Genomic DNA, 57,671 nt, shown 5'->3' with positions numbered 1-57,671 from the left:
CGGCAATGTCGGTGCGGTGATGAAACAGGACAAACGCAAGTACGCTGCGTTTGAGTGGATTGAGGAATCGGGAAAACAGTTTGCCGTGCAGACACTCACCGTGATCGAAACGTTACAGCACAAAAATGATTTGCCGGTAGCGATGGTGGAGCAGGAAATCGAACTGGGTATCCGCCGCCCAGATGAGAAACGTCTGGCATGGGCTCGCAATATCCTTCAGAATCCCAATCAGAAAACCATTCATCGCTGGTCAAAAATTTATGCGACCGAAGCAGTCGAACTCAGCAAATACCCGGCGACAGAGAAGATCAAAATTCAGGCCATCCGTATTGGCGATCTGGGCATCGTGGGTCTGCCTTGCGAAGTGTTTACGGAAACCGGTCTGGCAATCAAAGCAGACAGCCCGTTTGCGGCAACCTTCTCGATGGAGCTGGCCAACGGATCCAGCGGTTATCTGCCGACTCCGCAGCAACATGCACTCGGTGGCTATGAAACCTGGCCAGCCCGCAGCAGTTATCTGGAGCTTGATGCCGAAACACAAATTCGACAGACGGCACTCGATCTGCTGCGAAAGTTACACGATTGAGACAGCCCGTTTATTTATCGAGCCAGCTGCTGAGTGTGACCTTCAATGTCATCAGCTTCCCATTGCGTTTGAGATCGACATCGACCGTATCGCCGGCTGATTTTTTGCCAATCAGATCGACGAGTCCCTGAAAATGTTCTACAACCTGACCATCAAATTTGACGATAAGATCGCGCGACTGAATGCCTGCTTTTTGTGCGGCCAGTCCTTCAGCGACATCCCCCACAAGACAGCCCCCCGTAAGATTGCCATCGCCGGAAATGCCGAGCATCGCATCACTGTCTCTGGTCTGGAAACGGGTGGAGGGAATGGCTTTACGAAGATCGTCTAACGCCAGCTCGCTCAGCGGATGCCCTTTGATCAGATAGAAAGTGTCAAACTTTCGAATGCGTTTAATAAATCGCAGGCCCAGTTCAGCACCACTCCAGCGTGCGCCGAGCGCAACATAGCGAACTCGCCCCGGGGCAATGTTATCATTTTGTGGATACTTGGTGACTTCTTCTGCCGTCCACAGTTTGACGGTCCCTCCATTTTTTCTGATTTCCCGAATCGCCCGTTTTTCTCGAATGTCGGCATGTCGATCAATGGCTTCTTCGGCTCGGAGCGCAACAGAGGGATTCGGAGAAATCGTGAGCGACTCAAGGGCCTCCTCCGCTTTTGCGACCGACTCTTCTTTGCCTTTGACATAAACCTGCTCGATGACCAGGATCGCGCGGACGGAGGCTTCGAGACTGTCTCCGCGTGTGACTTTCAGCAGCGGTTCAATCACCTGTTCCCCATATTCAGGCAAGGCCTTGGTAGCTTTTTCACGCTTTTGATAGTCTTCACTTTCGAGGTCGAGAATATAGTCGACCACTTGCTGTGGAAGTTTTGCGGGCTCTGCGGCAACAGCACTGGCGCACTGCAAGGCTGATGCGGCCAGCAGCGCGCATCCGACAATCGAAATCAAACGTGAAAGCATAGGCTTGTCCCTCTCAATAAAAGTCCGTCGGCATAAGGCGACTTCTCTCTATTTTCAGACAAATGTGCCTCCAAATCAATACAAGACTGATTGCGGAACGCCGGAAACCGGGCTATTTCTCCTGTTTTAAGGCAGAATTCAATAAGCCGGGCCGATCGGTGGTGATACCGGTCACTCCCATTTCCGTCAGTTTTCTCGCGTCGGCCACCTTATTCACAGTCCAGACATAAACGGGCAAACCGGCGGCATTGGCCTGTTTGACAAACGCTTTGGTGACGAATTGATTATAGCCGAGATCCAAACCATCCAGGTTAGCCGCTTTGGCTTTTTGAATATAGTAGGCCGCGTTGTGTGCCCATTTACCTGTGACCTTATCCTGTTTGACTTTAAAGACCCAGATCACTTCCAGCTCGGGCATTAACTGTTTGGCCTGCTGCATGGTTTCATAATCAAAACCGATGATGGCCGTCTGGGCGGCCGTTTTTCCGGAAGCCGCCAGATCCTGTTTCAGTTGGGGTAGAACTTCCGGACCGCATTTGATTTCAATAAACAGACGTTTGCCAGCAGGAATCGTTTTGAGAATCTCAGACAATGTCGGAATGCGTTCCTGTTTATATCTGGCGTTCTTCCACGCACCAACGTCCAACGTCTGCAACTCGGCAAACGTCTGATCTTTCACGGCCTGATCGCGGCCGCCAATCCGTTTGGTGGTTTTGTCATGATAAGCGACAATCTTGCCATCTTTGCTGAGATAAATATCGATCTCGACCGCGTCTGCATTTCGTTTCCAGGCCAGATTCACAGACGCTAATGTGTTTTCGGGAGCATCATACGAGGCACCGCGATGACCAATGATTTCGACAGCCGGAAGCGAGGAGGTCGCGGACACGATGGCTAAACCTGCAAAAAAAGAAAGGAACTGAGGGAAACGGAGGCATGACATCGATTCTGGTCCTCGAAATGGAATCTTGGTGACTGTGTCAAAAGTCTGTTTTGTATTGTGTTATATAGAAGCATATTAACGACTTGTAAAGAAACGGTGAATTCTAAGATCGGGCGTCCGAACCAGACCGTTGATATCTTTTGTTCAGACAGCACGCGGTAAAAGCCGTTTGAAATTGTGTTTCTGGCATCCCGGCCATTCCTTGACGATCGGGAGTCTCACTTCTAAACTCGCTGTTGGCAGACAATCATAAAGCCCGCGGTCAAATGTTTCTACTTTGATCTGTTTTTGTGGCGGTTTGCTGCGTCAGATGAAAATCATTTCCAAGGAGCCTCAGTGGTGCAAATTCAAGTGAACGGTGAAACCCAGGAGGTTCCCGAAGAGTTCACGGTGGCTGAACTTCTGGCACAGTTGGGGCTACAGCCAAAATATCTGGCCGTTGAACGAAATTTAATTTTAATTCCACGCGAAGAACATGCCGCCTGCATGCTGCAGGCAGGGGATCGTCTGGAAATAGTAACGCTGGTAGGCGGTGGATAAGTATTATGGCAACAATCGGCAGCACAGAATCGTCTCTGATCCTGGGAACACATCATCTGAACTCACGTCTGATTGTGGGCACCGGTAAGTACGCGACGTACGAACTGATGCAGGAAAGCCTGGAAGTCAGCGGGGCCGATGTGATTACGGTTGCGGTCAGGCGGGAGCGTCTGATCGATTCGGATGGTCGCAACATTTTGGATTTCATCGATCTGGATAAATATACGATTCTCCCCAATACCGCCGGCTGCTTCTCTGCAGAAGACGCCGTCCGAGTGGCGCGAATGGGTCGCGAAATTTTACGTGGTCTGGAAAATCCAGGCGCTGACTGGGTGAAGATTGAAGTGCTGGGCGACACCAAAACGTTGCTGCCCGATCCGGTGGCGACATTAGAGGCAACCAAACAGCTGGTGGACGAAGGCTTTTCCGTACTCTGCTATTCGACCGATGACCCGATCACCGCGAAACGACTGAAAGAAGCCGGTGCGACCTCGGTGATGCCGGCGGGCAGTCCGATTGGCAGCGGTCAGGGCATTCTGAACCCGAACAACATTCGCATCTGCCTGGAATATCTGAAAGAAGACGATGCCGATTACCCCGTAATCGTGGATGCCGGCGTAGGCACCGCCAGCGATGTGACCATCGCGATGGAACTGGGTTGTGACGGCGTGCTGCTGAATACCGGAATTGCCGGGGCCCAAGACCCGGTTCGCATGGCGCGGGCGATGAAAAATGCGATTGAGTCCGGTCGCGATGCCTATCTCGCCGGCCGGATTCCGAAGAAGTTGTACGCAACTGCTTCGAGCCCCGAAACCGGCGTGATCGCACCGAAAGGCTAAGCGCCGCTATTTGTCGGCTGTGGGCTTTTTCTGCTGACGTAGTTTTTGGGGCTGTTTCTTTCGCGGCCAGGGCCAGGGGGGCTGCCGCTCTGCGACAATTGAAACACTGATTTGATTCAGACCAGCAATGCCGCCGACTTGCCCTGATGTACTGTCCACTTTCCAGGAGGCTGAGGCATCCGCAATGCCCCCTTCAGAAAGTGCCTGATTTAGTTTGGCAATGGCAGCCGCTAGTGCCTTCTCAAAAGACCCCTCTTTGGAGGTTCCTGTAAATCGGCGATATACGGGGCGAGGTTTCGGTTTGGATTGTTCAAATTTGATCAACACAATCCCTTCCCCCACGCCACGCACGCGAATGCCTTTGACCCATGCAGGATAAGCCTTCCAGGTATGAGATGCTTTCACTTTCGAGATGACTTGGGGTACAGGACCGGTGGGAGAAACGGCGGTGAGAACATAATCCTGAATCCCATCTTTCGGTATTGTTTTATAGATGACCCTGTCCAGATTGACGTTGGTATACCCGCCGGTGTTCACTTCACCGATGGCATTGACCACCAGATTCGGAGGAAGGCTTTTTTCAATACTGTATGTGGCCTTCAATATTTTGGGAACGGTAATCGGTTTTGGTTTGTCTGCCTTCAGTGATGCTGCAGCATTCAACATGACCATAGATGCAAGCAGGGACAAACTGGCCTTTGTGAAATAGTTCATTGAGAAGCCTTTCCTGAAAAAGAAACTGCACTAGGACGGAAGTCAAAGAGACACTTCAAAACGGCCCTGCATTAATTAAGACCGCATTTCGAACATGCCCTGTTTCAGAAAAAATGCTTTTCTTACTAAAAAACGGGAAACTATCTCTGGAAATTCCCGCTATCTTGCCTCGATGAGCTTCCACTGATCTTCTTGCGAGAAGGGGTCGATCAACTGTGCCAGACCAGCGTCGGCCAGTTCCTGACCGGAAACAAATTTTCCCGGTCGCGTCCATTTGTCGAGCAGAATCTGATCTACGCCGAAAAGTTGGGCCTGCAGGCGATCAAAGTCGGTTTCCATGACCTTAAAGTGCCGCGCCCATTCGACGGCTTCTTCGAAACGGACGTCATCTTCACTTTGCCAGCGCACCGGGTGGAACAGCAGCGTGGTATAGCTGGTGACAAAGCGATGCTTGCAGGCGGCGAACGGAAGAATGGCGGCGGAAGAGCACTCGCCCAGTGCCACGCCGGCGACGTTTAAATTTCGCAATCGAATCAGACTGGCCAGCGTGAGCCCTGCGTAAACAGATCCGCCGGGGGAATCGAAGAAGATTGTCCCACGGCTGCCTCGCGGCAGATCAACGAGCCGCGAAACCAGATCCGTTTCTTTTTCCCCCAGATCACCGGAAAGAGCAATTTCCCAGTCTGGTTCTTTCTCTGGTGCGGAGTGGTTCCGAAAAACAGCAGACTTCTCGGGATAGGATTTCAGGGAAGAAGTGGTTCGCAATCGTCGTCGTTTATTCATTGTTACTGGTTTTGTCTTTGTGCTGATGTCTGGCAAAAATTCGTTCTGTAACCTGTTTAGGCTGTGTCCAGTTTTACTGTAGCGTCTCCAAGGCTATTTGGACCAAGTATATGAGATTGAGGCACGCGATGGTAAAATGTGATGCACTCTAGAATAACAGATCAAAAGCCTAGTTCGCAAACTGTGTTCTGGATCAGTTCCAGAAAAAACGGTTGAAATTGTCTGTGCGACTTGGCGCAGTGGCACTGTTCAGCACACAATAACTGATTGTTATTCACAAACCATTTACGACCGATCGTATTCGAGGAATTTTCGCCGTGAAAATCGTGTTCAGTATAATCTGCCTGTTTGTTGGCTTCTCTACCGTAGCCCACGCCGATACCGTGGAATTGAAGAAACAGGGATCAAAAATCAATGTTTCCATCGACGGAAAGCCTTTCGCCACATACAACACCAGCGACGATTTGCCGAAGCCGTTCTTCTCTCCCGTGCGTGCCGCTGACGGCACGATTATCACTCGATCGCTGGTCGATCCCGAAGACCACCCGCACCACAAAGGGATCTGGGTCGCCGTCGATGAAGTGAATGAAGTCGACTTCTGGGCCGAGAAAGGCAAAATCAAAAACAGCAGTGTGAAAATTGTTCGAGCAAAAGGGAACCCTGCCATACTGAAGGTAACCAACCAGTGGCTGGGTGAAGATGATAAGCCGATCGTAACGGAAAACACTGTCATTTCGATCTATGCCAACCGGTTGATGACTTACAACATCACATTTAAAGCCGGGGCGAAACCGGTTGTATTTGAGGATACCAAAGAAGGTCTGTTTGGAATTCGTCTGCCCAACGGCATGCGGGAAAAAGAAAACGGCAGCGTCGAAAATAACAAAGGCGTAAAAGGAACCAAAGACAATTGGGGCAAACCAACCGAGTGGATTGACTACTACGGTCCTTTAAATGGCAAAGTCTATGGCGTGACTCTGATGGACTCGCCACAGAACTATAAAAAGTCGCGGTATCACGTGCGTAATTACGGTCTGTTTACCATCAGCCCGTTTGGCGATCATGCTTATACAAACAAGAAACAGCCTGCTGACCCGAAACATCTGAAACCAGGCGAAAAGCTGAATCTGAAATATGGGCTCTACATTCACTCTGGCGATACCAGGCAGGGGAAAGTAGCCGATGCCTACAAGCAGTTTTTGAACGTCAGTAAGAAAAAGGTCGCGCAAAAAAAACCGGTCAAGCAGCAGACCAAAGCGAAAAAAGTGGCGGCAGCACCTTATGAAGAAAAGAGCAAGGTTATAGAGCCGATTCCCGCTACAGAAGCCGCTGCCGGTGATGACTGCAACTGTGCTCCTGTCCGCAGACGTCGAGGACTGTTTCGACGCTTCCGCGGCCGCAGATAAGTGAACATGCAGTCACACACCTGAATCTGAGACGCACCCTCGGTCTGAATAATCGGTAATTCCCGAAAAAGATACCTACCGAGCGAGGGCTCCGGACGTTCTATTCATTGCGAGCAGCAGGCTGCTCCAATAAGATCAGCACCATTGTTGTGAAATGAGGCGCTGACAGCGAACTCCGGCTGATCAATACAGGTCTGACCCCTACGGAAAGAAATGATTGATGAGGGACCAATTCTCTCGTTACGGGCTACGGATTTCGAATCTTCCCAGCGATGACTCCGCCGCCCTCACACGATCTGCAGAGACGAATAATCAATTAGAAAAGATGCTTTCTAACCAAGGACTTATTACGGTGTTACGAACACATACCTGTGGCGAATTGAGAACAGACCATGTTGGGCAAACAGTCACTCTGGCTGGCTGGGTGATCCGAGGCCGCGATCACGGAGGTCTGGCTTTCATCGACCTGCGAGACCGCTATGGCGTCACGCAGATCGTGTTCAACCCGGATCGTGATGCCAAGATGCATGAGCTGGCACGGAGCCTGCGAGCGGAAGACGTGATCCAGGTCACCGGCGAAGTTGTGTTGCGTGATGATCGCGAAAATGAAAAACTGGCGACGGGAAAAATTGAAGTCCGGGCACATGAACTGCAAGTCCTCAATAAAAGTAAGACACCCCCTTTCGAGCCGGGCACTTCAGAACTGCCGAATGAAGAACTGCGTTTGACTTACCGGTTTCTCGATTTGCGCAGCGAGCGTCTGCAGGAAGCTTTGAAGGTTCGATCTCGTCTGTCCAAAGTGACTCGCGATTATTTTGATCAGAACCAGTTTCTGGAAGTGGAAACTCCCATTCTCGGTCGCAGTACTCCAGAAGGTGCCCGTGACTATCTGGTTCCCAGCCGGGTCCACGAAGGCAGCTTTTACGCGTTGCCACAATCGCCCCAGATTTATAAACAGATCCTGATGATCTCCGGCTATGACCGCTATTACCAGATAGCCCGTTGTTTTCGTGATGAAGACCTGCGTGCCGATCGCCAGCCGGAATTCACTCAAATCGACCTGGAAATGGCGTTTGTGAATCAGGAAGATATTCTCACACTCGTTGACGGCTTACTCGCCACGATTCTAAAAGATCTGCGTAACGAAGAGATAACCCTGCCTCTGCCACGTTATGACTATGATGTGGTGATGGAAAAATACGGTTCTGACAAACCGGATTTACGCTTTGGCCTGGAACTGATCGACATCGGCGAAATCGCTGCCAACTGTGACTTCGCCGTGTTCAAGAAAACCATGGAGTCGGGTGGTCGCGTACGAGGCCTGAATGCCAAAGGGGCCGCCGATCGCTACAGCCGCAAAGACATTGACGGCCTGACTGAATTCGTCGGCGAGTATGGTGCCAAAGGACTGGCCTTCTTCAAAGTGACCGACGAAGGCCTGCATTCCCCAATTGCCAAGTTCTTCTCTGATGACGACAAACAGAAGATCATGGAAGCGATGGGCGCGGAAGTAGGCGACCTGCTGTTTTTCGTCGCCGATCAGTGTGCTGTGACTTCAGCCGCGCTGTCTGCGTTACGGAATCGCCTGGGCAAAGAACTGGAATTGTACGACCCGAAAGACTTCCAATGTTGCTGGGTGATCAACTTCCCCTTGCTCTCTTATAATGAAGAAGAACAGCGCTGGGATGCCGAACATCATCCCTTCTGCCAGCCGGTGGAAGAAGATATGCAGTATCTCGAAAGTGATCCTGCCAAAGTCCGGGCTCAGTCATACGACCTGGTGATCAATGGTTATGAATTAGCCAGCGGCAGCGTTCGTGTACACGATCAGAGCGTACAACAAAAGATCTTCGATCTACTGGGGATTTCTGCAGAAGAAGCCGAAGAACGCTTTGGCTTCCTGCTGCAGGCACTGCGCTACGGTGCTCCTCCTCACGCGGGTGCCGCTTTAGGTCTGGACCGACTGGTAATGCTGCTGTGTGGAAACGATAATATCCGCGACGTGGTCGCGTTCCCCAAGACGCAGAAAGCCGCCGATCTGCTGAGCGGTGCACCGTCTGAAGTCGATCCGCACCAGTTGCGCGACCTCAGAATCAAAATTGACATTCCCGAATAATCCGAGGGCGTGCATAATAGGGTGACACTCATAAGGAGAATCGAATGAAGTTCGTCACTCTAATTCTGTTTTTGATGACAAGTCTGCTGCAGGCGGGTTGTAGCGAAACAACGCCTCAGACGGGCAAGCCGAATCCGGCGGCACAGAATGCTCCCAGCGAAGAGGAGGCACCTGCGAGGGTTGTCGAAGTTTCGTTTAAGGATGCACAAAGCCCGGATCGACTCACCAAGCCCGCTCATACCTGGCCTCACTGGCTGGGCCCCGATTATAACGGGATCTCTCCCGAAACAGACTGGCGTACCGACTGGACCGACAAACCACCCCAGGTTCTCTGGCGAGGCAATGTGGGGACGGGCTACAGCTCAATCTCCGCAGCCGACGGACGCATCTATACGATGGGTCACAAAGAGGGCAATGAAACGGTTTATTGTCTGGATGCCGAGACGGGAACAGAAATCTGGAAGCAATCCTATCCGGCACAGTTAGTGAACCATCTGAATGCGGGTGGTCCGGGTGCGACCCCCACGATTGACGGCGATTTCCTTTACACGAACAGCCGTGACGGCAGATTGATCTGTCTGGAAATCAAGACCGGTAAAATCGTCTGGCAGAAAGACCTGACGAAAGCCTACCAGATGAAAGTCCCCGAATGGGGCTTTACCTGTTCGCCGCTGATTCGGGGCGACAAATTATTCATCGAAGCGGGTCGTCTGGTCGCCCTCGATAAGAAGACCGGAAACGAGATCTGGAAATCAACGCCTCACATGCCCGGCTATGGCACACCGGCGGCATTCGAGATTGAGGGGACCGTTTATCTGGCGCTGCTGAATAACGAATGTCTGTCAATCGCCCGGGAAGATGACGGCACGGAAGTCACCACGTTCGAGTGGCCTTCTCCCTATGACACCAACTCGACCACGCCGATCATTGACGGCAAGACGATCTTTATTTCATCCGGTTATCGAAAAGGCTGTGCCTTACTCGATTTCGAGAACCAGAAATTGAAAGCACGCTACACCAACCGTGACATGAAAAATCATTTCAACAACAGCGTGTTGTTTGAGAAACATTTTTATGGCATGGACGGCAATTCGAATCTGGGACGCATTGTCCGCCTGACCTGCCTCGATCAGGAAACGGGAAAAATCAAATGGCGTGAAGCCGGCTTTGGCTGTGGCTCACTGTTGATTGCGAATGGTAAGCTGATCATTCTCTCGGATGAAGGCACACTGGTGACGGCAGAGGCGACTCCTGAATCGTACCAGGAACTCTCCCGACTCAAAGTGCTCGATAACCAATGTTGGACCGTTCCCGTATTGTGTAACGGGCTTCTCTATTGTCGGGATTCAGCCGGAAACCTTGCCTGCGTGGATCTTCGGCTGTCACCCAACTGATAGAAACCGCTACGACGCCTGCCACTACGATGCCTGATAGTGACGGGTAATCAGATCATTCTGCAGCCAGAGCAATTTGTTGAATGCTGCTAAGGTTTTGACTTCGGTTTCCCGATCAAGGTTCAACCCGAGGATCGAACTGACGAGCGCGTTCGAGACAAAGCCCATCAGCGCATTCATCTGCACCAGAGGCACATCCAGATCTTTGCTGCCTGCTTTGGGTGTATGAATTTTCCCAACCAGATCCAGGTATTGCACCATTTTTTCGTCGTAGGGTTTTGTAACCAGCGTTTCCAGATACCGCGCGAGATGCTGCTTGCGAAATTGGATCATCTCATGGTCAAGCGTGAGTGTTTCAATGCTTTCAGGAATTTCGCCCTCATAACCGTGTTGACGTGGCACAAAATGGCGTTTTGTGCAATCATAGCGGAAGAGTTGGTCATAAACCGCATCAACTAACCCAGGCACTAATGGTGCGACTGCGCCCGCTGCTGCGTGAACTGCCTTTAAGTCGTCCTCACCAATGCCGATGAATTCGGCCAGATATTGAAACCGATAAGGCAGATCTGATTCCAGTTTTTCTTCATCAATGTGTTTCATTTTTGGTTCCTAATTCAATTGAGCGACTATAATTACCGTATTCGAGCTTCATAAAATATTCAGAATTAATTTGATTAGCAGAATAACAAACGCAATAATAGACATCAATGTCCAATTATCGTTTTCAAGGACTTTCTTATGTTTTCCCAAACTGTTGAATATGCACTCAGAGCAATTGTCCATTTAGCCGACCAGGCTCCGAACCCGTGCACAACAGAACAAATTGCAAAAGCAACCAAAGTACCTCAGGCATATCTGTCAAAAGTGCTCCAGAGTTTGCGTCAGTCAAACGTTGTTCATTCACAGCGCGGCATCGGAGGTGGTATCTCTCTGGTGAAAACTCCCGCGGACCTGAATTTACTGGAAGTCGTCAACGCCGTCGATCCCATTTGCCGCATCAAAACCTGCCCGCTGGGTTTAAAAGGCCATGGTGCCAATCTATGCCCGTTGCACCGTAAGTTGGACGATGCGATGAAGGAAACAGAAACGGCCTTTGCAGACACAACATTGGCCGATGTGCTTTCTGCTTCCACCAGCAGTTACCCGCTCTGCAATGAACCGGTCGACCGCGTGATAACTCTGGACATCACGCCTCCGAGTTCCTCGAATTAATAAGCCCCTGATCTGGTTTCAGCGGCGCTCGGAGCTTTCTCTCCCCATCTTGTTTTCTCATTTTTCAAACAGATCGGGTGCTGGCTGCATTTCCTGATAGTGCGTTTGCTGTACTGGACTTTGATCTGTCGCATCTGTTTCTGGCAGATTGACAAACGGATCGACCCCAGAGACCTGCTGAATGCCGGTCTGCGAATGGCGGGCAATCTGCTCCTGCTGGACTTCGTAGGCTTTCCAGCGTCCCACGAGATGCCCCGGAATGACAGCGCCTGCTTTGATCACCAGGTCTCCGTAAGGCAGCAAAGGGGAAGCGGCGCCTGCGATGTACGTTGCATAAGCGGGATAGAGCACACGATAGGCTTCCTGTTCGTCTTCATAATTTTCTTCGGCACGCAGATAGCCGAGCGCATCATTGGTGGCGATCGCTTCAGGCCAGAGCGAAACTCCCGGCAGTGCACCTGCGACGGCATATGTGCCTTTCCATTTCCGCGAACCAAAATCTTTGGCGTGTCCCCCTTCATGCAAGGCGACGGCAGGAAGATCTGAATACAGGCTGATCGTATTCGTGAACGGATTGTAATTGTCGCCGCCGATAATGCGCCCCGGCAACAACGTGTAATGCAGGGCCGTTAAGGTTCCAGCGGTATATCGCCAGCCCCAGCCGACGGCTTTATTCTTTCGGAGCCGTCTCCACTCGCCCCAGGGATCGTATTCATTAATCCGCACCTTCACCTGATCGAGGCCGTTCTTTTCCAGATACGCGGCAATCGCAGCTTCGGTCTCCGGCGAAATATCATGGTTATCAACGCGGCGATTCCAAAGCAGAATCTTTCCCGGAATTCCGACCACCCAGCCAAGGCCATCCACAAATTTTCTGGGCTTCCCCCGTACGATTTGCGGTTCCCCTTCCTCGAAATCCAAATCGGGATGCGTAATCAGATTCGTCTGATACTGATAAGGAGTCGACGCGCAACCGACAACAAAAGGGCACAACAACAGAGTGAGAAGCGCCAGCAAAATCGGTCGCTGCGTAAGGGTGACGCACGAAAAAGACATGACGAGATAACCATGGAGAGAGTGAGAGATGTCTGAGAGGTAGAATTGCTGTTTACCAAAAATTACCGCGTCAAGGCAAGCTCAAAATTTCCCTGCCACGTTTTCTCCACGCTCATCCGTGCCTCTGCCGACTCGAACAAGCCACCGGAATAAGGGAATTCCCGTCATTAGAATTCCCGGCCCCATGAATAACCAACCAAAGACATAATAGAAATAGGTCGTCTTGAATACGCCGGGTTCGAGTACAGCGGCTGCCGGTTTTTGCGGGTCATAATACACGACCACTTGCTTGTCTACCGGGTATTTCTTGACCGTGTCTTGTGCCAGAGATCGATTCGATGTTGAAACATCGCTGCCAAACCAGACGGTACCGCATTTATAATTTTGCCCTTCCACCTGATAGCGATAAGTAATCTCCGCGGAATAGGTTGAAGAGTTAGAGTTGCTGCTGCGGTGGGAAGCAACTTTCGATTTGAGCACAACCCCTTTTGTGGTCGGCCAGTTTTTACTGGCTTTCCCCTGTTCGATGAGCGGCAGCCCCTTCAGATAGGTTGCCAGAAAGCCGCCAATGACAAAAATCACTCCCAGGACAAATGAAAAAAGGTGTCCCGCTTTATGCATGACTGGTTTACTTTTCACCATTGATCGACTCCTGAAACTCAACTGTGCACACTCTCTCGGCAGCAGATTAACTATCCCCAAACATATCGCCGAATCCTCCCAGAACCGAACCTTCTCCCACCGAGGAGCCTCCCGCGGAAGGCGCATGAGCCAGAACACGATCGGCCAGACGAGAGAAAGGCAAACTTTGCAGCAGTACGGTTCCATGCCCGCGTAACGTTGCCAGGAACAGACCTTCTCCCCCCAGCACCATCGACTTTAAGTTTCCGGCCCGTTCGATGTCGTAATCAATGTTGCCTGTAAAGGCGACAATACAGCCTGTATCGACGCGTAAAGTTTCCCCGTTCAGTTTCTTTTTAGTGACGGTGCCTCCGGCATGGACAAATGCCATTCCATCGCCACGCAGTTTCTGCAGGATGAAGCCTTCCCCACCGAAGAAGCCCGATCCGAGTCGCTTATTAAAGGCCATCGTGACTTCCGTCCCTAACGCCGCACAGAGAAAGGAATCTTTCTGACAGGTCAGTTCGCCGCCAATTTTATCCATGTCGATGGCGATGATTTTTCCGGGATAAGGGGCAGCAAATGCGACTCTCTGTTCACGATGTCCCTCATTTGTAAAGTGTGTCATGAACAATGACTCACCTGAAAGCATCCGTTTCCCTGCCTTAAAAAGCTTCCCCAAAAAGCCATCATTGGGCTTGGAACCATCTCCCATACGGGCCTCGAAGCCGATCCCTTCTTCCATGTAATTCATGCTGCCCGCTTCCGCGACAACAGACTCACCCGGATCAAGCACAATTTCCACTATCTGGAGATCAGAACCAAAGATTTCATAGTCGACTTCGTGACATTGCATGTTTCTCTCCTTGTTTTGAATTCTGCATTTTGTTTCAGCAGCAGGGATATTCCTCAGAACGTCAGAAATCAGCGGTTGGATCAAAGAATCCGGTTCCTGGTCGCAAAATGGCAATCTTTTCTGAATAAGCGAAGTTTGCCGATTTTGATTGAAGAACTAAAATTCAAGTGGTCGATTGAATGATCTAAGGAGTATTCATTCCAGAACGCTGTGACAGCTGATCTAGAGATGAACACATTATCATTTTTTGGGACTTTGTTAATCCGAAATGTCGGGCTTTAGCCAGGAAAATGTAGAAGCGATTTTTGCCCTTGCCGGTGAAAGTATGCCTGCACTTTCTGATTCTTTCAACCAGTGTTTCGATTTCAAATATCGGCTGGAAATGGGAGAGTCAGGCGTCTGGTCTCCCGAAGAGTTGGATGAAGCATTTCAGGGTCCTGGTCTGGTTGCTCTGTTTCGAATTGGTGAGGAAGCGATGGTCGGGCTGATTCCGGCAAATCTTCCATTGCCAGACTGGTATACGTCTCCGGGAGACTCGCAATCCTCACGATTGCAAACCTTGTCTCTGGAGTGGTCAATGAACCTGATCCCGATGGATCTAGGTGATGTTGATGAATTTAAAACTTATTATGTCGACAGTTTATTAACCGAAGTGTCGCAATGTGCTCCCGCTGACTGGGCGGCATTACTGCGAATTAACTTGTTTCAAGCAGAAGATGAAAGCGACGGCCAGAGCCCGAGTGCTGTGATTCCTGTAATATGGCCACTGACGAAAACGCCCGTTACAGAGTCCGCTGAACCGGAACCCGATCCAGCATCTCAGCCGTCACCTTCATCTGACAACTCCTCTCAGTCCATGTCATCTATGGGTGCTAACTCTGATTCTAATCCGTTGAACCGCATCAACAAGCTGCCCGTTCAAGCGATCGTGAAACTGGCTACGAAAAAAATTGAAATGAAGCAACTGCTCTCTATCTGTCCCGGTTCGCTCATTACATTTGATAAGCCCTGTGAAGATCCGCTCGACATGTATATCAACAATCAGGTTTACTGCCAGGGTGAAGCGGTGAAGATTGGGGAAAACTTTGGTTTAAAGATTGACCAGGTTGGTTTCAAACAGGAATACGAAACCAAGATTATCGAATTTTAGTTCGGCTCGTCTTCGTTTCGAATGGCGGGAAACATTATCTCTTTGCACCTGACGCCGGATCACAGCGTGCTCGATTTCTGGAATCAGCATCCAGGCCATTCCTCAGCAAATGTATCCCGGCACAAAAAAGTTGGATGAAAATCGGGCAAATTGAATTTTTATCAGAACGGATTCCGACTGCAGCACGTATTATATATGCAGCTCTCTTTTTAAATTGATAACTGAAATATTGATTCCATTCTGTTTTCATAACACCATTCTGATTCCTCATTCAGACAGAGCGATATCCGATATTTCGGAAAACTCCTAACATCTTATATTCATATGAGTTAGGAAATAATCAAATCCAGACAGTATTCCAATAAGAATTGGGACGGGCGTAGAACACGCAAGATCCGGCATTTATTTTCAACAATTGAAGTGAATTTGGATTACGCTGTTGCTTGCCCAAAGAGACGTTCGATATCATTTCACACGTTGAATCAACGCTATTTTTAAGTGAACTTTAGATCATGGGCTCCGAGTCAAAATCTGAACGCTCAATGACAAGTCAGGAATCATTGCCGGAATTCTTTGCGCGCCCGGTTCCTGAAGCAGATGGGCCTGAGACCATCATCAGCCCGCTGGAGCCGATCCCGACTCCCGATTCCAGCCGTGATACGACCGGTTCACAAACCAATCTGGCCCGCTCTTCGGTCTGGAACCGTCTCTTCCCCCCTACCGTCGATGATCCTGATGCACAACAGGAAGAAGCAGCCAGTCCTTCCGGCATGCAACTGGAGCATTTCATCATTCGCGAACGAATTGGCCGGGGAGGCATGGGAGCCGTATTCCGTGCAATTGATACACGACTGGATCGCGTCGTTGCATTAAAAGTTCTCAGCCCAGGACAGTCGCGTGATGCAGGCTCGGTAAAGCGTTTCCAGAACGAAGCAAAAGCAGCCGCCCGCCTGGATCATGAAAATATCTCGCGTGTGTTTTACATCGGCGAAGATCAGGGCTTGAACTTCATTGCCTTTGAATACGTCAAGGGTACCAACGTCAGAGAGATCATTCATTCGCGCGGCATTCTGCCGGCGGCAGAAGCGGTGAACTATGCGTTGCAGATTGCCTCGGCATTGAAGCACATCAATAAAGCCGGAGTCGTTCATCGTGATATTAAACCATCCAACATCATCATTACTCCCGGTGGTAGAGCCAAGCTGGTTGACCTGGGGCTGGCACGAAAAGAGAGCGATAATGCGTCAGCCGACCTGACCAGTGCCGGCACCACGTTGGGCACGTTCGATTATATTTCTCCCGAGCAGGCCAAAGACCCACGGAACGTCGATGTGCGCAGCGACATCTATTCGTTGGGCTGCACGCTGTATCATATGCTGACAGGTGAACCTCCTTACGGCGAAGGAACCGTTTTACAAAAACTGCTCGATCATAGCGGAAAAAATGTTCCCGATCCTGCCAGCATCAATAAACATCTGCCGCGCGAGCTGTCTCTGATCGTGCAGAAAATGATGGCCAGCGATCCGGCAGACCGTTATCAGACGCCTGAAGAACTGATGTTCCATTTAATGCAGGTCGCCGCAAAACTGGATCTACGCGGCGTGAACCCGGAAGGATTGGTCTGGACTTCACCAACCAGCTCCCGGCTGGGCTTCCTGGAAAGATATGTCGGCTGGGTTGCTACAGCCCTGGTCCTGCTGGTGGTCGTCTACCTGCTCGATCGTTATCCAACCTTCGACCCGGCTACTGTCAGCGTCACTCAAAATGAAACACAACCGGAGGTGACTCCGGCAAAGCCGGCCAGCTCCCATCCAGATGAAATCAGCCCGGATGCCAGTCTGCCTCTGCCCGAACCTGAGAAAATGCCCGCTGGCTCACTCTCAAAAAATACAGCCATCGCAGCTGTGGAACCCTCTGAAACGGGCAACAAAAGCAAGACCGGCGAAACTCCCCATTCACTCGAAAACGAGAAGACATCGGATGCAAAACCGGAAAAAATGACTCTGTCCGAAGGTTCCAAAGATCTGAATGAAATCTTTGAAATACCGCTGTTGTCTTCGAAAAAAACGATCAACGATTTAATTGAAGCCAGTAATCCACCCAAAAATAAAGTGCTAAGGGAAAGCCCCCCCGGAACAGAGTTAGCGTTGTCGAACAGCAGCAACCAGAAAAAATCCATGGTTCCGCTGGCTCCTGTTCCAGAAGACGATCCGGTCTCAGAGCCAGATCCTTTCCCAAAAAAGAATGATCCCGAAATCCGGAAAATCGAAATTCCCGCGATCACGATTATTAATCCGGATGGGACGGCCGGTCAGGATTTCAAAACGCTGGATGCCGCCTGTGCGGCCGCCGATGACGGCAGCATTATTGAACTCGGTTTTACCGGGGTTCGCAAAGAAGCCCCCATTCACATCAATAACAAACGCGTGCGCATTCGTGCTGCTAAAGATCGCAAACCCATCTTACATTTTGAATCTGTTGAAGAACCGGCAGAAGGGTTTCAGACTCACATGATCCAGATCTCCAACGGTTCACTGGAACTGTTTGAGTTGGGCATCATTGTTAATGTCAAAGATTTGAATACAGATTCGTGGGCAATCTTCTCGCTCAAAAACGCACATGATATTCGCTTACACCAGGTAACCGTGACCTGCTCCAACACCAGCAGTCAACAGGTTGCCCTGTTTGAAATGAACGAACCGATTAACCAGGGTCTGAATGACGATTCAATGATGGGCAAACGCCAGGTGAAAGAATCGACGTTCGTGGAAGTCGTCAACTCGGTGCTCCGTTGTGACGGTTATGCTTTCTCGATTCGGGAAACAGCGCCCACTCGTCTGGAAATCACCAATTCCGCACTGATGATTTCACAGGCTTTGATCGACCTGGTCGGCTGTAATAATAAACCGACAGAAGGCGATTTTCTGGAACTGGTATTAAATCATACAACACTGCTTCTCGGAAAAGGGCTGGCTGTAATGGACAGTGGCGCAATTCCCCGTGAATTGATTCCACTGAATGTGACGGCACGCAACAATATTTTCTTTGACCGAACCGATGCCCCATTCGTGCAGATGAAAGGCAATACCAACGAAAATGACTTCCGACAGAAGCTGTTGACCTGGAAAGGTTCCAATAATTATTTCGATCGCTTCGAAACATTCTGGACCATCCAATCCCAACAGGGAACCACCGGCATCCTTTCGCTGGATGCATTCGACTGGAAAGATATCTGGGGACTCTCTTCTGAAGTCAACAGCTATCAGATGGAAATTCCCTGGCTGACTGAGCGCCAGAAACTGATGAAGACCCCCTGCTCTCAACTGCAGCCTGCTCAACTTCAGTTTACTCAACCCACTGATGGCAGCCCGACCATTACCGCCGTTGATCGCACAAACGCCGGAGCTGACCTGCTGGTGCTGCCGGAATTGCCGCGCGTTCGCAAAACTCCTGAAACGAACTGATTCCATCCTCGGTTTTGGTTTTTCACAGGCGAAAAAGAAGGTCTGTGAGAAATGGGCCGCGACGTGTATGATTACCGATAATCGTTTCCCTGTTTTCCTGCTCTGATCTCTTAGTCAAACACTGCTCGCTCCATTTGTCTCATGCATTTTTGCTCCGCACAATCTGAAACCGCATCCCCGTCAGGCCCGCGTGAACGAGGTCTCTGTTGTGGCCTCGCCTGTTTTCTGGTCGTGCTGTTCACAGCATGGAATGCCTGCTCTGCGGATGACCAGACGCGATCCTACTTTGAAGGCTTGCGTCAGAGGCATCTGTTTGGCATCGCCGAAGGATACTGTTTAGAACGCCTGTCCGAGGAACGTCTTTCCGATACCGAGCGCGCCCGCTATACACTGGAGCTGGCACGCACACTGGCAGCACATGCGATGGTGGCCAACGGCGACGAACAGGCCGAACTCTGGAATCGCGCAGAGAAAACACTCGCACAAATTAACAAAGATCATCCAGGGTGGGCTGATGCAGCCGTGTTTCAAGCCGAACGCGCACGGATCACCTCGCAGAAAGCTGAGATTCTGTTTTGGCAGTCCAAAGCAATTCCGCATAATGAGTCGCTGAAGCAGACAGCCCTCGCAAAACTGTCCCAGGCAGACAGGGAATTATTGGTAGCGGAAACGCAGTTGAATCAGCTCCTCAAAAAATCGGGCACCTTTAAAAACTTTACCGTTCTCAAAACAGCTACTATCCGCGATACGCTGCTGGACTTTCAATTGTTGATTGCCCAGACCAAAATCAAAAGCGCCGATCTCTACGACAAACAGAGTCCGCAACGAAAAACCAGCCTGACCGAAGCGGAGAAGTGGCTGGAACCACTCTCCCGACGCGCCACCACTCTGCAAATCACCTGGCTCAGCAAGCTGGCGTTGATTCAATGCGATCGTATCGCAGAAAATTACGCAGCCGCCGCGCGGGGGATCCAGGCGCTTGTGAAAGAAAAACCGCCGGCTTATCTGAATGAGCCGATCTTTGTAGAATCGATTCGTATTCTACTGTCAGAAAACAAATCACAACTGGCGGCGTCACAAATCATCAAATACCGTCAGGAGCACGGCCGTTATTCCAGTGAACTCGGTTATCTGGAAATCGATTCGCTCATTCAACTCAGAGAAGTCGCCTTGAATAATCAGCAGACCGCGATCGCCGAGGAGCTCTGGCAGGAAGTCCAAACACGAGCAAAGTATTTGGAGAAAACACAACCCGGCTACTGGTCACAACGGGCACGTATGCTGGTCGATCAACAACATCAGGTCGACCAGTATGGAAGTGGCATTTCCCAAAGTCTAAAGCAGGCACAACTCCTGTATTCTCAAGGCAAACTGAATCAGGCCATTGCGGCTTACGACAAAACAGCAAAGCAGGCCGCCGAACAGGGGAAAACTGACCTGGCCTTCGAACTCGGTTTTACCAGCGCTTCCTTGCAGCTCAAAGCAAAACAATACAAACAGGCGGCTGCCCAGTTTCAATCGCTGGCGCAAAAGTATGATGCCAACGGCCAGGCAGCCGACGCGAATCTGCTGGCGGCCTGGTGTCTGGGTCAACTCTATTCACAAAGCCGAACGAAGTCTCGACGGCTTGCCTATACGACAGCGCTCGAAGAAGTCCGTACACGGTTCCCCAACAGCAAAAGCTATTACGAAGCCGGCTGGATGCTGGCGCGGCTGGAAGAAGCACGGCTGCAGTACTCGAAAGCGCTCGTGTTGTATTCGGAAATCCCGGACAATCAACCCAAGGCAGCCGACGCCCATCTAGGCATTGCCCGCTGCTACGAACAAATTCTGCTGCGTTTGACGTCGCTGAATAAGCCAACCGGCGCCTGGCGGGCGGAAGCGATTGACGTTCTGGAAAAGTTCCTCGCCGGATTTCCTGATCGAACCGATGCAGCAAAACTTCCTTCCCAGTCGGAAATCGCCTTGCGACTGACGCGAATCTATTTGAATGACAGCCCGCCTCAATATCGGAAAGCGAATCGACTGCTGGAACTGATTCATCACACGGCGTCCCGCATGATAGCACAATTAAAAAGAAACAACGAACTTTCCGAGGCCAGCGTTTCACAAACGACTCAGCAAATTCGGTTCTGGAATCAGATTTCCAATCAGGCGTTACGGCTGCAGATCATCACACTCGCCGGACAAGGCAATCCGTCTGCCGCCCAGTCACTGGTAGAAAGCCTGGAGACCGCGGGCACCGATGAACTGCTCTCCGTGTTGAATGGCGTTTCACAGATTGATCTGGAACTCACGCCGCAAGCCCGCCGAGAGTTGGGAATGCTGCAGCTCAAGTCAGCCGAAAAGCTGGCCAGCCGCCGCGAACAGTTGAACCCACAACAACTAAAGCAGTTGGACCTCTGTCTGGCAGAAGCCTATCTGGCCATCGATCAGCCAATCAGAGCACTGGAGTTTTATCAGGAACTGTTAAAGCAGTCTCCCCAAGACTCGTCCCTCATCAGGCAGGTGGCATTACTGCTGGAACGCTGCGGCACTAAATCCTGCATGCGACAGGCAACACCCAAATGGCGCCAACTGGAAGCAGTAGAAAAGCCGGGCACCGTTCCCTGGCTGGACGCAAGGCTGCACGTCATTCATACCATGTATGATTCGGGCGACGAAGCCGAGGCGAAAAAACTGTTCGGCGTAACCAAACTGCTTTATCCCGAACTAGGCAACGATGATCTCAAGGACCAGTATCAAAAACTGCAAGCGCGGATGAAACAGTAACTTGATTCTGGCACAGGCAGTTCAATTATCGCGAATTCAAGTTCGCTTTCAGCTCAACCCCGTTTCTGTCGGGCGCGGGGCACGACGCTTGCTAACCCGCCATCAATGCCCAGCACCTGGCCTGTGATCCAGTTATTCTCCGCCTGCAAAAGCCATTCAATCATCGAGGCGACATCCGCTGGATCGCCGATTCGATTCAACGCGTGCATGTCGGTCGAAGCCGCTTCGGCCGCCGGGGTTTCCCAGAGACTTTGTGTCATGTTTGATTTGATCAACCCGGGCGCCACCGCGTTGACGCGGATTCCCCGATTGGCATAAGTCGCGGCAGCCGAGAGCGTCAGACCGATCACACCTGCCTTGGCGGCGGCAATCGCTTCATGATTGGCAAGCCCAATCCGTGCGGCCGCGGAAGAAATCAGCACGATCGTTCCCCCCTGCCGCCCCATCACTTTCGCGGCACTGCGTACCGCCGCAAATGCGGAGGTTAAATTCAGAGTGAGTACGTCGGACCATTCCTGATCGGAAGTCAGATGTGCCGGCTTAAGAAGCACCGAACCGATGCAGTTCACCACACCATCAACGTGTCCCAGTTTCCCGCAAGCTCCCTGGATACACAGCTCAATCGATTCCGGATCGGTTCCGTCAATCGTCTGGAAAGACGCAGCTAATTCCTCAGCGAGACACTGCAACCGCTGTTGGTTTCGACCGCCGAGAAAGACTTCGTGACCCGCTTGCACCAGTCGACGGCTTAACTCGGATCCGATGGCCCCCGTCGCCCCCAGAATGACGAACTTTTGTGACTTCTGCTCAGAATCGGCTGTGATCATCGGTGGAATTCCTACTCATTTCTCTGAATCTACTAAAACTGCTGTTCCTTTTCCGTGTTCCAGGACAATAATCCTGCAGGACGGTTCAATTAAATCGCGGGCGTTTGCTAATTTCTTAGTCGTCATGACCGATTTTTCAAGGAGCCCTTTTCAAATTTGGGGAATGACTTTTTCGGATCACGTAATATGGTCACAATCAACAGAACGACGCAGGGCATTTATGTGCTACAATCCGAACTCTTGATTCCACATTCGATTTCGGACGTGTTTGACTTCTTTGCCCGGCCTGAGAATCTCGAATCACTGACGCCCCCCTGGCTGCATTTTCAGATTGTGACTCCCAAACCAGTACCGATTCATGAAGGAGCGCTCATCGACTATCGGCTCAAGCTGCACGGGCTTCCCATGAAATGGAGAACCGAAATTACTGACTGGGAGCCGCCAGTCCGGTTTGTGGATCTGCAACTGAAAGGACCGTACCGCTTCTGGCGGCACGAACACACGTTTCAGGAGCAGGCAGGCGGCACAATGGTACGAGACAAAGTCGAGTATGCGGTTTTGGGCGGCGCCCTGATCAATCGATTGTTTGTGCAAAAGGATGTCGAACGTATTTTTCAATACCGGCTCGATCGGCTGAAATCGTTTCCTCTCACTGACTGAATAATCAATCAGAAGATTCACTCCAGCGAGTTCATATCCAGCATCCGATATTCGCCGTCCTCGTTGGTCTGATGGGCGACTTCTCCATTCACATCCAGGCAGGTCAACCAGCCGCCGCGACAGGCATTGGTATCGATGCAGATAGAATGCTTGAGATTTACCGGAATGCCTGACTTCTGAGACGTGTGGCCGCAGATGACCTGTTTACCAGAAAGATGCGGACGGACATCGGTAAACTTGCGCCAGCGAAATTCCGTGGAATCCTGCTCTGCTAAGGGAAGATCAGGGTCCACCATGCCATGCACGAAAATCTCGTGATCGGTTTCGAAATAATCCTGGAAGCTTTCGATAAATTCCCAGTGGCGGTCGGGCACGTTTTCGATGTCGGCTTTTGCATAGTCCGAATCATACGAGAGCAGTGTCTCCTCGCCGCCAAAATACATCCAACTACCACAGGCAATATCCGAATCGCGGGCATCGTGCATATACTCTTCATGATTACCCATCAGACAGACCAGCGGCATCGTTTCCTGCAACTCCATCAGCAACTCAATACAGCCCCGCGTATCCGGCCCGCGCGAGATGACGTCGCCCAGAATCACCAGCAAATCGTCGGGCGTCGGCTGGACTTTTTCGAGCAATAACTTCAGTGCAGTCAGACAGCCGTGAATATCTCCGATTGCCAGCAGGCGGTCTCGTACCATGTTAGAACTCCCCTACCGGCTCGCCGCCGTTGGGAGTACTGATCGCTTTGAGGACAGCGGGGTCAATGTCATCGGAAATAAAACGCGCGCTACCATCTCCCATCAGTACTTGTGTGCCCCCTGTAAACGGACCGCCGAAACCGTGGGGATTGACATTGATTCCAAGAACCGGGTCACGAAAATTCAGCGGATCACCCCAGGCTTTGATGCCGGCTTTGACTTCGCCTGCAAAAATCGTATTCGAAGTGCCGTCGGGGATCTTTTTAAAAGTCAGGCCGGAATTCACATTGAAGACACGACTGTTGGCGGCGTAATGTATGGGCTTGTAGCCTCGGAACACTTCTTCACTGCTCTTACCATGATCGTAATCTGAATATAAGCCGGGGTTCTGAAACGCAGGGATTCTGGTTTGAAATGCCTTTTGGTTCGCTTCTGCCGTCCAGGACTGATGAAAATCAATCTGGTTATACAACTCAGCTTGATCCAGGTAAGGTACCAAACGTGTTGTCCAGCTGTGGTGAGGCTGACCGGTTTGATCGAACGTCCCCCCCATGGGAAGCTGGGAATTCGATTCATGATAGTCGTGCATCGCCAGACCAATTTGTCTCAGATTGTTTTTCGAGGTACTGCGTCTGGCAGCCATCATACCTCGACGATAGGCCACCATATTCTCGCCAGTCACCATCCACCAGGTCTGATGCGTCATACTGATCACGCAGATGCCACTCAGTGCCAGCATTAGACACATCATCGCCAGCGAGAGCGTCCAGCGCAAACGCCAATTAGATTCGCCCGACTCAGCCTTCGATGCCTGTTTGCGTCGATACCGTTTTTTACAGACAAAGTGGATGCCCAGCGTAAACAGTATCAAGGCGACAAGAAACCAAGTCGTCCGCTCAACAGAAATCGTAAAAACAGGCAGCGCGCGGGCAATGTAACTGGTCCAGCCGATGACTAACTGAAATCCCATCTGGACAGGGAACACGACGCCCAGGCAGAGCGTCACGAAGCAGAGCGTCATAAATGCGCACACCGCGATGACTCTACGCTGTAGTCGCTTTTCTGCTGGTGTGAGGGTTTCTGGTGTCATTGAAGTACCTGACTCGAATTGTATTTAAAACTCTCCAACAGGTTCACCACCGTTGGGTGTACTCAGGGCTTTAAGAACCGCGGGATCAATCTCATTGTTGATAAAACGAGCGCTGCCATCGAGAAAAATCATTCGCGCACCACCTGCTTTCCAGGGCGCGCCGAAACCGTCAATATGCTTGTTGATCCCCAAGGCTGGATCGCGGAAATTGATTGGATCACCCCAGGCACGAACACGACTAAAAACTTCGCCTCCCATGATTGTGCTTGAGGTACCATCTGGAATCTGATCCAGCCGGGCCACGCTGCCAGGATAAAAAACCCGACTGTTTAATGAATAGTAAGATAAACCATAGCCTTTGGTGTTAAACTTGGGACGATCTCGACCGGGAATGATGAAAACAGGAAATGATTCTTTAAAATATTTCGCGTTACGTTTTGAATTCCAAGGCTGAAAATCATCTATTTTCTGACGATGCCCCACTGCATCAAGGAAAGGGAGTATTTGTGTCTCCCAACTGTGCAGGGGCTGACCGGTAGGACTGATGATACCTGAAGGCAGTTCTGATTTTGCGCCGGATGAATAAATCACAATCCCAAAGCTAACATTTCGCAGATTATTTAATGAACCATATTTCAAGGTAGGTTCTCGGGCTCCATAAGATGAATAGAGCATTGCCTTCTTAGCAGTCACCAGCCCAACACTCAACTGGGCAACCCCCACCACAGCAAAGCCGCCGGTAAATGTAATCACCACTAACACTAGTACGGCGCAGGTCCAGCGAAACTGCCAATGAATCGGGAACGCTATAGTCTCTCTCTGCGATAAGAGCCTGGTGACATATCTCCCCAACAATTGAATGATCACCAGTATCAGGACCAACAGCACCAGTGATGTCACTAGGGCAGATGCGGAAACCGTGATCTGTTGACTCACGCGGTATAAAAAAGTAAACCAGCCTGTTACCAGATAAAACAGTCCTTGAACCGGAAAAACAATCCCGGCACACACCATGAAAAAAGCCAGGATCACGCCGGCCACAATGACAGCGGTGAAGGTATACTGTTTCCGTTTTAGCTTCGCTTCTGGTTTATTTTCCACTGAGCACCTCCTGTGCTTCTTTGAGCGAAAGCACTTTAATCGCGCCATCAGTGAACAGTATCAGTTGTTGATCGTCTCCATAAACAGCCTGCTCGAAGGCGAGCGGCTCGGCCGGCTCGGTTTTCTTGTTGCCGACTACGTAACCATACTTCACCCGCAGGTCACCCGGCTGAAGCCAGAACTCTTCTGTGAACACCGCATCCCCTGCTTTCTCAGGAAACTTTCCCTGGTGTGTCGCCACGTGCATGAACAGTGCCGTCCGTAATTCGCCGAGTTGTTGGCGACGTTCCTCAAGCAACGCCCCCGGTTTTTCCGGCTCGGAACCAGCCCGTTGATACGTTCGCCCATTTTTTTCCCAGGCACCGGGTGTGAGCAGTTCACGGGCTCCGGAGATCATCGTCAATACAAATAGAAACATCAGCCCCCAGAGTACAGTTCCCGCCAGGGCTCCCTTATAAGACAGCACGGGTAACTTGGAAAAATCTTTTGCCAGCAGGTTCCAGAGCAGTTTGAAAATCCACGCACTCAAGAAAAGCACCATCAGAAAAAAGGAGATAGACTGCAGCCGAAGCTTGGCGATGTCGGTCAACTCTAGTGAGGCACTGGGCATCCCCGCATGGGCGTCCTGGGTGAGGGTGCAAAAAACAAAACCGGCGATGAGAAGTGTCCGAACCATCATGAGAACAAGCTCCGCAGATGTGAGAAGAGAAGCCCTTTCTCTTTATCATACAAAAGTCCACATGATACGCGAGTCTCTTTTTCCAGCGAAGTGCTTGAATGGCAGAAGGGAAAACCGTGTTATCCGCTATTTACAAGAAGCGGGAGACGGGGAAATTTGTCTTTCGTTTTAGACATGCGCCCGTAACCCTTCAACCGGTTGGTTGGCTGCGAACTCTCTTTAAAAAGAATTTGCTTGAAGTCCCGAGAAAAAATAGGTAGCCTAAGAAACCTAAGCGAAGTGGTCAAATTTTAGCTCTCTTATGTGTTCGCATTAGTGAATTAAGGCAGAATGAAATGAAATGTATCGTCTTCTCTGATCGACATCGGCTGCACGCCTTGTTCTTGATGGCTCTGGTTCTGGCATTCATCACCGCCAATCCACAACACACGTCTGCCGGTCGATACCGTGTGGCCCGCTACTGTCCGGCCTGCACAGTTCCCGCGAAACAAAACGTGTTTGTGACCGGTGAGAAAGCGAATCAGCTTCGTGTTCAGGTCACAGGTAAGAAGAACAATGAACTGGAAATTTATTTTCGCAGCCGTCTGAATACTCAGTCACTTGTGGGTGCGGCGCATCTTAACAGTCCGCATTGTGTCAAGCTCAATCCGCCCGGATCAGATCAGGATGAAAGTGCAGACCAATCTTACGCAACCTGCTTTGTCAGGTTTCAAAACCATTTCGTCGCTTATGGCATCGGGTCACCGGGAAAACTGATCAAAGTGACCAACGATCCGCGAAATTTTAAATCCACAGATAAAGGTGGCGTGATTGAAACAACGCCTGACTATCCAGTTCATCTGAAATGGATCTCGAACCAGGTGCTTCGCGTTGCACACGGAAAAGGCGGAAAAAAAGTGATCGTACTGCGTTTTCAGCCCAATGCCAATCAATGGCAAATATTGGACGGTGAAACGGGAAAGCAGGAGCCAATTGGAACGCCCTAAGCAGAACTCGTATCGTCCATAGGAATTCTCGAAGTCACAACCAGATAGAGGCGATGCCATGTACAGCTACGATGTAAAAGTCCTTCCCAAAAACACTTCTCTGTGGGGTGGGGTCGGGATAGAGAAGGCGATATCCAGTAACTCACTGCTGATTTGTCGAAATGACGAGTTAGGAGTCTCGCTGAAACTGTTTACGAAAAATCAGGATGATGGAGCTGTACCCTTCGGCACACTGGCTCCCGGCGAAACTTATATTTTCCGGTTAAATGAGGTCACACTGATCGGCGCAAAAACCACCGATGATGTTTCCGACTCTATGGTGCGATGTACCATTGTCTGTCCACAATCAAACTGACACTTTATTCAACATGTGAGATACATCATGGCAGATACGAAAATTCGTTCGTTATTAGTTCGCCCCATTCGTTCGGTTGATCTGGCATTTAACATGCCAGGCGTGATCGCGTTTCAGAATACTCAAACCGCAAGACTCGGTAAGCGGATTACCGAGACAAATCTGGAAACCACCATTTATGAATTAATGGAACAGGATGCGAAAACCGCACGATCGAAAAACCTGCCTCAGCTGACTTTCGATGCCACAGAAATTGCATCCAAGCTCAGCTCTGGAACGCTTTTCGCGATTCGCAATAAAAGCCTGTGCGTGGCTTTGGACCAAAAACTGCTGCAGCGTGAAAATATTTTCCGAGAGCAATATAAACATCAGGCACAGCTGATCAAGAAACTAAAAGCGATGTATAAAGGAGGTGCGGCGGTTCCTCCAGACAGTGCGACGGGATCGAATCCTAAAACCAAACAACAGCGCCTGGGTACTTTGATTGCCGCTTCCCAAGACAAATTCAATGCGTTGAAGAAAGCATATGGAAAAGCGGGAGTCCAAGGCACTTCTTCCACAGATGTGACCTATAACGGGCGGATCGTTACCAAAAGTAAAACGCTCGGCAGCGGGGCGCAGATCCAGGGACATCAAACGCACGTCCATGAAGACAATCCGCCTGCAACCCCCAAACAGATTCTGGTGCACCATACCAATGCCGGAAAACCGATTGGGTACAATGCCAAAGAAAAGAAATGGGAAGATATTACAGAAAAAGGATACCCCAGCTCAGAACACTCGCTTCAGTACCTGGATACCACAGAAAAGAAAGAAGGGGGTAAGGATGGATTTAAACAGACCTCAACCACAAAACACCGGGAATTCGTCTTTCCAAAGCGTGATGCATTGATTCGTTTTTTACGAACTCAAATCGATCTGATGGACGAACAACTGGCCGAAGAAATGTACGGTCATCTGGTCAACAATGACCTCGATCAAGTGATGAAAAACGAACTTGAATTAATTGATAACGAAGTCCTGAAACTTCAGCTGAACCTGGCGCATACTTTCCTGACGAGTCCCGTTGGCGGTCTGGTCACGGCGATTTACAAAGATCTGGGCGAAAGCGTTACCGCAGGCGATCCTGTCTTACGCATTGAAGATGACTCAACGGTGCTGCTGGTAGGTCGTCTGCGTCATCCCGGCCCCATCCGTGTGGGGGCAACAGCCGTAGTCGAGACAACATCACTGTTCGAGAATGACAAACCACAGAAATTTCCCGACGCGAAAGTGGTTTCCGTCAGAGGGCATGCGGTCGACAACGACGAATGGGAACTCATACTGGAAGTCGAAAACCCCTTAATTGATCCATCAAAAGAGGAAAAAGGACGTATGCTGCCTTTGAATTATCACTTTGACCGTGACAACACGACCATTAAAATCACCAATTTATAAACACATTGGTTAGTGGGAATATCAGATGCCGCCACCACCCAAGCCGGGCACTCCCAAACTCGCTGGTAGCAATGCCAGCGAACGTGAAAAAAACCGCAAGGCTGCTTCGCTTAAGATCACCTGGGGAACAGTGACTCCCGTTGATTCATATCAGATTCAAATCAAAGTCGGTTCTAATGTAACGCACGTCAACACAGGTGCTCCGCCAAAACTACTGGCAAATCGTCCTGACAATACCAAACACATCATTCGAGTTCGCGCCAAAAAGGGAAACTTGTTTTCCCCGTTCTCTGATGCCTTTTCCGTTTTCACCCGGCCGAAAACGCCTGACCGTCCCCGACTGGTCGGAACGTCGACAACCGCCGATGACCCCCTGGCCGACGTAAAGGCACGTGCAGCGAATTCACTTCAGTTAACATGGCCTTCTGTAGGAAGCGGGATTACCTACGATCTCGATTTTGGTGGCGGTGACGTGCGCAGCGGTGTCAGCCCGGGAACAACTTTTAAAAACCTCGAACCGAACAAACTGTACAATCTGCGAGTCAGAGCACGCGATGAAGCGCGCGGAGACGTCTCCGATTTCTCCAGCCCGCTCCGAAAGATCCGCACGCGCCCGCCCATCCCCACGGGTTTAAGCCGACTGGGGTTTGATCTGTTTTTTCAGCAAATCCAGCTCGAATGGGACAGCGTCAGCACGTTTCCCGGAGACAAACAGGCGAAATGGCAACTGGGACGACGTAAAGCAGGCAGCACATCAGACCCTCAAATTCTGGCTACCGGCAAGCTGAGTATCACTCGTTTTCTGGAAACCAGCTATCCTCTTGGTACACAACAGGAATATTTAATCCGCATTGCTGCCAGCAAAAATCATTCTTTCTGGAGCCCGGCACTGGCGGTCAATGGTCCGATTGTAAATCTGCTGGGAATTCAGAATTCGTTTGCCATCATTCCCGACGTTGGTGCGGCAGCCCCTTCGCTGTTGGACCAAAGTGACCCATTCCGGTTGTAAGGCAGGTTGATTATGCCCAGAGAAATGGATCGAGAGCGACCTGAGCGTCCCGAACGCCCTGAAAAGCCGGAACGTCCCGAGCGACCTGACCGGGAACGGATCGAGCGTGATCCTCCCGATCATGGCGACCGCGAACAACCGGACCGCGATCAGACCGATCGCTCAGAGACCGCGGCCCAGTCTGAACGGGAACACGAAACACATCATCCCGAGACCGACCACGATTCACCAGGACGTGAGGACCAGGAGCACCCCGACCTGGAACGCGAACATAGCCACCATCGAGAAGATACTAATCTTGATGTGGGGGGACGAGATCGCAATGAAACCCATTCCGGTTCAGATCGTGAACAAGATCATGATCTGTCGGGAACCGATTCCAACGACTCACTGGACTTTGGCGGTTATGGGACGGAGTCATCAGGAACCAGTTCAGAAACCGATGCCGGCGGGCTTTCTGCTTCGAAAACGGAGGTTGAACAAACGGGTACCGAAGTGGACCCAATGGAACAGACTCCCGGCGAGATGACGCCAGCGGATACGGAGCGTGTCGACATTGGCACGACGAGTATTTCAGCGGGGCCACCTCGGCAGCCGCAAAAAACGATTCTGCTTGATGGTAATAATCCTGATGGTCTTCAAGCAGACTATCAACCAGATTCGTCTGGTAACAGATCGGTCGTTTGCCGGACAAAAGACAATGAACTGGAAGTCGGCCTGCCTCATGATGATGTGACTGCCAGTGTGGAAGGAACCTGTCAAAAAAACCAAGATGGAAGTATCACAATAAATATTTCAGCTGAAGATAAAGCTGGGAACAAAATTGAAATTTCGACAACACAGGAGCGGTCTGGAGAGTGGGATCAGACCACTGACTTATATGGTCCAGATGGGACACGGCTTGACACAAAGAATATAGGATCACCCGGCTATAACCGGGACAGCTCATTCGATTCGAGTCAAACCGAATATCAACTGGAAATCCCCTCTGGTTCATCACCCCCGAAAGGTCCGGAGAAAAAAGAAGCCTCCAGACCGGAAGGAACCGCCGGACAGATGAATCAACACGATCCGGTCAAAGCTCCAGAATCAGAAAAAAATAAACCCTGGCTTCCAAAAGAAACACCAAACAATGACACCCACTATGAGGATACCAAAAGGCCCGGAACAAGACCTGAAAAAGAGGCTCCGGGATCTGCTGGAACACCTGCCAGCGAACCATCAACTACGGAAGGGGACAACCATGATTCCGGAGTCTCCGAAATAGGCCACGGAATTCTTGACGTACTGGGGATGGTCCCTTTAATTGGTGAACCAATCGACATAATTAACGCCGGCTGGTACGCCATCGAAGGCGACATGTTCAACGCCTCTTTATCAATGGCGGCAGCAATTCCTGGTATCGGTAACCTTGCCACGGGAGGGAAACTGCTGGGAAAAACGACGAAGGGAATCGCCAGATCCACTAAAGGAAAGGAAGTCGTCGAAGGATATCGATCCTTTGAACAAGCAAGAAATGCCGCATTACGAGAAATAGGAACAATCAAACCAACGGAGCGCTTGAAATACATTGGAAGAAAGCATGCTGGTAAAGGAAAAGTCGTCGGCTTTGAGACAAAGAAGGGAGTACCATATAAACGAATGAGACTTGATTGGGATGAATATAAAGGACCGCACATCAATGTCGAAATTGGCAAAAAGGCAGGCAGAGAAAAGAAAGCCTATGCGTTTCCCGGAACGGAAGAGGATTACATCAATCTTTTAAAACACCTTCAAAAGTAAAAGCAACTTCAGCACTCTTTCGAATGACGTTTGCCAAAAGATCCACAGAACAAGACTCGGGGATCAGCTGAAGTACCCTTCTCACAACGTCTGATTGGCTTTCCAGTGAACCTGGTGCTGGTGGAAGATTTCGGTAGGTCGATGGGGCAGCGGCTGGGAGGGCGCCGGTTCAGTGTCCCAACATAAATTGAGTGTATCTGAGCCGGGAGCAGTGCCTGCGCGAGCGCTGAATGCAGGAGTGCGTTCGAACTGAATTGCCGGTGCGACCCGCGTGAGCAGCCCCAGGCGGCTCTCCTGATCGACGAGATAATTCTCCAGGTCTTCCTGTGTAATCGGCACGGGTTCTTCAACATTGTTGTGATACCGGGTCGCGAGCATCGCCGTTTTGGCCAGCGCCACACGAACCAGCCAACTCCCCCCTTCGGTCGCACGACGAATGAGGGCGGCTGTCGCACCAAGGGCTCCCAGCAAACCGGTCCCATAATCGTTGAAATAAGCGGGAATCAAACTGAGCTGCGGTTGATTGGCGCTATGGATTTTCGCCAGTCCCGTACAACTCTGTGCGAGTTGCTCCCAGCCGCGACGCTCTGCCCAAGGGCCTTGAAATCCGTAACAGTCAAGCTGCACGATGATTAGATTTTTCTTTCGTCGCGTCAATTCTTCAACGGAATAACCCGCACGCGCCATGGCACCGTGGCGCAGTCCATCGATGAAGACGTCGGCTGATTCGAGTAAGTCGAAAATCAAACTGCGATCCCGCTCAGATTGATAATCGAGGTAAGCCGCCTTTTTCCCCCAGCCGGTCTCAACTTCAAAAGGAAAAATGTGATCGAGATAAGGATGGCGGCCGTGAATTACGTCGGCCCCCTGCTCCGCCAGACTGCGACCAATCGTCGGCCCGGCCAGGACCCGCGCAAATTCGAGCACACGAATCTGTTCCAGGGGCCGCGATGCGTCTTCCGTAAACGGTTCGGGCGGACCATCGGCAATTTTTGTCAATTCAATCACCGGTGCGGCGGCGATCGCTTTCCCCTGCGGATGCGACAGCCATTCTTCCCGATCACGGACAATGGTCGTGCAGAGCCCCAGCGCAGAAAGCCGGTCTTCCAGATCCTGCGCAGCATAGTGTGATGTCGCGTCGGCAATCGCCTCCGGTTCTCCCACACAATTCAAAAACTGTAGAATGCCTTCCCGCAGATGAGTGTAGGCCCCGTTATACATCACGTGCCGACCGTCTTTGGTCGCAAAGAAGTTATTTACGGGTGTATGCACGGGCGAAATATCGAGTTGCCAGCCTTCCTGAAAATGATAGGCGACCGAATTCAGCACCAGTCCCGCATGGCGGCGGTCGATGTGCATTGCCTGTGAGCCGAGCCCGCGCATTTGACCGATGGTCGCGGTCGCCTTACCAAGCGCAGCGAGCGCCGCGGTCGCGAAATCATGCGAGGCCACAGGTGAATCGATATAGCCGGGCTGCTGAATGATTTTGACCGGACTCTCCGAATCAAAGGTCACGCCCAGCGGTGCGGTGATTTCTTCGAATATCTGCTGTTGTGTCGCTGTTCCCTGCATTCTGCCACTCGCTGATCTAAGTCTTCTGGAAATGATTTCAGACTGATCTCAATCTGTTGTTTGGCGGATGATATCGAATTCAGTGCAGGGAGACAATTTTTGTTTTGGAATGCATTTTATGTGACACGTTGAACTCACTCGGCCGGTTTGTTTTCAGGGTCCAGGACCATCCATTCGGGAAAGGGAATCGATTTACTGCGAGCGATGAGCAGTAAGACGCCGATCACAATCACCAGAATCGGCACTTCGACATCTAAGGAAAGTCGTCCGGTTTGACGCAGGACGGAGAGGCAACTGGCGATCAGGAAAAAAGGCCCGATCACAACCGTCGATTTGTCGAGGCCACTAACGGCAAACGAGAGCAGACCGATAATCGCCAGACCAAGGACCCAGATCCAGTTGAGGCCGGGCACCAGCCCCAGCGTGGTGAGTAACCAGCCGCTGCCGATCGCGATAATCAGAAGTGGAAGAACCAGGGTTTTTCGATTCGACTTGGGTGCACTGATCTCAGCTGGGCTCATGGAACTGACTTTCTACGTTCTGTGGAAATGGAATGTTACCAGACTACCTGAGAGGCGGTGCGATTCAGAGAATATCACGCGATTTTTGAAATGTTTTTGGATTTTTTTCGACGGGCTACGCGGAAGCGGGGTTTTGAATGACTACCAGAATACGCGTAGACGCAATCGTTGTTTGATTGTAAGCCGTGGTCTCACTTCTACCCTGCTGATCAGCTTCCTCATGGATGCCACCCAGTCGTTATTCATTCTGTTTCAGAGACTCGACGAGCGTGTTGATGTCCATCGGCGTCAGACGGATGGCCGTTTTTTCCAGCATGCTACGAAAATGTTCGTGGCCGCTTTGCTCGCCGGGAAAACCAATGTTCGTGCCTTCCTCGTCGTTGGAGGTCACCAGCACTTTGCCGTCCTGGTCTAAAATCGCCCACCAGGGAATCCCCCCCTGGGCACCAGCGCGCATGGTTTTCATCATTTCGCGGGAACCGGTCCAGCGGTGATCGATCTTAATCCAGAGATAGTCGCGTTCCCATAATTCGCGTTCCTTGACCAGAAACCGGGAGAGCAGTCGGCAAGGGCCGCACCAGGTTGCGGTTTCCTGAATGATAATGCGTTTGTTTTCTTTTTTCGCTTGTTTGAGCGCGGTCGCGAGCAGCTCTTGTGCATCGAGTGTTGGTACGGTGTGTGCTTTCAATAGCGCGAGAATTTTCTCCTTGTTGATCTTGCCGTCTGTTGATAGAGAACCGGCATCGGCGTTCGCGATGGGTTTGCCCTGTTCGTCGGTGATGACCAGAGAGAAGTCGGCATGGACCCCGTCGAGATTTTTTCCCAGTGTTTTAGCCAGTTCCTGCGCAGCGTCGCGTTTGTCGGCAGACGTATCGACGGCCATCACGAGGAACGAATACAGCTCCTTACGAACGTCCTGATCCTGATAACGCAGGGTCATAAATTGCTTGACTGCTTCGCTTTGGGGATCGCCAAACAGAATCAGTAGATGCTGCATGGTGATTTTGGCGTCCCGCTTTGACTTTGCAAACCGTTCGAGGGGCGTGCCTTCTACGTTGAATGCTTTGGCAATGCGTTCTTCCAGTGTCGGTGGCTTATAGGGCTTGGGAGGAGGTTTGACTTCCAGAACGCCGAGGTCGATCGGCTGACTCTCTTCCGCTTTCACCGTTTCAACAGACCGCCAACTGATTCTGTTGGGATTATCTTTCGGGCGAATTACCAGATTGATGTCATATTTCTGTCCCAGAACCAGATTAGAGATTTCAAATCGTCCCTCTTGATCAGTGGTGGTCTTTCCGCCAAAACTGGTTCGCCAGGGTGCGTTATTATTGCCAAGATGCACTTTGACGCCGTAGCTGATTTCACGCTCCTGCATCGGCTGTTTTGTTTTCGCATCGACGAGCTGGCCGGAAGCAGTTCCCAGCGGACGAAGTGACACCGTGACGGTTTTATCATCGGGGCCGATCTCGACGACACCCGCCAGTTTTTTATCCTGACTGCGCGCGTAAATCACGGTGCGATGCAGTTCGCGTTCGACTTTAAACTTACCTGATTTGTCTGTTGTTGCCTTCATATCACCCCCTGCCAGGCTGGCGCGATAGATTCCGGTGACCTCGGCATCCGGAACCGGCTGAGGCGGGTTACCTGCGACGATGGTTCCTTCCAGAATTCCTTTCTCCGGTCGGACGGCATGGAAGTTAAACTCCTTTTCCGATTCGCCGGCGATTTCAAATTTCTGGACGGTGTTTGTTCTCTGAACCGCGATCTGTGCGGGGCCGCGAATATCAAACTTCCCATCACCGACAGACAATTCGAATTTCCCGTTTTCATCGGTTGAAGTGCTATGCACAGTAATGGGCTGCACCCATTTATTACTGTTTTCCGGATTGGGCAGCTTTACACCCTGCATATTGTTGGCATCCTGACCGTACTGATAGACATGAATTCGCTGACCTTTGACCGGTTCATTCTGGGAACCGACGGTGACACGACCAAATAAACGGGTCGCGGGGCGGAGCTGGAAATCCAGGTTTTCGATCGGCTTGTCTGGCCAGAGCGCAAATCCGGTGTGCGGAGCGGACGCCCATTTCTTGTCATTCACCACAACGAGATAAACCTGATTGGGAGCCGCCTTGATGACATAACGGCCTTGCTCATCAGTGTGCGCCGATTTTCGAAACGAGTCAAACTGATACCCTTCACCAGAGGCAGAGACAGAGATCCCTTTTGCCGGTGAACCATCGGGGAGTGTTATTTTCCCTGAAATCGGGACCAGCTTTTCCAGCTTGATGGTCAGCGTGCCCTCCCCTGTTTTCGGATCATACGACCCGCGTTGATGGACGTGCTCTTGATCGCGAGGCCAGATGGTAAGGGGAGTTTGATGCCAGCGAGGAATCCATCCAAAGACGACATTACCTTCTGCATCCGTTGTTTGCTGGATCAATTTGTAGAAATAAGAGAGATTCAGATCCTGTGGTTGATCTGGCTTCTTGATGTACCAGGGAGAGACATTGACGCCTGCGATTGGCGTGCCGTCTGGCTCTTTCAGTTGTACTCTCAGAGGTTGGGCTCCCTCCAGTTTCAATTGAACGGAATGATCGGGCAACGCGGGTGGCCTGGTGATTTTGTCTCCGGACTGACCACGGGGTAAGACGTAGGCTTTGTAATCCGCACCATGCCTATCGCTGAGCGCGAACACATATTTAATTTTCACATCATGAGGCACATGATAGACAACTTGGCCTTTGCTATCGGTTTCACGCGTACCCCAAATCCGATAATCGCCCATGATGCCTGTTTTGGCATCAGCGATCGGTTTGCCTGTGGCATCGACAACGTGCAGCTCCACGCGTTGCGCTGGCTGTAATTGCAATCGCAATTTTCCCAGAGAAGGATCTTTGCCCTTGATGACCCAGGGTAGCGCATGCTGTGCCATTTGCGGTGGTGAATTCACAACTGCCTGGACCGCTTGATGCCGTACACTTTGAGCGGATACGCGCAATGTGAAGCGTCCCTGCTTGTCGGTTTTGGTTTCGGCCCGATCCTGTTCCGGGTACTGCCATTCGACGAAGACCTTGACTCCTTCCGCCGGTTGGTCCTGTTCATCTACGACGACTCCGCTCAAGACAACATTGTCTTCAGTTTCCGACTTTGTCTTCTTCTGCGAGGCAGGCTCAGCTGCAGTTACCATGAGAGGGAGAGACAGAAACACAAGCAATATTGCATTCCGGCGCAGTGGCGAAAGGACGTACTTCATTGTATCTGCTTTCAGATGATAAGAAAGTTACACTTGAGCCGTGTGCCCGCCGGCTAGCAGCGTCAGAAATTGAGTTCTCGAACGGATCGGATTCAGAAAAACAGAATCAGGCTCTATGATACCTATTGGAAAATAGAATTCATTAAAAAATGCGATTTTTATGAACGCAACGCATCAAAATACGGGCTTGCACTTACAAAACACGCTCGTAGGGGTCGATCGATGTGTCGACCCGCCTCTCGACGCACCGCCAGTACAAACTCACAATGGAAATTCATAAAACATCAGAAAGGAACGCCCGATTTCTACAGTGGTTGTGGGCAGGTTCCGGCTCTGTGTTTCACGTGCAGCCATGTTTTGTAGAAGCCCCAGATGGTGATCAGAGCGACGATGCTGAGCCCGGTGAAATCGGATTCGAGATCTTTGAGAAAATCCATCAGAATAAAAAACGCCGTCAGGCCGATGACCAGCGCCAGCTTGTGTCGATCGTCCCAGGCGGTCGCATTGCCGGACCAGCGCATGATGATCCAGAATGTGAGCGCATCCAGCAGAGCGACAAAGACAAACACTGCCGGCCAGGCGGGGAGCCAGGCAGGATTCAGTTCCGGCAGTACGAACACGCTGACAAACACCAGCGTCATATTCACGGCGGCAATCAACGCATACCAGAACGGGTGGACTGACTTTCCATCGCGTTGTGGAAAGACCTGATTCGGCAGCCGCCAGGCAGCGTAGACTAAACCAGCGATCGCCAGCCAGGAAAGCACAAAACCACCCAGGGGCGGCATGTAAGGATTAATGAGCATCAGCGCCGGCATCCAGAGAAGTAAGCCTACTCCACAGGCAATGAGCCCACGGTTGCTGACCCACGTTTCGTTTCGTCGATCAGCATAAATAATTTCCGCTAATACGACACTGCAGAGAATGCTGATGGTCAGATGAAAATGAATCAGGACTTCGGCATAAATCCAGGTCACCCCCTGCCAATATGAGTAGTCGCGGAGCGCACCCAGTTCGGCCCACTCGGGGTCCCAGAACGAGCGGGCGACAATCGCCTCTTCATAAATCCCAAACGCGATTCCCAACAGCACCAGTGCAAACCAACCTTTGCCCCAGCGCACCACCAGTTCCCGACAGAGAACAGCGCCACAACCATAAGGGAGCGCTGACAGAATAAAGTTCAGCGGGTTGATAAATTGAAACAGTGTCTGGTGCCCTGAAATCAGTTCGCCGAACAGCGGGCCCAGCAGTAACAAAGCGATTCCGGGGGGTAGATGTTTCATTATGCCCATTCCACAGGAATTTTAGATCGCATTAATTCTTCGGAAATATTGGTTTGAATTCGAGCTTGTTCTTCCTCCGAAATTACGAATCTGTCATCGGGTGGAGACCATCTTTGCAATTCGTTTCTGTGCATGACAATTTCATCACCACTGGTCATCTCATAAAAAAGATTCATGACCTTTGACCCTTCTGAGTAGATCACCCTGGAGTGTCCTCTCAACTTGACACGGTATGGTTTTCGCTTGAAAAACATTCGTCCTCGACCTTGTTACATAGTGTTAATGCAGCAGAATTTTTTCGTACCCGGCGATTCTTTTTTGCTACCATGAAAAACACGAACAATGAATCATTTACTTCTTTCGTCAACCCGTTTTCTCGATCACTGTTGGCAAGCCAACAGTGCTACCCACTGAGGGAAATCAGTATGCATACTCTGTCACTTGCTGCTCGAATTTTATTCGGGCCTATCCCTATTTTTGAATTGGGTCACTTACCATTGTTCATCTGCGGTCAGGTTGATCATATCGGGTAGAATGCGTGGGTTCAAATTTTTTCTGCGGTGAGAGAGCAAAGCCGTCTCCTGATGTTGAAAACCACTTCAATAATCACGGCGGCTGGTATCGAGCCGCTCAGTTTTTTAACAGGACCTTCGTCATGAGTGATTTTAGGTTTGGGTTTGATGCAAGACTGTTTTTCCAGCTGATTTCATCTTCGCGAGCCGCGTGGGAACGTCAAGACCTGAAGTGTGTCGCACGTTGGTCCGCTTTGGACAAGACCTGGCACAAGGTTGTCGGCGTTGTGTCAAAAGTTGGTCGTATTTGTCGCACTTTGTCGCACAATCTGAGACATCCTGATGCTCTGATTTCTCTAAATTTGCCTCAAACCAGTGGGTTTTATGGGGAGCAGAATCACAGGGAGCGAGGGATTCAGTATGAAATCGGTGCTCACTCGCGCGCGACGCATGCAACGCATCATCGGGCGATGCGCGTTGCAGTCAAGGCTGATTTTTTCATTACCAGTCAGAGAGAATGGAGCCTTTTTAAACAAGTCAAGAGGGTCTTTGTGCTGTGTGCGTTCAACAAAAAAACAGAGCCACTCCCTGCAAATCAGGGGTGGCTCTGTTTCATTCAGTACCGTTTATCACGAAACGAAGTTCGCTATGAAAGTCCGTTTTATTTTTCGTAGGAAGCCTGATTCAGCTTGGAAGGAGCCGGCGGTACTGCTGGCGATGCTGCTTCTGGTTCCGGTTGCATTGCGGGCTGTGGTGTTCCCGGGTTTCCTGTGGAGTAATACACGGGGCCACCGAAGTGTTGACCGCGGCAGTGTTGGCAGCCACGCCCTCTGCAGGAACGGCAATCACGGGTGTGGTACATACTGGGATTTGGTGGCGGAGGAATCATTCCGGCACGTGGTTGCCAGGTTGGTACGCTCTGATAATAGAACCCGAGTTGCGTGGTATCGGTGGGCATATAAATCTGCGGATAGTTGGCACCGCCTCTGGGGCCAGCCTGTCCCATGTATTGATTCGAGTAATACCGCTGATATTGCACATTGGTTCTTTGAATCATCTGAGCTGACGGCGGGCACCATCCATGACCGGGCGAAGTGTGGCATTTTCTTAAGAAAGCCAATCCTTCGCGCGAATTATAATTTCGATAAACGCCATCGCCGTCGTATCGATTTGAATAGCCGGCAGGACAGTTATAAGCATAGCCTCCGCCGCGAACGTGATGTTCGACGAGTTGGATATCGCCTTGTGTCTCTTCAGCGCCGGCATTCGAAGCAGTGTGAGCCATGATGCCCGTCACTGCGAGAATGGCAAGCATATGCACGTTGAAAATTCTCATATCAATCTTCCTGGACTCGATTGAGGATTATAAGTTTTAAATTATTGAACGATGCGTGTTACCGGAGTCAAGCGGCTTGAAGGAACGCCCCAACCGTAGTTGTAGGTATGGCGAACATTCGGAGCCAGTGGAACTGCGACCGGAACACCATAACCCTGAGCGCCATAAAGCTGCCCGTCGCGTGGATCGAACTGATATGGGTCAACGGCGTAAGTCATTTTGTAATGTCCGAACGGAGCACAACCTTTGCCACCACATCCTGTCGGGATGAAGTAACCAAATTTGCAACGCAAAAATTCGCGTAAGGAACCGCGTTTCCCGATTCCGGCGGAGGTTCTTGAACCGGCTCGACAGCTTGGGCAACCGCCGCCTGCGTAGGCAGGACCATTCGAATATGAATAAACGTGGTTCTGTTTGCAGCCACATTTATCATTGATATAACCGACCTGCTTAATGGGTGCGCCGGCTTTCTGGCTTATTTTCAGGCTGCCGGGTTCACCTGCCTGCAGGTTTTGCGCTGACAGGACAGTGCAGATGCCTGCGACTGCGAGTAAGCCCGCTAATTTATAAGTGAAATTGTGCATGTTATTTTTCCTGATCGTATCTCTGAGTGAATTCACGACTCAGTCTGAAAACGTTTTCTGGTTTCAACAGCCTTTCCCGGGAAAGCCATTACTTAATGTGTGGAGGAATGAATCGAGGGAATAATCCGAAACTGGTTTTGTATTTTACGTTGACCCGAGTCCCTTCCAGTTTCCATCGTTCATGAGAACGCATTCCGAAAGGTGTCCACATCCAGCCCCCTTTGACGTTGTAGTAGTAAGGACCATACATGGCGTTGTACTCGTGTGCGTACAACATTTCCTGAGGTGCCAGAGCCTGGTTGGTAATGATGGTACGGCCGACATAATCAGGAATCCCAGGTTTGGGAGACGGATACATGGGGGCTCCCAGTTGCGGATATCCGGGCAGTACTCTCATGCCTGCGGCGGATGGCATTGGCTGAGCGGCAGCATATTGTTTATGGTGCTTGAAATGTCCGTTGGTGTAGCTGATGGGCCGTGCCTGCTGAGCATTTTCAAAACGTGCTGGAGCCGAGGTAATAATGTTTGGCTGGTTGCTGACCTGCTGAATATAACCACGACCAGAATTGCGACGCCCGAGTTTAGGACGTTGTGCAAACGAGCTACGTCTGGGTGGAACAGGCGCGGTTCCCTGTTCATGTCCGACCTGCTGCACGCTGGCTGGTTTTGATGTTGAGCGGGTCAACTTTCGTTTGAACCAACTAATCGGATTATACTTCGACGTTTTTGAGTGGCTTTCCTGCTGGACAACTGCATTTTGGACGGCACCTGGTTCGGCAGCCTTAATCGCGGGCGCCATCAGTAAAAATGCCGGTAACAGCCCGGTAAGCAGGGTTACCTTCAGACTCGCACGAGCCATAACAATCCCTCCCTGGATTTGATTGTGGTTTATCCACCAATGCGACTGGATCTGAGGGTCATCCAACCCCCGTCAGTCAACTTTAATGATCAATTGTCTTCTCTCAGAACCTGTGACGGTTCACGAACGAGGCAAAGTCGCTTCGTAAAGACCGAAAAACTCGAAATTTGACTTTCCAGAATTGCGGTCGATTTTGTATGTTTCAATCGCCAGACAGCGACCCTCTCAAAATGAAAGCCACTATCTCAAATTTCGGCTGGCAGGAATCGTCGGAATGAGTCATTTTGTAAGCACAATGACGATTCGTCCTATTTTCCCGAATTATTGTCTATTTAACGGGTTACGAGTGGCCTCATCTGTTAAATAACCGCTTCAACAGGTATAATTGACAATCTCTACACAAGCAGAAAAAGCGACACATTTTCCTTAAACTACCAGGCAGAATTACCCGAATTCTGAACTAGAACCATTCATTTTCACGGCAACTGACGGACAGCCCCCTGTCGTCAATCGAGCCGCACTACAGATTGATTTTTTGGAGAGACTCTTGGCTAAGCGAAAATCAGCCAATAAAGGCAAGGCCAGTAAGACTAATGGGCAAGCAGTCACGGAAACGGATCGTATTGAATACGTTCCCATCAGCGAAGAAACGCGAAGGCGCTACCTCAACTATGCGATGTCTGTTATCACATCACGTGCCCTGCCCGACGTCAGAGATGGCCTGAAGCCGGTACAGCGACGTATTTTATATGTGATGTATCATGACCTGCGTTTAATGGCCAATGCCAAGCCACGTAAGTGTGCGAAAATCTGCGGTGATACCACGGGTAATTACCATCCGCACGGCGATGCTTCAGTTTATGACGCGTTAGTCCGGCTGGCGCAGGACTTTAACCTGAGAAGCCCACTGATTAATGGTCAGGGGAATTTTGGTTCGATCATGGGTCTGCCCGCGGCAGCAGCCCGGTATACAGAAGCACGGCTGACGGGAATCGCCGAACATCTGATGAATGAGCTGCGCTATCACACCGTGGAGATGCGGCCTAATTACGATGGAACCCGTGATGAGCCGGTCGTCCTGCCTGCCCGGTTTCCGAACCTGCTGGTGAATGGAGTCCACGGGATTGCCGTCGGAATGGCGACAAATATTCCGCCCCATAATCTGGGTGAAGTCATCAAAGCCTGTACCCATTTGATCCACAACAAAGACGCCACCGTCGCCCAGTTAATGAGATACATTAAAGGGCCGGACTTCCCTCTGGGAGGCCGAATTGTGACTGACAAACGGTCTTTGACAACCGTGTATAAGGAAGGGCGTGGCCCGATTAAAGTTCGGGGAGAGTGGAAACCCGAATCGGATAAGCGGACAAAAGGCGCGAAACGACTGATTGTATATTCGGTCCCGTTTGGGGTCGAAACAGGATCGCTGCTGTCGGAAATTGGCGGCATTGTCGAATCACGAAAGCTTCCCCAACTGGTTGATGTGGCGGATGAGACTGATGAAAAAAATGGTCTGAAAATTGTTCTGGAAATCAAGCCGGACGCCGACCCCGAAACCGTGATGGCCTTTTTGTATAAGCACACACACCTGGAGCAGAACTTCTCAGTCAACCTGACCTGCCTGGTGCCCGATGAATCGGATGTGATGGTTCCGCAGCGCTGCGATTTGCGAGAACTGCTGCAATACTTCCTGGATTTTCGCTTTATCTCGGTCCGTCGCCGATTTGAATATCAACTGGAACAGCTGGAGCGGCGGATTCATATCCTCGAAGGGTTTGCGATTATCTTTAATGACCTGGACAAGGCATTAAAGTTAATCCGTGCCAGTAGTGGGAAACAGGATGCTGCCAAAAAATTAATGGCTAACTTCCCACTGGATGAAATTCAGACGATGGCGATTCTCGAGCTACAGCTATATCGCATTTCGAAGCTGGAAATTAATACGATTCGCGAAGAGCTGGAAGAAAAACAGGCGGAAGCGAATCGTATCCGCCGCATTCTGGCATCTGATAAACGACTCTGGAAAGTCGTGGAAAAAGAGCTGACCGAACTGGCGGCTGAATTCCCCGAGAAACGCCAGACGAAACTTGGTTCATCGGAAGAAATCACCGAATTCGATCCTCAGGCATATATTGTTCGCGAAAATACCAATGTCGTCGTAACCCGTGAGGGCTGGATCAAACGTGTGGGACGATTAAAGACCAAAGGGGAAACTCGGGAACTCGACAAAACACGGACGCGTGAAGGAGACAGTGTCTTAGATGTCGCGGCGGGCAGCACGCTGGATCATGTTGTCTTTTTCTCAAGTGATGGGGTGGCATATACACTACCGATCGAGCAGGTGCCTGTTTCCTCCGGATACGGCGAACCGCTTTCCAAGCATGCCCGGATGGGTGACGGGGCGCAGCTGGTCGCCGCCATCACAACGGACAGCCGCTTCACACCCGAAGATAAAGCGACTCGCAAAAAACCAATTCCCACGCCCCATGTGTTGATCGTGACAGAAAAAGGGCAGATCATGCGGATTTCCTTCAGTCTGTTCCGCACAGCTTCTACCAAAGCAGGTCGCAAATACTGTCGTCTGGGGAAAGATGATCGTGTCGTCTATGCCGGCCTGGTCGAAGATGCCGACACCATGTTTATCGCCACGAAAGATGCCCGAGTGCTGCATTGTGAAATTGAAGAGGCGGCTCTGCTTTCAAATCCCGGGAAAGGGGTCAAAGGCATCAAACTGGAAAAAGGGGACCAGGTCATGGGCGCGCTGCAATTAACGCGTCCGAGTGACTGCCTGCGGGTGATTAACACGGGTGGTAAGAAAATGACATTTGGACAAATGAAATACGGCGTGACGTCGCGTGGCGGGAAAGGCGTTAAAACCAGTCAGAGAAGTGGTTTTGCCGAAATTCTGTATCCCCCGATTGAAGTAGTGGATTGGGACGAATTGGGAGACGATGAAGGTTAGACTGATCGTATCTCAACTTCCCTGACGGATTCCCGTCGCATATACTTATCTTACATAACTGTTCGTCGCTTATTTAGAGAAATTCATCACAACGATTATGGCAACTGCAGCAAAATCTTCTAACGCAAAAAACTACTCCGCCAAAGACATCGAAGTCCTGGAAGGACTGGAAGCGGTCCGCAGACGCCCCTCTATGTATATTGGGGGAGTTGATATCCGCGGCCTGCACCATCTGCTCTGGGAGGTCGTTGATAACTCGGTCGATGAATACCTGGCGAAGGAAGCCGATACCATTGTAGTCACGCTGCATAAAGATGGTGCCTCGTGCAGTGTGAAAGATAACGGACGCGGGATTCCCGTTGATAAGCATCCTAAAACCAAAAAGTCCGCACTGGAACTGATTCTGACCACGCTGCATGCAGGTGGAAAGTTTTCCGACAAAAACTACGCGCGCAGCGGCGGTTTGCATGGTGTAGGTTCTTCTGTCGTGAATGCGCTCTCGTCTGAGATGATGGCTACAGTCGTCCGCGACGGGCATCAATACGTACAGCGTTATAAAAAAGGGAAGCCGACGACGCCCGTCAAAAAAGTCAAACCGTTCCGTGGACATGGCACCGAAATTTACTTCCGCCCGGATGACGATATTTTTCGGCGGGTCCATTTCAATGCCGATACCATCCGGCAACATCTGGAAGATGTTGCGTTTATTCACGGCGGATTGAAGATCACGTTTCGGGATGAGGTTAAAAAAGAGACGCATGAATTGTCTCATCCGGAAGGGATTCGCGGCTACCTGGAAAAGCTGACACAGGAACAACAGAAAAAACCGGTTCACGAACAACTGTTTTTTGCGGAGAAGGAAGATAAGAATATCCGCGTTGAGATGGTGATGCGCTGGACTGATGCGACCGATGAGCAGGTTCGCAGTTATGTCAACGGGATTCGGACTCATGCCGGGGGAACCCACGAGAGTGGTCTACGTTCCGGAATCGCCAAGGCTGTCAAGAATTATATGGACGTGCATAACATCAAGCACAAAGGCCTTTCGATTTCCACGGATGATATCCGCGAAGGTGTGCTGTGTTTGATTTCGGTCTTTCATAGCGACCCGATGTTCCAGGGACAGACCAAAGAAAAATTGAACAACCCCGAAGTCAGCAGCTTTGTGGAAGGCATTGTGCGTCCGCTATTGGAAACCTGGCTGAATAACAACCCGAGTATTGCCGATGCGGTGGTCGGTCGGATTGTATTAGCGGCCCGAGCCCGCGCAGCCAGTCGCGATGCACAGAAAGAAGTCCGCCGAAAAACGGTCACGAACCGAAAATCAACCCTGCCGGGCAAGCTGCTGGATTGTCGTTCCAACAAGCCGGAAGAATCCGAGTTGTTCCTGGTAGAAGGTCTGTCAGCTGGCGGCACGGCGGCGATGGGCCGCGATAGCCGTATTCAGGCAGTATTGCCGCTCCGCGGAAAAGTATTGAATACTGAATCGTTGGCGATTTCTAAAATCATGGGGAACCAGGAAATCAAAGATCTGGTGGAAACGCTGGGAACAGGTATCGGCCCCAACTTTGAAATTATGAATCTGCGTTACAACCGCATCATCCTGCTGATGGATGCCGACAGTGACGGCTATCACATCAGTACGCTACTGCTCACGTTTTTCTTCCGGCATATGCGGGAACTGATTCGTCAGGGCAAACTCTTTCTGGCCCAGCCTCCTTTGTATTGCATTAAGGTCGGTAACGAAAAACATTATGCCCAGGACGATGTTCAGAAAGAAGAAATCGTAGAATCGCTGGGTGCCAATCGGAAGTATGAAATTGGTCGCTTCAAAGGTCTGGGTGAGATGACGGCCAGTGAATTGAAAGAAACCACGCTGGACCCTAAGCACCGTGTGCTGTTGAAGGTTGATATCGACAGCCAGCTGGAAGCAGATACCACATTCGCCCAGTTATTTGGAAAAGATGCCAGCCTGCGTTACGACTTGATTATGCAGGAAGCCATCGAAGCAGACGACATCGATTATTGAATCTGCTGCCCCGTTTTCCCTGGTGGTCTTTCAACAGTACCTCATTCAGGTCAAGGCTGCGGAACTCGAATCCGTTCTGTTTATCTTCTTCATATTCTGTTTCCTGTAGACAGCATCAGACGAAGAATCAACATTGGCGCCGCAGTATTCGGAAGACGTTTTCGCCGGGCATTGGATCTTTAAAATGCTCGATTCACCAAGACGAATCCGTTGGGACGTGGGGATCAGACTAGATAAAAAAAGAGGCGAACCAGATAGTCCGCCTCTTTGACTCACAGTTGTCAGTTCTTAAGCTGAGATTATTTCGCTGCTGTTTTTTCTTCTACAGCAGGCGGTGCATCCACAGCAGGTGGCACTTCTTCATTTTTCTCGACTGTCAAGTCGTTTCCGACAGTCAGAGTCAACCAGCCATCTTTGGTTTGGATACCGGTAATGTTCAAGTACACGGTCCGATTTTCCAGTTTGGCTTTGACCTGAGAATCTTCAACACGATCAGGAAATGCTTTTTCCATTTTGTTACGGACCACACCAGCGCGGGCAATTTGAGCAGCAATTCGCTCAGGCCGCACAACGGGAGAGGACTTAACGTCTCCACGGGTGATGTGGATCTTGTCCCCTTCGACTTTAAAGTGCAGAGGAACCGTAATGATCTGAGTTGGCACTGCTGTTTCGCCTTTTTGCTCGAAACCGCAACGCAGGATGATATTCAGCGTGTCATCAATGATTTGAATCCGAATAGGATCTTTTTCATCGAAAGCAAGAATATTCGGTCCTTTATCTGGATCAACGGGAGGTCGTTCCAGTTTGACTTTCCGATCGAAGATATCGGTAAACGATTTTTCAAATTCGGTGATTAGATCCTGGTCCGAAATTTTGCGTCCTTCCAAAGCCATCCGTGAGATGCTGTTATTCATAACAGACTCGTGCAATTGAATAACAACGCTTTCATCGGAGCTGATTGAAAGTGGCGGTGAGTTGGCGGCCAATTCACCGGTGTCCATCAATCGAGTTCGGATATACAGATGGCTGTCTGTTGAAGCATAGCTGCGGGCAGACGGGAACAGTCCGTTATCTCGCAGACGCTTATTGAACTTCCCACCGACTTCTTCGTTGGCACGTGTAATTCGTTCATCGACTTCTTCATCGAAGCGAGGACGAACCCGATCACGAACACGTTGAGCAGCGATTGCTTCCGCTTCGCCACGTAATTCTTCGGTACGACGGTAAGCCATGCTGCGTCCGAGGCTTGCCAACAGTGGAATGCCATCCAGTTTGGTGCTGGCTCCCACAGTCGTATTATTAGCATCAACCTGAACCCAGGCTGGCTGAGTGGTAAAGGTATCGCCGTCGAAGTTGATTTCTTTTCCGCCCCAGATTTGATGATGACCTGAGGTATAAATTACAGCCTGATTTGTTGTACCGGATGTTTCACTGTTAGTAATACCAGCCAGTGACAAATCAAAGCGAAGTGTAGAATCGCTGGGCTTGAAATCAACACCGACTTCTGTCGTCGTTGCCTGATTTCCAGTGACATAAGCACCCAGAATGCAATCCACAACAGGACCTTTTTCACAGGTACTATCGTTGATCAGGCGGTTGATGAAGTCTTCTGCCACCATGACTCGCAGGTTGTAGTTGAAGTAATTATTTCGTAGAGCGGTGGTTAAGGCACCCAGGCCGCCTTCAAGTTCCTGTCGCAACATGGCGTATGCTTTACGTGCTTCAAAAGCATTTTTGCTGCTTTGAGTTGCCTCGTATTCTTCCAGGTTTTCGACCAGAGCCGCTAATTGTTTACGAACGTTACCAACATTGATCTTGGCAGCACCGCCGTTTGCTTCCGCTAAGAATGCTTTAGTGGCTTTTTCCAGGCCTTTGAATTGCTTCCGATTGAAGAACTTTCTCTGTTCTGCATCTTTCAATGCACCACGTTCTTCGAATTTGCTTTTCAGCGATTTCAACAGATCGAGCAATTCAACTTCGGAGTAGCTGTTTTTCAGCTCTTTCTGGAGTGCGTTCAACTGCAGGTAATCAACCCAGCCTTCGCCATTCTGCAGTGTGCCCAGATATTTCTTGAGTGCTTTGGTGGCGGCTGCCAACTGATTCTGCTTTTGCTTCATCTGAGCGGCTTTGATGGCTCCCAGATCCAGGTTCAGTGTTTTCAGAACGGCATCAGCAACTTGAACACGTCGTTCGAGACGGCTGCTGTATTCAGCGAGTGCAGCTTGGCCGTCTGCCTCTTTGATTTTTGCCTGCAATGCAGCCAGTGTCTGTTTCTGCTGAGCCAGAGTTAAACCTGATTCATCTTCATACAGCTTACCCAGCAGTTCAGAAACCTGATCTGCCCACGTGGCCCATTTCCCTTCGAGACCTTCTGGAAACTCTGAAAGATCTTCAGGAACTTCAACTGGCAAAATGCCTTGTAAGCCGACATCTGCCTTTTCTGGCTTTTTGTCTTCGACAGCCATTGTGGTTGTCACTACCAACGCCAAGCTGGCTATACCTAAAACTGCTAAGCTGACCATACCAAAATATTTTTGGTTTTTTCTGGCTGGTTTTGGGTCCTTTAGAAGCATGTCTGATCGCACTCCGTCGACAAGGGGATTCGAAAAACGGTGTCCATCGTTTACGAGAACACAGGACAAGTCTGGCCCGCATTAGACTTCGTAGTCGTGGAAACGACCGTTGTAAAATAATTTATCGTCATTTACAGGCAAGGAATGTGCGTTGAATTCAGACATCCCTCGTCCATTTAACTATTCATGCATCACAATCTGCAAAACCCTGTCTATAAGCAGGTTCCGAAAATAATCTCGTTCGATGCAGATATTTTGTCAGTTTTCGTCGTGAGATTTCAGGCCGAATATTCCGAGCAAACAACCCAATCCTCCATTTCGTTAAAGTCGAAACGTTGAATTGGTCAATGCAAAAAATCCAGACACATCATAACACCACCTCTGCGCAGTCTAGTGGACCCACAAATTTTGTGCAATCAACCAAAGCAACTTGAGTTCGCAACATTACCAAAACACACAACTGTCCACTATTATCAAAGCTGAGTTGCATTTTTCAAGGCACATTTCACCTCAGATGTAGATTGAGGGTCAATTTGCCTACGATTCTGTTTCAAACCGAAGTGAATAATTGCTGGTTCGATTTGGAATTTCCGAGCAGTCAGCGTACATTGGTGATTTGAGTAAATTGAATCCAATTCAACGACATTAAAGGAATTTCACTTGGATTTTCAGCAGGTCCTGACGCCTCCGCAGTATGCGGCGGTCTCACATCATCAAGGCCCCTTACTGGTCCTGGCTGGTCCCGGCTCCGGGAAAACACGTGTGATTACCCACCGGATTGCCTCGCTGATTCACGCTGGGATTCCTCAACATCAAATATTAGGGATTACCTTCACTAATAAAGCTTCGGACGAAATGGGCGAACGGGTACGGCAGTTGATTCCGGACTCACGTGTGGAAATTTCGACCTTTCACAAATTTTGTGTGCGGATTCTGCGACGCTATGGGAACGTCGTCGGCCTGGACAGCAACTTCTCGATTTTTGATACAACGGACCAGCATCAATTAATTCGTTATGTTCTGAATGAATTAGATATTGATACCGTCGCCTATAATCCGTCAACCATCGCCTCCATGATCAGCCGTGCTAAGAATGACCTGATCACAGCAGAACGATTTGTCGAAGCGTTTCAGGAATCGATCGGCGATCATCTGCAGGCTGTCGCGGCACGCGTCTATCCGGTTTACCAAAAGCTGTTACTCGAATCGAATGCCGTCGACTTTGACGATTTGTTATTGCACGTCGCCAGCCTTCTGAAAGGGTCGCCTGAACTCCGGGCAACGCTTGATGAGCGCTATCAATATATTCTCGTCGATGAATATCAGGACACGAACCTGGCGCAGTATCAGATTGTGATGGGGCTCTCTTTAAACACCCGCAATCTCTGTGTGACCGGCGATCCCGACCAGTCGATCTACGGCTGGCGTGGTGCCAAAATTGAAAATATTTTGCAGTTTGAACGTGATTTCCCGGACTGTAAAACGATTCGCCTGGAACAGAACTTTCGCAGCACGAAAGCCATCTTGAGAGTCGCCGACGATCTGATTTCACATAATCAGAGGCGTAAACCGAAAACCCTGTTTACCGAAAATCAAGAAGGCACGCCCGTTGAATTGCTCTGCTTCAGCGACGAACGGCAGGAAGCCAACGAGATTGCCCTCCATATTCGAAACACCGTCGATCGAGGCGATTATGATTTCACCGATTTCGCTGTTTTCTACCGTGTGAATTCGCTTTCCCGAGAACTGGAGCTAGCTCTGGCACGCCATAAAATTCCGTATCAACTCGCCGGTAGTGTGGCCTTTTACGAGCGGACCGAAGTCAAAGACCTGCTGTCGTATCTGAAATTAATCAACAATCCTGACGACCGCGTCGCGTTTTCCCGGATTGTGAATAAACCACTAAGGGGCATCGGCAAAGCCACTCAGAACAAACTGATTCGCTGGGCGGAAGAAAAAGGCTTCAGCCTGCTGGAAGCCGCGCATCAGGCGAAAGACTGCCCTGCGCTTTCCAAGCGTGCCTCGAATATGGTCGCCCGTTTTGCAAAAATGATCTCCGGTTTTTCAATGGCTGACTCCGGTTCGGTGGCGCATTTAATGGAAGCCGTCATCGACAGCACGCGCCTGATCGACAGCTGGAAAGAAAGTCCCGATGAAGAAGACCAGCAACGTATCTCCAACGTGAATGAGTTACTCTCAACGGCACGAAAGTATGACGAGATCTTCGGCGAAGAAACGAATCTGGAAGGCTTTCTGGAAGCCAGTACTCTGGCGAGTGCTACCGACCAGTTAGACTCGAATGCCGGGCGCGTCACGCTCATGACATTGCACGCAGCCAAAGGTCTGGAATACCCGGTTGTCTTTATTGTGGGAGTGGAACAAAATCTGATTCCCCACGAACGCGTATTGCGCGAAGAATTTCGCGATGGCCTGGAAGAAGAGCGGCGGCTGTTTTTCGTCGGCATCACTCGGGCAGAACAATGCCTGTACTTAACGCAAACGCGCGAGCGTTCTCTCAGAGGCCGTCCCTGGAGAACCATTACCAGCGATTTCCTGAAAGAGATCGACGTCGATGTCAAAGATCAGACGGACAATATGTTTGAAACGAAATCTCACTTTGATGAATTTGTCGAGTCCATCAAACGCGGCGAAGTCGATACCGAAGCATTAAAAGCAGCGACCCCCAAGCGCCCACTGTTGATGACGGGGGCCGACCTGTTGAAACAGACGCCGGAGGCCGCCGACATCCCACAAGGGTTTTCTGTGGGAATGCGCGTCAGGCATCCGCGTTATGGTGTGGGCACCGTCATGGGAATCAGCGGCTACGCCCGCAAGCGCACAGTCGATGTGCTGTTTGATGATGCCGATGAAAGCCAGACCTTCCGCGTCGCCCACTGCCCCCTACAACCGTTGGGACTGCGATAACCCGCCGCCAATTCAAGGCTTTCAAGATCACGGGCCGATAAGACTGATTGGTTTCTGTGCGACTTGTCTATGATGCTGTCAACTAGAGAGCATCACTGTGCAGGTTCGCTTCTGTTAGATTGATAAACAGGATCAATCCACGATCATTCGATTCAAGGTTTTGTATGCCTCCCCGTAAACGACCACCGGCTAATTCAAAATTTCAGGTCCGCAAACCGGCAGACCCCGGTGTCCATCTGGAACCGTTTTTGAATTACCTGGAGGCAGAATGTGGAATGGCTTTGAATACGGTTTCCGCTTATCGCTCGGACATCGTTCAGTTTCTGGACTGGTATCGCACACAGAAACCGATGCCGTTGAGTGAAGTCGATCTGAAGTTTCTCTCCGGTTATCTACAGCATCTCAATAAACGCAAGCTGGCGGCGACAACGGTTTCACGGCATCTGGTATCGATCAAATTATTTTTCCGCTACCTGGTACTGGAAGGTATCCTGGCCGAGAGCGTGGCCGATTTGCTGAACTCCCCCAAACTCTGGAAATATTTACCCAAAGTTCTCAGCCCGGAAAAAGTGAACGAGCTGCTGATGGCCCCCTGCAGAGAAGACCGCTATCCACTCCGTGATCGTGCGATTCTGACGATGATGTATGCCACGGGCTGTCGCGTAACGGAAATTGTCAGCCTGCCGGTGAACGCCGTCAAACTGCACGAAGGTTATGCGCGATGTGTCGGCAAAGGGAATAAGGAACGAATGGTTTCATTGAATCCGGTTGCTGTCGCCGCCGTTGAAGCCTATCTCCAGCACGAACGCCCCATGTTGACTAAGCGCAATCAGTCAGAACAGGCGCTGTTTCTGAACCGGAGCGGCAAGCAGCTTTCGCGGATCATGGTCTGGAACATCGTGAAGAAAAATGCTGCCCGCGTCGGCTGCAGCAAAGAAGTCAGCCCACACACATTACGCCATAGTTTCGCGACACATATGATGGCTGGTGGCGCAGAAATTCGTGCGCTGCAGGAACTGCTGGGGCATGCGAATATTCGAACCACACAAATTTACACACACGTCGATCACAGCCGCCTGAAAGCCGTGCATCAGATGTATCATCCCCGCGGCTGAAACGATTCACCAGACTCGATTCCGATCCGATTTAGAAGCCGTCCATAATCAGTTTGCCGTCGGCACGGTTCCCCAATTGCTCGAACAGCTCCACATCAATGTTCTCCGAAATAAACCGAACCGAGCCATCTCCCATTGCAAAATTGGCCCCTCCCACATGATAGCTGCCAAAGCCGCTGACTTTGAGTAGCGGATCAATGGGCTGTTTGTTCTCAGCTTCGTCCTGATCCTCTGCTGAATTACCGGAAGCATTATAATAGCCCCTCATATTTTTTGGTAAGTCTTGATTGAACGAACCGGTGTTACGCAGGCTGGCACGTGTTCCCGACATCCAACCCAGATCGCTTTTATCAAACAATTGCTCGCCAATGAAAATTGTGTTGGAACTGCCGTCCGTTATCTGGTCGTAGCTGATGCTGCTGTTGAGAAACATGACCCCCGTGTTGTCCACATTGATGGGAGATTCCACCGAGTTATAACAGGCTGCGTAATTGGTCTGATAAATCTCAATGTTATTCTCAGTTACGGAAGTGGTGCGTGACCCATTGGGGTCTGACGGACACCGCAGTACGGGAATCAGAGCACTACGCACGCGCTGATTGACGGGTGCGTAAACACTTTGCTTAAAATCAATGTGACGATACATATTTTGCTGATCCAGAAAAGGCATCAAACCGGCAAGCCATCCCATATGATAACCGACGGCTTCATTTTTGATCGGACCAGTCGGGTTATAAACGCCGGCCGGCAACACTTCGAATGCCATTTCATAATTCTGCAGCGCCAGGCTGAGCTGCAGCAGGTTGTTTTTACACTGCGTCCGACGCGCTGCTTCGCGCGCCTGCTGCACCGCGGGCAGCAACAGTGCGATCAAAATCGCAATAATCGCGATCACCACCAGTAATTCAATCAAGGTGAAACCGCGCGGCCTGCCACGCTGCCACAGCCGGGCTTGAAGTCTAAAAGGAACATTGTTCATCATTTTCATTCCCTGGGAATATAAAACCGGTAAAATAACTGAGAATGCAGTCTTAATAAAGAATCACTTATCGCTATCTATCATTATTCACATCATAAAATAATTTTTTTCGTCCGGGTCACTGAAAATGGTGCCTTCTCAGGATAATGGACCCGTGCCTGAATCGATATCAGGCGATCGTCTTTTACTTCGGGTTTCAGTGTAATCTCTGCAGACGCCGCATATCGTGTTCCCAGATCAACGGGGCTGATCTCCCAGACTTCCCCCTGGTAATCAGGATCATTCAGCCGCTGCTGAGCGGCACGTTCCAGCGCTGCTTCCAAAATCCATTCCGCTTGAACGCGATACTGCTCTTTGATCATTTGCCGTCGCTGTAATAACGCGGACTTCAGCAGCGAAGCCATCAAGAGTGAAATCAACAACAGACAGACCATGACAACCACTAGCACAGCGCCCCGCCGGGCACCGGTCTGACGATTTGCTGGTTGAGGATTTGATGAACATTGCATGTAATTGACCCTAAATTCCCGTTTAATTTGTTTCTTTTTCCGGTTGTTTTTTAAGGAGTTCCGACAGACGATAGTCATGGCCAATTGTAGAAATGATCGACAATTCGTGCAGATAAGGCCGCTCGTTCTCGCGCTCATCTGCGGCATTCTGCCCCAGGATACTCAAGGCATCTGGTTGATCGATGGAAATTCCTGCCTGGTTCAATCGCGCCTGCTGAAAGAAATGCGCGTGGCTCCCTTCCGGTAAATGAAAGGTATCCCGGTGGACCCTCTGATCCTGCCGTGACACAACACGAATAATTTGATGTCCTTCGATCCGGTATTTCACGACTTCGTTGCCCGCTTTCTGAATCGTTAATTCAGGGCTGCTCTGGGGAGTTCCGTTCTGAAAATCCAGGCTGGTGGCCGCATGAATGTCCGAGCGGATGAGACGCGAGAATCGATGAAAACTGGCGCCCAGCCAGGCCGCTTTACTCGTTTCACGCTCTGCGCGCAACACAGTGTGCATCGTGGTCATACTGATTCCCATCAGCACGGTCGCGATCCCCATCGCCACAACGACCTCTACCAGAGAGATGCCCGTCAGGGTGTTATGCTGTTTGATTGAAAAAGAAAAGCCACGTCGCTTCATTCGCGTTTTTCCTTGAGACAGACCCATGATGTCAATCGAACGGGGACCTCGTTGATCCCACGATGATCACTCCAACCTAACTGGACCTGAATTTTTTTCATGAGCGGCACGTTGCCGGATTCACTGATATCAATAGTTAAATCAGCATCGGGTAACTGCCTCAATGCACTTTCCGAGAGAACAAATTTATCAACCTTCGCTTGAGTGATGTCATTGAACGGCAGGGAAACAATCCGTTCCATCATATTTTCGACTTCGACAATCGCGATCTGACGGTATTCCGTTTGCCTGCGTTCACGATACACCCAGTAAATGGCGGGAACGACGATCATTGTCACCGTCATCAGCAAAACGCCGGCGACCATCATTTCCACGAGCGTAAATCCACAACGTGGATGCGCAGCAATGGCATTGGATGCTGTCTTTCTCATTTTGATTTGATTTTTATTTCTCACAATATCAACCAATTCTCAAACGTTAAGCCAGAGAGTGCATCAGATTCACCAAGGGTAAAAACAGACCCACGACAAAGGCTCCCACCAGACAACCAATGCAGACAATCATCGCCGGCTCGACATATTCTCTGATCAAGGCAATCCGATAATCGTTTCGCCTCTCGATGCTTTTCGCAATCGCCTTAAGCGCCCAGCTCAGATTACCGGCCCGTTGTGCAGACTGTAACAGCCGCACTTCACTCGGCGTCAACAGACTGTAGTCGTGCAGCGCAGTCCAGCAATCATTGCCTTTACGAATATCTCCCAGAATTGCGTCGAATCGTTGTGACAAATACCGATTTCTTGTGGTGTGGGATAACGTCTCAAACGCCCCCATCAACGGACGCCCTGATTCTGTCGTAACATGTAAAAACCGTAAGACATCGGGAGCTCTGCCACGCGGATAAAGACCGGGAAAAGAATTCCAATGCCTTCGACGTTCAAGAAAATCCATCCGGATTAAAAGCAAGTGCGTCAGACAAATCAGAATACCGATTACCGGAAAGACCCAGTAATATTTCACAACCCAGTCTGATGTCTGAATAATATTTATCGTCAAATCTGGCAACGGCATATCAAATTCATGAAAAATGTGTTTCAGTTTGGGAATGATCCAATAACAGATAAATCCAAAAATGAACGTTAATACCAGCAAGATTATTCCAAAGTACAACACAAATCCAGCACGCAAAAAATCGCGTTCATTCCGCTGCTCGGCACAGACTTCTGCCGCCAGAGCCAAGGCAGAAGGCAGTGTTCCCGACTCGGCACCTGCTTTGACCAGAAAGAAGGCATTTGCGGGAATGACATTCGGAATCGTCTCCAGTGCGTCTGCCAACGGAACGCCACTTCTCAGTAAATCAATAAGCCGTAATACCTGATATCTCCATCGACCTCGGATATCTTTTTCAAAGGTTTCCAGCACATCCAGCAGTGGAAGTTGTTTCTCAGCAGCCACCGCCAGAATTCGCAGCAAGGCGACCTGTTGTGAGTAATTAACGCGCCCGAAGAGTGGAAAGATCCCGCGTCCCAGAAGAAAGGAGCTTCTTCCGAATTCAAAAAAAGATGGGAAATGGGACTTCAGGTCCATAAAACGGTGATCTCTTCGCTTATTGAATTTTGAGTGACGATATCAAGAACGGCTGATGAAACTGATCGTCAGGCGATCCAGTTCATCAACTGAATTAAAGGAGCCAGCATGGAAATAAACAAAAAGCCCATGAGAGTCCCACAGAAGATAATGATGAGTGGTTCAACCACCGATGCAAAAAATGCAATGCGGACGCGGGTTTGGCTGTTCAACATATCAGACAGGGCATTGAGTATTTCAACAGAGTATTTAGGTCCCGGGTGCGATGTGTTTCCTGCCTGGTTTGCCAGAGTTTGCAAGAATGTCGCGGGAAAGATTTTCAAGGATTCCAGAGACGCAATTTCTGCCTGGCCTGATGAAACCGACTCGGAAAATTGCCGACAGGCGGCACGGATTTC

Annotated in this window: 48 protein-coding genes (2 of these 48 running past the window's edge); 21 read left to right on the top strand and 27 right to left on the bottom strand. The window is 50.4% G+C overall.

Annotated features, from left to right (window positions below; translation table 11 throughout):
- Positions 1 to 586, top strand: partial view of a neutral/alkaline non-lysosomal ceramidase N-terminal domain-containing protein gene (locus Enr17x_RS00700; RefSeq protein ID WP_198000888.1) — the final stretch only. Its footprint begins 851 nt before the window's first position; only the last 586 of its 1,437 coding nucleotides appear in the window; its start codon lies beyond the left edge, outside the window; its stop codon occupies positions 584 to 586.
- Between the two features lie 10 nt (positions 587 to 596).
- Here Enr17x_RS00700 and Enr17x_RS00695 read toward each other — a convergent pair whose 3' ends face one another.
- The gene (locus Enr17x_RS00695; protein WP_145305338.1) at positions 597 to 1,547 is read right to left on the bottom strand and encodes a PDZ domain-containing protein; all 951 of its coding nucleotides are present in this window, start codon (positions 1,545 to 1,547) and stop codon (positions 597 to 599) included.
- Positions 1,548 to 1,659: 112 nt separating this feature from the next.
- Entirely contained in the window at positions 1,660 to 2,436 is a 777-nt protein-coding gene (locus Enr17x_RS00690) for a glycerophosphodiester phosphodiesterase (RefSeq protein WP_198000887.1), read from the bottom strand.
- 393 nt (positions 2,437 to 2,829) lie between these two features.
- Here Enr17x_RS00690 and thiS point away from each other — a divergent pair, with 393 nt between their 5' ends.
- Positions 2,830 to 3,030 (top strand): sulfur carrier protein ThiS, encoded by a 201-nt coding sequence (gene thiS, locus Enr17x_RS00685; protein ID WP_145305336.1) that lies wholly within the window; start codon positions 2,830 to 2,832, stop codon positions 3,028 to 3,030.
- Between the two features lie 5 nt (positions 3,031 to 3,035).
- Positions 3,036 to 3,869, top strand: a complete 834-nt coding sequence (locus Enr17x_RS00680; RefSeq protein WP_145305335.1) for a thiazole synthase — start codon at positions 3,036 to 3,038, stop codon at positions 3,867 to 3,869.
- A gap of 6 nt (positions 3,870 to 3,875) precedes the next feature.
- Here the strand turns inward: Enr17x_RS00680 and Enr17x_RS00675 are convergent, their stop codons facing one another.
- Entirely contained in the window at positions 3,876 to 4,583 is a 708-nt protein-coding gene (locus tag Enr17x_RS00675; protein ID WP_145305334.1) for a hypothetical protein, read from the bottom strand.
- A gap of 159 nt (positions 4,584 to 4,742) precedes the next feature.
- Positions 4,743 to 5,366, bottom strand: coding sequence for a ClpP family protease (locus Enr17x_RS00670; protein WP_145305333.1), 624 nt, complete (start codon positions 5,364 to 5,366; stop codon positions 4,743 to 4,745).
- Between the two features lie 317 nt (positions 5,367 to 5,683).
- Between Enr17x_RS00670 and Enr17x_RS00665 the strand changes: the two genes are divergently transcribed.
- The 3 genes from Enr17x_RS00665 to Enr17x_RS00655 all read left to right on the top strand — a co-directional run bounded on the left by Enr17x_RS00665 (position 5,684) and on the right by Enr17x_RS00655 (position 10,282).
- Positions 5,684 to 6,772, top strand: coding sequence for a DUF6807 domain-containing protein (locus Enr17x_RS00665; protein WP_198000886.1), 1,089 nt, complete (start codon positions 5,684 to 5,686; stop codon positions 6,770 to 6,772).
- A gap of 352 nt (positions 6,773 to 7,124) precedes the next feature.
- A complete protein-coding gene (aspS, locus tag Enr17x_RS00660; protein ID WP_145305331.1) occupies positions 7,125 to 8,888 on the top strand; it encodes an aspartate--tRNA ligase in 1,764 nt (587 codons plus the stop codon).
- A gap of 44 nt (positions 8,889 to 8,932) precedes the next feature.
- Positions 8,933 to 10,282 carry an outer membrane protein assembly factor BamB family protein gene (locus Enr17x_RS00655; RefSeq protein ID WP_232100906.1) on the top strand — a complete coding sequence of 450 codons (1,350 nt, stop codon included), beginning with the start codon at positions 8,933 to 8,935 and terminating at the stop codon, positions 10,280 to 10,282.
- 24 nt (positions 10,283 to 10,306) lie between these two features.
- On the opposite strand, the gene Enr17x_RS00650 is transcribed toward Enr17x_RS00655, so the two are convergent.
- Positions 10,307 to 10,882 carry a protoglobin family protein gene (locus Enr17x_RS00650; protein ID WP_145305330.1) on the bottom strand — a complete coding sequence of 192 codons (576 nt, stop codon included), beginning with the start codon at positions 10,880 to 10,882 and terminating at the stop codon, positions 10,307 to 10,309.
- Positions 10,883 to 11,020: 138 nt separating this feature from the next.
- On the opposite strand from Enr17x_RS00650, the gene Enr17x_RS00645 reads away from it, so the two are divergent.
- A complete protein-coding gene (locus Enr17x_RS00645) occupies positions 11,021 to 11,494 on the top strand; it encodes an RrF2 family transcriptional regulator (RefSeq protein WP_145305329.1) in 474 nt (157 codons plus the stop codon).
- A 57-nt stretch (positions 11,495 to 11,551) separates the two neighbouring features.
- Here Enr17x_RS00645 and Enr17x_RS00640 read toward each other — a convergent pair whose 3' ends face one another.
- The 3 genes from Enr17x_RS00640 to Enr17x_RS00630 all read right to left on the bottom strand — a co-directional run bounded on the left by Enr17x_RS00640 (position 11,552) and on the right by Enr17x_RS00630 (position 14,027).
- Positions 11,552 to 12,550 (bottom strand): hypothetical protein, encoded by a 999-nt coding sequence (locus Enr17x_RS00640; RefSeq protein ID WP_145305328.1) that lies wholly within the window; start codon positions 12,548 to 12,550, stop codon positions 11,552 to 11,554.
- A gap of 81 nt (positions 12,551 to 12,631) precedes the next feature.
- Positions 12,632 to 13,192, bottom strand: a complete 561-nt coding sequence (locus Enr17x_RS00635) for a DUF3592 domain-containing protein (RefSeq protein WP_198000885.1) — start codon at positions 13,190 to 13,192, stop codon at positions 12,632 to 12,634.
- A gap of 46 nt (positions 13,193 to 13,238) precedes the next feature.
- On the bottom strand, positions 13,239 to 14,027 hold the full coding sequence (locus Enr17x_RS00630; protein WP_145305326.1) for a TIGR00266 family protein: 789 nt from the start codon (positions 14,025 to 14,027) through the stop codon (positions 13,239 to 13,241).
- A 268-nt stretch (positions 14,028 to 14,295) separates the two neighbouring features.
- Here Enr17x_RS00630 and Enr17x_RS00625 point away from each other — a divergent pair, with 268 nt between their 5' ends.
- The 3 genes from Enr17x_RS00625 to Enr17x_RS00615 all read left to right on the top strand — a co-directional run bounded on the left by Enr17x_RS00625 (position 14,296) and on the right by Enr17x_RS00615 (position 21,413).
- Complete coding sequence (locus tag Enr17x_RS00625; RefSeq protein ID WP_145305325.1) at positions 14,296 to 15,177, top strand: FliM/FliN family flagellar motor switch protein; 882 nt, start codon at positions 14,296 to 14,298, stop codon at positions 15,175 to 15,177.
- A 542-nt stretch (positions 15,178 to 15,719) separates the two neighbouring features.
- Positions 15,720 to 18,641: a serine/threonine-protein kinase gene (locus Enr17x_RS00620; RefSeq protein ID WP_198000884.1), complete on the top strand. Its 2,922-nt coding sequence runs from the start codon at positions 15,720 to 15,722 to the stop codon at positions 18,639 to 18,641.
- Positions 18,642 to 18,782: 141 nt separating this feature from the next.
- The gene (locus Enr17x_RS00615) at positions 18,783 to 21,413 is read left to right on the top strand and encodes a tetratricopeptide repeat protein (protein ID WP_145305323.1); all 2,631 of its coding nucleotides are present in this window, start codon (positions 18,783 to 18,785) and stop codon (positions 21,411 to 21,413) included.
- 53 nt (positions 21,414 to 21,466) lie between these two features.
- Here Enr17x_RS00615 and Enr17x_RS00610 read toward each other — a convergent pair whose 3' ends face one another.
- Complete coding sequence (locus Enr17x_RS00610; RefSeq protein WP_145305322.1) at positions 21,467 to 22,240, bottom strand: SDR family NAD(P)-dependent oxidoreductase; 774 nt, start codon at positions 22,238 to 22,240, stop codon at positions 21,467 to 21,469.
- Positions 22,241 to 22,426: 186 nt separating this feature from the next.
- On the opposite strand from Enr17x_RS00610, the gene Enr17x_RS00605 reads away from it, so the two are divergent.
- Positions 22,427 to 22,900, top strand: a complete 474-nt coding sequence (locus Enr17x_RS00605; protein ID WP_145305321.1) for an SRPBCC family protein — start codon at positions 22,427 to 22,429, stop codon at positions 22,898 to 22,900.
- A gap of 17 nt (positions 22,901 to 22,917) precedes the next feature.
- Here Enr17x_RS00605 and Enr17x_RS00600 read toward each other — a convergent pair whose 3' ends face one another.
- The 4 genes from Enr17x_RS00600 to Enr17x_RS00585 are packed head-to-tail and all read right to left on the bottom strand — an operon-like array spanning position 22,918 to position 26,474.
- A complete protein-coding gene (locus Enr17x_RS00600; protein ID WP_145305320.1) occupies positions 22,918 to 23,604 on the bottom strand; it encodes a metallophosphoesterase family protein in 687 nt (228 codons plus the stop codon).
- Position 23,605: 1 nt separating this feature from the next.
- Entirely contained in the window at positions 23,606 to 24,694 is a 1,089-nt protein-coding gene (locus tag Enr17x_RS00595) for a DUF1559 family PulG-like putative transporter (RefSeq protein WP_145305319.1), read from the bottom strand.
- Positions 24,695 to 24,718: 24 nt separating this feature from the next.
- Complete coding sequence (locus Enr17x_RS00590) at positions 24,719 to 25,795, bottom strand: DUF1559 family PulG-like putative transporter (protein WP_198000883.1); 1,077 nt, start codon at positions 25,793 to 25,795, stop codon at positions 24,719 to 24,721.
- The gene (locus Enr17x_RS00585) at positions 25,785 to 26,474 is read right to left on the bottom strand and encodes a hypothetical protein (RefSeq protein WP_145305317.1); all 690 of its coding nucleotides are present in this window, start codon (positions 26,472 to 26,474) and stop codon (positions 25,785 to 25,787) included. Before Enr17x_RS00585 ends, Enr17x_RS00590 begins: the two co-directional genes overlap by 11 nt.
- A 335-nt stretch (positions 26,475 to 26,809) precedes the next feature.
- Here Enr17x_RS00585 and Enr17x_RS00580 point away from each other — a divergent pair, with 335 nt between their 5' ends.
- Genes Enr17x_RS00580 through Enr17x_RS00560 form a run of 5 tightly spaced genes read left to right on the top strand, consistent with a single transcriptional unit; the run spans position 26,810 to position 32,043 of the window.
- On the top strand, positions 26,810 to 27,460 hold the full coding sequence (locus Enr17x_RS00580; protein WP_145305316.1) for a hypothetical protein: 651 nt from the start codon (positions 26,810 to 26,812) through the stop codon (positions 27,458 to 27,460).
- A 58-nt stretch (positions 27,461 to 27,518) separates the two neighbouring features.
- Complete coding sequence (locus Enr17x_RS00575) at positions 27,519 to 27,815, top strand: hypothetical protein (protein WP_145305315.1); 297 nt, start codon at positions 27,519 to 27,521, stop codon at positions 27,813 to 27,815.
- A gap of 27 nt (positions 27,816 to 27,842) precedes the next feature.
- Positions 27,843 to 29,252, top strand: coding sequence for an HlyD family efflux transporter periplasmic adaptor subunit (locus Enr17x_RS00570; protein ID WP_145305314.1), 1,410 nt, complete (start codon positions 27,843 to 27,845; stop codon positions 29,250 to 29,252).
- A gap of 25 nt (positions 29,253 to 29,277) precedes the next feature.
- The gene (locus Enr17x_RS00565; protein WP_145305313.1) at positions 29,278 to 30,261 is read left to right on the top strand and encodes a fibronectin type III domain-containing protein; all 984 of its coding nucleotides are present in this window, start codon (positions 29,278 to 29,280) and stop codon (positions 30,259 to 30,261) included.
- A gap of 12 nt (positions 30,262 to 30,273) precedes the next feature.
- Entirely contained in the window at positions 30,274 to 32,043 is a 1,770-nt protein-coding gene (locus tag Enr17x_RS00560) for a hypothetical protein (RefSeq protein WP_145305312.1), read from the top strand.
- Positions 32,044 to 32,124: 81 nt separating this feature from the next.
- Here the strand turns inward: Enr17x_RS00560 and Enr17x_RS00555 are convergent, their stop codons facing one another.
- The 4 genes from Enr17x_RS00555 to Enr17x_RS00540 all read right to left on the bottom strand — a co-directional run bounded on the left by Enr17x_RS00555 (position 32,125) and on the right by Enr17x_RS00540 (position 38,675).
- Complete coding sequence (locus tag Enr17x_RS00555; RefSeq protein ID WP_145305311.1) at positions 32,125 to 33,615, bottom strand: CoA transferase; 1,491 nt, start codon at positions 33,613 to 33,615, stop codon at positions 32,125 to 32,127.
- A gap of 134 nt (positions 33,616 to 33,749) precedes the next feature.
- A complete protein-coding gene (locus tag Enr17x_RS00550) occupies positions 33,750 to 34,136 on the bottom strand; it encodes a hypothetical protein (RefSeq protein ID WP_145305310.1) in 387 nt (128 codons plus the stop codon).
- Between the two features lie 238 nt (positions 34,137 to 34,374).
- Positions 34,375 to 37,392 carry a carboxypeptidase regulatory-like domain-containing protein gene (locus Enr17x_RS00545; RefSeq protein ID WP_145305309.1) on the bottom strand — a complete coding sequence of 1,006 codons (3,018 nt, stop codon included), beginning with the start codon at positions 37,390 to 37,392 and terminating at the stop codon, positions 34,375 to 34,377.
- Between the two features lie 305 nt (positions 37,393 to 37,697).
- Positions 37,698 to 38,675, bottom strand: a complete 978-nt coding sequence (locus Enr17x_RS00540) for a hypothetical protein (RefSeq protein WP_145305308.1) — start codon at positions 38,673 to 38,675, stop codon at positions 37,698 to 37,700.
- A gap of 655 nt (positions 38,676 to 39,330) precedes the next feature.
- On the opposite strand from Enr17x_RS00540, the gene Enr17x_RS00530 reads away from it, so the two are divergent.
- Entirely contained in the window at positions 39,331 to 39,861 is a 531-nt protein-coding gene (locus Enr17x_RS00530; RefSeq protein WP_145305306.1) for a hypothetical protein, read from the top strand.
- On the opposite strand, the gene Enr17x_RS00525 is transcribed toward Enr17x_RS00530, so the two are convergent.
- The 3 genes from Enr17x_RS00525 to Enr17x_RS00515 all read right to left on the bottom strand — a co-directional run bounded on the left by Enr17x_RS00525 (position 39,849) and on the right by Enr17x_RS00515 (position 41,966).
- Positions 39,849 to 40,523 carry a hypothetical protein gene (locus tag Enr17x_RS00525; RefSeq protein WP_145305305.1) on the bottom strand — a complete coding sequence of 225 codons (675 nt, stop codon included), beginning with the start codon at positions 40,521 to 40,523 and terminating at the stop codon, positions 39,849 to 39,851. The genes Enr17x_RS00530 and Enr17x_RS00525 overlap by 13 nt on opposite strands.
- Positions 40,524 to 40,564: 41 nt before the next feature.
- Entirely contained in the window at positions 40,565 to 41,107 is a 543-nt protein-coding gene (locus tag Enr17x_RS00520) for a hypothetical protein (RefSeq protein ID WP_145305304.1), read from the bottom strand.
- An 88-nt stretch (positions 41,108 to 41,195) separates the two neighbouring features.
- Positions 41,196 to 41,966 carry a hypothetical protein gene (locus Enr17x_RS00515; protein ID WP_145305303.1) on the bottom strand — a complete coding sequence of 257 codons (771 nt, stop codon included), beginning with the start codon at positions 41,964 to 41,966 and terminating at the stop codon, positions 41,196 to 41,198.
- A 547-nt stretch (positions 41,967 to 42,513) separates the two neighbouring features.
- Between Enr17x_RS00515 and Enr17x_RS00510 the strand changes: the two genes are divergently transcribed.
- On the top strand, positions 42,514 to 44,928 hold the full coding sequence (locus Enr17x_RS00510; protein ID WP_145305302.1) for a DNA gyrase/topoisomerase IV subunit A: 2,415 nt from the start codon (positions 42,514 to 42,516) through the stop codon (positions 44,926 to 44,928).
- Positions 44,929 to 45,025: 97 nt separating this feature from the next.
- On the top strand, positions 45,026 to 46,957 hold the full coding sequence (locus tag Enr17x_RS00505) for a DNA gyrase/topoisomerase IV subunit B (protein WP_145305301.1): 1,932 nt from the start codon (positions 45,026 to 45,028) through the stop codon (positions 46,955 to 46,957).
- A gap of 299 nt (positions 46,958 to 47,256) precedes the next feature.
- Here the strand turns inward: Enr17x_RS00505 and Enr17x_RS00500 are convergent, their stop codons facing one another.
- Positions 47,257 to 49,479, bottom strand: a complete 2,223-nt coding sequence (locus Enr17x_RS00500) for a hypothetical protein (protein WP_145305300.1) — start codon at positions 49,477 to 49,479, stop codon at positions 47,257 to 47,259.
- A gap of 711 nt (positions 49,480 to 50,190) precedes the next feature.
- On the opposite strand from Enr17x_RS00500, the gene Enr17x_RS00495 reads away from it, so the two are divergent.
- Entirely contained in the window at positions 50,191 to 52,455 is a 2,265-nt protein-coding gene (locus Enr17x_RS00495; protein WP_145305299.1) for an ATP-dependent helicase, read from the top strand.
- A 164-nt stretch (positions 52,456 to 52,619) separates the two neighbouring features.
- On the top strand, positions 52,620 to 53,570 hold the full coding sequence (xerD, locus tag Enr17x_RS00490; protein WP_145305298.1) for a site-specific tyrosine recombinase XerD: 951 nt from the start codon (positions 52,620 to 52,622) through the stop codon (positions 53,568 to 53,570).
- A 31-nt stretch (positions 53,571 to 53,601) separates the two neighbouring features.
- Here xerD and Enr17x_RS00485 read toward each other — a convergent pair whose 3' ends face one another.
- The 6 genes from Enr17x_RS00485 to Enr17x_RS00460 form a co-directional block, all read right to left on the bottom strand.
- Complete coding sequence (locus Enr17x_RS00485; RefSeq protein WP_198000881.1) at positions 53,602 to 54,552, bottom strand: DUF1559 domain-containing protein; 951 nt, start codon at positions 54,550 to 54,552, stop codon at positions 53,602 to 53,604.
- A gap of 89 nt (positions 54,553 to 54,641) precedes the next feature.
- Positions 54,642 to 55,058: a hypothetical protein gene (locus Enr17x_RS00480; RefSeq protein ID WP_145305297.1), complete on the bottom strand. Its 417-nt coding sequence runs from the start codon at positions 55,056 to 55,058 to the stop codon at positions 54,642 to 54,644.
- Positions 55,059 to 55,080: 22 nt separating this feature from the next.
- Positions 55,081 to 55,689 carry a PulJ/GspJ family protein gene (locus Enr17x_RS00475; RefSeq protein WP_145305296.1) on the bottom strand — a complete coding sequence of 203 codons (609 nt, stop codon included), beginning with the start codon at positions 55,687 to 55,689 and terminating at the stop codon, positions 55,081 to 55,083.
- Entirely contained in the window at positions 55,686 to 56,120 is a 435-nt protein-coding gene (locus Enr17x_RS00470; RefSeq protein ID WP_145305295.1) for a PilW family protein, read from the bottom strand. Before Enr17x_RS00470 ends, Enr17x_RS00475 begins: the two co-directional genes overlap by 4 nt.
- Positions 56,121 to 56,166: 46 nt before the next feature.
- A complete protein-coding gene (locus Enr17x_RS00465; protein ID WP_145305294.1) occupies positions 56,167 to 57,273 on the bottom strand; it encodes a type II secretion system F family protein in 1,107 nt (368 codons plus the stop codon).
- A 68-nt stretch (positions 57,274 to 57,341) separates the two neighbouring features.
- A protein-coding gene (locus tag Enr17x_RS00460) for a type II secretion system F family protein (RefSeq protein ID WP_145305293.1) crosses the window boundary here: on the bottom strand, positions 57,342 to 57,671 show its 3' end. Its footprint extends 903 nt past the window's final position; 330 of the gene's 1,233 nt are visible here — the last part of the coding sequence; its start codon lies beyond the right edge, outside the window; its stop codon occupies positions 57,342 to 57,344.

The organism is Gimesia fumaroli (assembly GCF_007754425.1).
Classification (GTDB): domain Bacteria; phylum Planctomycetota; class Planctomycetia; order Planctomycetales; family Planctomycetaceae; genus Gimesia; species Gimesia fumaroli.
This window is presented reverse-complemented; position numbering and strand designations above follow the sequence as displayed.

Bases quoted from the DNA above. Each gene is read 5' to 3' on its own strand.
- Enr17x_RS00570 (WP_145305314.1), top strand. From the start codon at position 27,843: ATGGCAGATACGAAAATTCGTTCGTTATTAGTTCGCCCCATTCGTTCG.
- Enr17x_RS00530 (WP_145305306.1), top strand. From the start codon at position 39,331: ATGAGTGATTTTAGGTTTGGGTTTGATGCAAGACTGTTTTTCCAGCTG.
- Enr17x_RS00515 (WP_145305303.1), bottom strand. From the start codon at position 41,966: ATGGCTCGTGCGAGTCTGAAGGTAACCCTGCTTACCGGGCTGTTACCG.
- Enr17x_RS00545 (WP_145305309.1), bottom strand. From the start codon at position 37,392: ATGAAGTACGTCCTTTCGCCACTGCGCCGGAATGCAATATTGCTTGTG.
- Enr17x_RS00580 (WP_145305316.1), top strand. From the start codon at position 26,810: ATGAAATGTATCGTCTTCTCTGATCGACATCGGCTGCACGCCTTGTTC.
- Enr17x_RS00485 (WP_198000881.1), bottom strand. From the start codon at position 54,552: ATGATGAACAATGTTCCTTTTAGACTTCAAGCCCGGCTGTGGCAGCGT.
- Enr17x_RS00615 (WP_145305323.1), top strand. From the start codon at position 18,783: ATGCATTTTTGCTCCGCACAATCTGAAACCGCATCCCCGTCAGGCCCG.
- Enr17x_RS00585 (WP_145305317.1), bottom strand. From the start codon at position 26,474: ATGATGGTTCGGACACTTCTCATCGCCGGTTTTGTTTTTTGCACCCTC.
- Enr17x_RS00600 (WP_145305320.1), bottom strand. From the start codon at position 23,604: ATGGTACGAGACCGCCTGCTGGCAATCGGAGATATTCACGGCTGTCTG.
- Enr17x_RS00670 (WP_145305333.1), bottom strand. From the start codon at position 5,366: ATGAATAAACGACGACGATTGCGAACCACTTCTTCCCTGAAATCCTAT.
- Enr17x_RS00550 (WP_145305310.1), bottom strand. From the start codon at position 34,136: ATGAGCCCAGCTGAGATCAGTGCACCCAAGTCGAATCGAAAAACCCTG.
- Enr17x_RS00695 (WP_145305338.1), bottom strand. From the start codon at position 1,547: ATGCTTTCACGTTTGATTTCGATTGTCGGATGCGCGCTGCTGGCCGCA.
- xerD (WP_145305298.1), top strand. From the start codon at position 52,620: ATGCCTCCCCGTAAACGACCACCGGCTAATTCAAAATTTCAGGTCCGC.
- Enr17x_RS00560 (WP_145305312.1), top strand. From the start codon at position 30,274: ATGCCCAGAGAAATGGATCGAGAGCGACCTGAGCGTCCCGAACGCCCT.
- Enr17x_RS00605 (WP_145305321.1), top strand. From the start codon at position 22,427: ATGGTCACAATCAACAGAACGACGCAGGGCATTTATGTGCTACAATCC.
- Enr17x_RS00680 (WP_145305335.1), top strand. From the start codon at position 3,036: ATGGCAACAATCGGCAGCACAGAATCGTCTCTGATCCTGGGAACACAT.
- Enr17x_RS00500 (WP_145305300.1), bottom strand. From the start codon at position 49,479: ATGGTCAGCTTAGCAGTTTTAGGTATAGCCAGCTTGGCGTTGGTAGTG.
- Enr17x_RS00555 (WP_145305311.1), bottom strand. From the start codon at position 33,615: ATGCAGGGAACAGCGACACAACAGCAGATATTCGAAGAAATCACCGCA.
- Enr17x_RS00470 (WP_145305295.1), bottom strand. From the start codon at position 56,120: ATGAGAAAGACAGCATCCAATGCCATTGCTGCGCATCCACGTTGTGGA.
- Enr17x_RS00650 (WP_145305330.1), bottom strand. From the start codon at position 10,882: ATGAAACACATTGATGAAGAAAAACTGGAATCAGATCTGCCTTATCGG.
- Enr17x_RS00465 (WP_145305294.1), bottom strand. From the start codon at position 57,273: ATGGACCTGAAGTCCCATTTCCCATCTTTTTTTGAATTCGGAAGAAGC.
- Enr17x_RS00675 (WP_145305334.1), bottom strand. From the start codon at position 4,583: ATGAACTATTTCACAAAGGCCAGTTTGTCCCTGCTTGCATCTATGGTC.
- Enr17x_RS00565 (WP_145305313.1), top strand. From the start codon at position 29,278: ATGCCGCCACCACCCAAGCCGGGCACTCCCAAACTCGCTGGTAGCAAT.
- Enr17x_RS00640 (WP_145305328.1), bottom strand. From the start codon at position 12,550: ATGTCTTTTTCGTGCGTCACCCTTACGCAGCGACCGATTTTGCTGGCG.
- Enr17x_RS00575 (WP_145305315.1), top strand. From the start codon at position 27,519: ATGTACAGCTACGATGTAAAAGTCCTTCCCAAAAACACTTCTCTGTGG.
- Enr17x_RS00540 (WP_145305308.1), bottom strand. From the start codon at position 38,675: ATGAAACATCTACCCCCCGGAATCGCTTTGTTACTGCTGGGCCCGCTG.
- Enr17x_RS00475 (WP_145305296.1), bottom strand. From the start codon at position 55,689: ATGAAGCGACGTGGCTTTTCTTTTTCAATCAAACAGCATAACACCCTG.
- Enr17x_RS00630 (WP_145305326.1), bottom strand. From the start codon at position 14,027: ATGCAATGTCACGAAGTCGACTATGAAATCTTTGGTTCTGATCTCCAG.
- Enr17x_RS00480 (WP_145305297.1), bottom strand. From the start codon at position 55,058: ATGCAATGTTCATCAAATCCTCAACCAGCAAATCGTCAGACCGGTGCC.
- Enr17x_RS00645 (WP_145305329.1), top strand. From the start codon at position 11,021: ATGTTTTCCCAAACTGTTGAATATGCACTCAGAGCAATTGTCCATTTA.
- Enr17x_RS00595 (WP_145305319.1), bottom strand. From the start codon at position 24,694: ATGACACCAGAAACCCTCACACCAGCAGAAAAGCGACTACAGCGTAGA.
- Enr17x_RS00635 (WP_198000885.1), bottom strand. From the start codon at position 13,192: ATGGTGAAAAGTAAACCAGTCATGCATAAAGCGGGACACCTTTTTTCA.
- Enr17x_RS00625 (WP_145305325.1), top strand. From the start codon at position 14,296: ATGTCGGGCTTTAGCCAGGAAAATGTAGAAGCGATTTTTGCCCTTGCC.
- Enr17x_RS00505 (WP_145305301.1), top strand. From the start codon at position 45,026: ATGGCAACTGCAGCAAAATCTTCTAACGCAAAAAACTACTCCGCCAAA.
- Enr17x_RS00520 (WP_145305304.1), bottom strand. From the start codon at position 41,107: ATGCACAATTTCACTTATAAATTAGCGGGCTTACTCGCAGTCGCAGGC.
- Enr17x_RS00620 (WP_198000884.1), top strand. From the start codon at position 15,720: ATGACAAGTCAGGAATCATTGCCGGAATTCTTTGCGCGCCCGGTTCCT.
- Enr17x_RS00655 (WP_232100906.1), top strand. From the start codon at position 8,933: ATGAAGTTCGTCACTCTAATTCTGTTTTTGATGACAAGTCTGCTGCAG.
- Enr17x_RS00525 (WP_145305305.1), bottom strand. From the start codon at position 40,523: ATGAGAATTTTCAACGTGCATATGCTTGCCATTCTCGCAGTGACGGGC.
- Enr17x_RS00610 (WP_145305322.1), bottom strand. From the start codon at position 22,240: ATGATCACAGCCGATTCTGAGCAGAAGTCACAAAAGTTCGTCATTCTG.